Here is a 57671-nt window from a genome sequence, read left to right on the forward strand (position 1 = left end):
ACCGCGGGCAACAATCGGATCGTCAACATCATAACCTAGGGCTTTTAAAGCTAAGAGGGAATTTAACATCGCCGGGATAATTCCCCCCCAATCCCCCGTGTCTTCCTGTCGTTCAATTACCCATTTTTCCGCCGCTTTCAGACTTTCTTGACGGAAGGGAACTAAATCAGTTTTTTCTGCCCATTTAAACAGTCCATCTAACCAAAGAAAAACATCTGACCAATTGTTATTTTTTGGTAACTCATACTTGACATTATTTACCCCTTCTGTATAGAGTTCATCGAGATTAAAACCCATTTTATACACGGGTTTTTTGTCGAAAACAATTAATAAAGGAACCGTACTTCCCCGCGCCCAACTGGACATTTCATAGATAGTAAAAGGGAAATTTTCCGGCAGTAGCATAATCCAAGCGGGGATAGAGGGAACCCCCTGCCAATCATAACAACCAATCAAAGCGAGGTGCATTTTGGTGAAAATGCGGGTTTTGCTGATGCCACCTTTAGCTAAGATAAATTCTCTAGCTTTTTCTAAAACAGGATCATTAACAGGAATTCCCAATAGTCGCAGCCCCATGTAGGCTTCCACAGTGGTGCTAAGATCGCCACCATCCCCATAAAATAACTCCCAAGCGCCGTTAGGACACTGTTGCTGACGCAGATAGGTGGCTGCTTTGTCTAGGGGGCGATTTTTGTCAGTTTTCCAGATTTTGTGCAGTAAAATTGCTTCTGAGGTGATGGTGACATTAGATTCCAATTCTGCCCACCAGTAACCCTCAGAGTATTGGGTAGAAAGTAAATAATTTTGAGAAAGTTCGATCGCTTTCGCTGTTTTAGCGGCTATTTCGGTGATTTTTTCCTGAATCTGCATTTTTTTCCGTTCGACAACCTCTAGGGACCACCAGTGCAAATAAGATAATCTTATTTACAAAGTTTTTAATAAGTAGCTAAAGAATGGGATTTTGTTCCCAAACAATCCAATAAAGGAATCTGCTTTGGTTGCCAATTTCTTTTTTCTTTTGACTGATTACTGATAACTGATTAAGTACCCCCACTCCCCTGAAGACAAAAAGGGTACGAAACTCGCACCCCACCAGATTGCTCTTAATTTAACTTACTTTTTCTTTTTGCCTTTAGCGGGCGAATTATCCTTCGCTGCCGGTTCCGGGGCTTTTTCCTCCACTTGCGGGGCTGCTGCCACGGGTTCCGGGGGTTTTTGTCCCATTTGGGCGGCTACTTCGGCGGCGAAATCCGTTTCTTCTTTCTCGATCCCTTCACCTAGTACAAAGCGTTGGAAACGACGCACCTGAATATTTTCTCCCAAAGCGGCGATCGCTTGTTTGATCAATTCCTCAATACTAATGTTCTGGTCGCGGATAAAGGGTTGATCGAGCAGAGAAAGTTCTTTCAAACGTTTTTCAATGCGGCCAGCTACGATTTTTTCTTTGATATTATCGGGTTTATTGGCTAAATCGTCCCGTCCCATCTCAATTTCTTTTTCTTTAACGGAGATTTCGGCGGGAATATCGGCCACTTTCACATATTCGACGTTAGGACAAGCGGCAATCTGCATCGCCACGTCATTAACCAATTTTTTGAACTCCTCGCGACGGGCAACAAAATCGGTTTCACAGTTCACTTCTACTAAAACACCGATGCGGCTGCCGGTGTGGATGTAACTGCCGATCATCCCTTCTGCCGCTACCCGACTGGCTTTTTTCTCGGCGGAAGTAATCCCTTTTTGACGCAACCATTCGATCGCTTTAGTTATATCCCCCGCGTTTTCCGTCAGCGCCTTCTTACAATCCATCATGCCGGCGCCGGTCTTTTCCCTAAGTTCTTTAACCTGTTGTGCTGTAATTTCTGCCATAAAATTCCTAACCTACTGCTTATAGTTGATCATGCCACGAGAAGGGCAGGTTTTGCCGATCGATAGGTCCGGAAAGTTTCCCCCCGAACCTAACGGCAATCAATAGCTAATTTTTCCTAGTTATCGTCGTCTCCACTGGCAAATTCGGCGGCGTATTGGGAATAATCACCTTCTTCCTCGTACTCGGTTTCATTATCGTAGTCTTCCTCGTATTCTTCCACCGCCGCTTGACCACCGCGACGACCTTCGATGATCGCATCGCTAATTTTGCCTAAAATCAGTTTAACTGAGCGAATTGCGTCATCGTTGGCGGGAATCGGCACATCTACTAAGTCAGGATCGCAGTTAGTATCCAAGAGGGAGATGATGGGAATGCCCAATTTTTGACATTCTTGGATAGCGTTATATTCCCGACGCTGATCCACTACGATGACTAAATCTGGCAGCCGGCGCATGGTTTTAATGCCACCGAGGTATTTTTCCAGTTTGCCTAATTCCCGACGCAGTACCGATGCTTCTTTTTTAGGTCGTTTATCGAGGGCGCCGCTATTTTCTAATTCTTCTAATTCTTTGAGTCTTTCTACCCGGCCGCGAATGGTTTCCCAGTTGGTTAACATTCCCCCTAACCAGCGTTGGTTAACGAAGTGGCTGCCGCTGCGTAAAGCTTCCTGTTTAATGATTCCTGCTGCTTGCCGCTTCGTACCGATGAATAAAAAGCGTTTACCGCTATCGGCTTCTCCTCGGACAAATTCGTAAGCTTCTTCGATTAATTGGGCGGTTTGCACCAAATCAATGATATGAACCCCATTTCGAGCAGTGTAGATGTACTGAGACATTTTCGGGTTCCAACGGCGGGTTTGATGGCCGAAGTGAACCCCAGACTCTAGCAATTCTGCGAGAGAGACAACGGGCATATTTTTCTCCTTTTCGGGTTTATCCTCCATCTAGGGCTGGATTTCTAGATTCCTAGAAACACCCGATCGCCTAGATGTGCGATCTTTGACAACTTTTCTAGTCTAACACGAAAGGGCGCAATTGCATACCCGCAAATATTGGGTACTGAGGGCTTGCTACTGCAATTCCTCAAGTTTTTTCAAAACCGCTTCTGAATGGGCTTTTACCTTGACATTTGACCAAATATAGGCAATATTTCCCTGGGGGTCGATCAGGAAAGTGGATCGTTTAATCCCCATATATTCCTTACCCATAAATTTTTTTAATCCCCAGACTTGATAAATTTCCGCCAGTTGATGTTCGGTATCGCTCAATAATTGAATAGTTAAATTGTGTTTTTCAATAAAACGACAGTGGGACTTGGCTGAATCGGGACTAACTCCTAGAATTACCGCGTTTAATTGCTGAAATTGCGGTGACAAAGCGGTAAAATCGATCGCTTCTGTGGTGCAGCCCGGGGTGTTATCTTTGGGATAAAAATATAATACCAACCATTGACCGGCAAAATCTGCTAATTTGCTAATTTCGCTTCTTTGGTTGGGGGTGGCAAATTCCGGGGCTTTTTGTCCAACTTCTAGGGTCATTTTTAGGAGTGTAAAGGCAAGAGTAGGAAAGGAGCAAGGGAGAGGGAAAGCAATAGCCAGACTTGATAGTTAAATCTGGGAAATTCGGGGTTTTCTGACTCGACTAAAGCATCGATTCTCTCTAATAAACGATTATTTAAGGAATTATCACTCAGAGCAACACAGCAACTATCGGAGAAGTTTATTTCCGCTACTTGGTTAACTTTTTCTGCTACTAAAAGCAGCGATTCAGCTAATAGTAAATAATCCACTTGTCCAGAAGCGTACTTATCGGCGCGTAATTCCCGCAAGAAGACCAATTCTGACCATAAATTCTCGCTATTGGGCAGCCAAGAAGACATCGATCGCAGCCAACCTAACCAGAAAAACCAGAAGGTGTCATGATATTCTTGGTGAGCTTGTTCGTGGGCTAAAACTGCTTGTAAATGTTCTTGATCCAAGAGATTTAATAATCCTTCGGTTACAATTAATTCCGACTTCCAGAAGCCAACTCTGGCACTGTAGGGAAAATCCACCGCTAAAACTCTCGCTTTCTGAGTGGTGATTTTTTTGAGGGGATAACTACTAAAATCCCGATGGGTTTGCCAAGTTTGATAGGAAAGTTTTATCAGACAAAATAGAGCAAAAACTAGCCAAATTATGGCGCTAAAGTAACTGATTAAGCTGGAGTTATAGCCTAGCATTTGCCCGCGATAGCCCATACAAACCACCGATATAACTGTCATTAACAGCAGCAAAGGAGGAAAGAGGAAGAAAAATAGCGTTGTCTGCCAACGACGCTGATAGCTAGGCAGAAACCAACGTAAACCAATGGCGATAGTTAATGCTAGTAATAACATTGAACCGTGCATTAGCCTTCTCTCCGTTGTTGACGCAGGGTATCTAAACGAGATGCGATCGCTTTTAATTGTTCGACACTAGCAGTATCGAGACTATCGGCAAAAGAAGCCACCACATCCGCATTACCAATAGCCAAAAAACGATGTAATTGTTCGTAGGCTTTAATTGCCTGTGCTTGTTCCTTAGAAACCATCGGTTTCCAGTAGAAAATCCGACCCTGTTTATAACAACTTAACCAGCCTTTATTAGTTAAACGACGCAGTACCGTAGTCACAGAAGTATAGGCTAGATCTCGTTCTGGATCCGCTAAAATGCGATCGTGGACATCCTTAACGCTGACGGTTTCTAATTCCCAGACAATATTAAGAATTTCCGCTTCTAGGGGGCCTAGGGATAACTGTTTTGGTTGATAGGTCGGCAATTGAGCCATAGTTACACAGAAATGAAGATTACTTTCCTGATCATAGCGGCGGATATCGATCGCCTGATAAAATAGCAACGATCCTTTATATTGTCTTTATGTCCACCGAAAATAATTTAACCACAACTACGGGTGCTGATGCCATCGATGTGGCGATCGCTAATGGCATTGATTTTGATGGTTCCCCAATTCCCCAGGCAAAATTGGAACTTTATCACCGGGTAATGGGTTTGGAAGCAGGACGACAAAGAAGCGGGGTTTCTAACACGATGAGATCGCGAATTGTCCGCATCGGGGCCAAACATATCCCCCAAAAGGAATTAAATCAGCTGTTGTTAGCCGCCGATTTTGCTCCTCTCAAGGACAAAGAAATCGCTTTCTACTATCTCAAGTAGTCAAATTTTTGCTCACCATTTGGCTCTCTTATTCTTTGTGTGATCTCGCGTAGCGAGCGCGTTGCGACCAGTTTAACTTATATAGTAGTGATCGATCTTTGTGTTCTCTGTGTCTCTGTGGTTCCTTCCATGCGGTCTCGCGTAGCGAGCGCGTTGTGACCGCCAGCAGGACTGTATCTTAGAATACATTTTGCCCACCAAACCTGAGAGAGCCGACTGTTGGAAAAATTAGGCAGGAAGTCTAGGTTGATCTAATGGTCACGAGGATATATAACCACTGATTCCGAGCCGATAATGATACACTAGGCATGATTTAACTACAAACCTCGATCGCAAAAGGAAATAAATATCGATGAAAGCCATGATTTTGGCGGCAGGCAAAGGAACTCGCGTGCGTCCGATTACCCATACGATTCCCAAACCCCTGATCCCGATTTTACAAAAGCCGGTGATGGAGTTTTTGTTGGAACTGTTGCGACAGCATGGCTTTGATCAGATCATGGTGAATGTCAGTCATTTAGCCGAAGAAATTGAGAGTTATTTCCGCGATGGTCAGCGTTTTGGTGTGCATATCGGCTATTCTTTTGAAGGTAGAATCGAAGAGGGCGAGTTAATCGGTGATGCCCTAGGGTCGGCGGGCGGTTTACGACGAATTCAAGATTTTAATCCTTTTTTTGACGATACTTTTGTGGTTCTCTGTGGTGATGCGCTGATTGATCTAGATTTAACCGCAGCCGTTAAATGGCATCGAGAAAAGGGAGCGATCGCCACTATCGTCACCAAAACCGTCCCCAGAGAGGAAGTATCGAGTTACGGGGTGGTAGTTAGCGACGAGGAGGGAAGGATTCTCAGTTTCCAAGAAAAACCCGCGATCGATGAAGCTTTGAGTACCTGCATTAACACGGGTATCTATATTTTTGAACCAGAAATCATTGATTTTATTCCCCCTAATAGTAAATACGACATCGGGGGCGAGTTATTCCCTCAATTAGTCGCTAAAGGTGCGCCTTTCTACGCTTTAAACATGGATTTTGAATGGGTGGATATTGGTAAAGTCCCCGACTACTGGCAGGCAATTCGCGGGGTGTTATCCCGGAAAATTAAAAATGTTGCTATCCCCGGCATCGAAGTTAAACCGGGCATCTACACGGGCTTAAATGTGGGGGTAAACTGGGATCGAGTCGATATCACTGGACCTGTGTATATCGGGGCAATGACGCGCATTGAAGACGGGGCGAAAATTGTCGGTCCGAGTATGATTGGCCCGAATTGTTGGATTTGTGGCGGCGCAACAGTGGATAATAGCGTTATTTTTGAATATTCTCGCCTCGGTTCAGGGGCCCGTTTAGTGGATAAGTTGGTCTTTGGGCGCTATTGTGTTGATAAAACCGGCGCGGCGATCGATGTAGAAGCAGCCGCCTTGGATTGGTTGATTACCGATACCCGCAAGGTTCTCCCAGAGTTTGATCACCCTAAACATCAGGCAATTCGTTCTTTATTCCATGGCAAGTAGGCAACACCGCAACGGTAAAACCACTTCCTGCGCGTTGTGGGGAATGATGAATGATGAATTATGAATGATGAATTGGGGAGACGGGGAGAATAAATAAAAATAATCTCCTGACTCCTATCTCCTGACTCCTGACTCCTATCTCCTGACTCCTATCTCCTGACTCCTGACTCCTGACTCCTATCTCCCCAAAAGGAAAACTTCCTACCTCACCACACATCATGTTTGATTCTCCAGTTGATCTTCTTATTCTCTCCAATGGCCCTGGAGAAATATCCACATGGGTGTGTCCAGTTGTCAAGAGATTGCGACAAAACTTAACAGAAGATCGATCGCGGTTGCGGATTTCGGTGATTCTTTCCCCTTGTACTCATTCTATGGGGGCGGAAACGGAAGTAGTTAGGAAATATCCGGAGGTTGATCGAGTCCAGTCGCCAGAAAACTTCTTTAATTTTCTTTTCTGGGGAAAAACCGCCGATAATTGGGATTGGCACCCCAAGGGCATCGTTTTATTTTTAGGGGGCGATCAATTTTTTGCCCTCACCATCGGTAAACGTTTGGGTTATCGCACCGTTATCTATGCGGAATGGGAAGCGCGTTGGTATCGGGGGATCGATCGCTTTGCCGTGATGAATACAAGTGTATTAAATAATATTCCCCAACAATATCAGCATAAATTTACTGTTATCGGCGATTTAATGGTAGATTTGCCCACTGCTATCACTCCTGATGATACTACCTTAATTGCACTCCTCCCCGGTTCCAAACCCTCGAAATTAGCCCAGGGTGTACCCCTAACCTTAGCCATTGCTGAAAAGATACACGCGCAGTATCCCCAGACTAAATTCTTAATTCCCGTCGCTCCTACCCTAAATTTAGCTTATTTGGCGAAATTTGCCGATCCTAGCTATAATCCGATGATCACTAAAACTGGTTGGAGTGCTGCCCAATTAAAAAACGGTGAAAAACCCTATCTAGAAACAGCTAAAGGGGTAAAAGTTGACCTAATTACCGATTTTCCCGCCCATAACCAGCTTTCTCGCTGTCATTTAGCTTTAACGACGGTGGGTGCTAATACTGCCGAATTAGGGGCGCTGGCAATCCCGATGATTATTTTACTACCGACTCAGCAACTAGATGCGATGAGAACTTGGGACGGTTTACCCGGTTTATTAGCCCAACTGCCCGGGGTGGGTTCTTTATTTGCTAAGATAATTAACCTCTATATGTTACGGAAAAAGCGTTTATATGCTTGGCCAAATATTTGGGCCGGTGCAGAAATTGTTCCGGAATTATTAGGAGAATTACAACCAGAAGAAGTGGCGAGTATAGCTATATCCTGGCTAGAAAATCCCGAACAATTAGAGGCTATCCGGCAAAAATTGCGGGCAGTGCGCGGCCAAGCAGGAGCAGTGGATAAGTTAGTATCTATTATTGCCGAACAATTGTCTAGTTTCTAATCAATTAGAGAATTAAGCTTGTTGGTAGTGAGGATCAAGGGCTGTTAGTTTCTGAGAAGTTTGATAGAATTCCTGCTGATAAAATTCCCGTTGATTGCTGTCGAGGGAATTAATTAATTGTTCTTGACAGTAGCGACGATATTCCATTAAACTAATTTTTTCCATAGCTATAATAGCATCTTTAATTTGTTCTTCTGGTTGCAAAATTTCCTGACTGGTATGTTCATTTAAGTTAAATAAAGAATTAAAATCACGATTTTTGTCTGTAGTTATCATCAATAAATGATTCTGTAAAGCTGACATCAAATCTCTTGGTTTAGTAATTTGGGTTTCTAACTCTAAAATTACTTGCCATAACCAACGATAATCAGGGACATTAAAAATTAAATCTTTTTCATCCAAAAGTTCACAAATAAGCCTCCGATATTCGGGAGAATGGAGATAGATTAATAGTAATAACCATTCGGCTTTTTCTGTGCCATTTTTTTCGGATTTATCTAAGATATTTTTCCTCTTAATTGCTGGAGATTTTCCTTGAGGTTTATTAACCTGTTTAGAGAGATTTTTTAAAATATAAGGCAAACGAGTAGCATCTTTTTGAGCCAAAATTTCAGCACAATAATCTAGATAAAAAGTGCGTTGATTGCCATCGATTAACTTTTGCAGTAAACTTACCATACTACTGGCTACTTGTTGAAAGTGTAGTCCCTGTTTTAAGTCTTTATTAACCAACATTTGCGAGATTTGCCAATCAATCCAAAAAGGAGATTTTTCAATTAATTCTTGATAAATACTGGCGATGAGATTGTCGAATCCGTTAACCCCGTTAGTACGAGATTTAAGAAATTCATCGGCATCTTTACCATCGGGAAGATTGAGGATTTTTAGGTTAACTTGTCCTGAATAAACTAGGGAGTTAATTTCCTCGATTGCCCTTTGTGTCGCCTTAATTCCCGCTTGATCGGCATCAAAATTAAAGATTATTTGTTTACTTTCACTGTAGCGCAAAAGTAGCTTAATTTGCTCTTGACTTAAAGCTGTTCCTAAACAGGCAACCACATTAGTAATACCGGCAGCATGGAGAGCGATTGCATCAAAATAACCCTCTACAACTATCGCTAAATCTTGATGAATAATTGCCTGTTTAGCTTGATCGAGAGCAAAGAGAGTTTTTCCCTTTTCAAATAGAGGAGTATCGGGAGAATTTAGATACTTTGGTTGTTGATTAGCTAAAGTGCGACCACCAAAAGCGATCGCACGTCCTTGACTATCAAAAATAGGAATCATTAAACGATCTCGAAATTGATCGTAATAACCACTACCATTTTGACGTGCTTTAATTAATCCTGCTTGTTCAACTAAAGCCACAGGATAGCGCTTTTGCTCCACCAAATAACGATAGAGCGTTTCCCAACCCTCTGGAGAATATCCCAGTTGAAAAGTTGTGATAGTTTCTGCGGTTAATTGTCGTTGTACCTTGAGATAATCTAACGCTTTTTCCCCTTGAGGTTGACTAAGGGCGTGTTGATAAAAACTCACCGCCACGGCCATTATTTCGTATAATTGTTCCTTGAGGGATAATTTCTGTTCTAATTCCTGACGCTGTTCTACTGCCAGAGTTTTAATCGGGATTTGATATCTTCTAGCAAGATCGAAAACCACTTCACTAAAAGATTGTTTTCCCACTTCCATAAGAAATTTAATTCCGTTTCCCCCCGCACCACAGCCAAAACAGTAATACATTTGTTTGGCAGGACTAACCGTAAAACTAGGGGATTTTTCCTCATGAAAAGGACATAAACCGACGTATTCCCGTCCTCTTTTTTTTAAGACAACTCTCTCCGAAATTAGATCCACAATATCAATTCTTTGTTTAACTTCTTCGATCGTATCTGGATGTAGTCGCGGTGTATCCATAATTAGTTATCAGTTATCAGGAGATTATTTTTGTTTATTCTCCCACACTCTTAAAATATGTGAGTAATCACCACAGAAGTGATAGAATCAAAATAGAGGTGTGCTTTTGAGCTTAGTAGTTGTTTTTCATTCCTTGACTCCTGACTGCTGATGGCTGACGGCTAAAATAACTGATAACTGGATCATGTATTGGTATAATGGCGAATTAATCGAGGATGAGCGAATCAGTCTGGGGATTGATGATATCGGGCTGCTTTATGGAGCGACAATATTTACTACCCTGCGTGTCTATCAACACAGCTTAGATCATCCCCTGACCCATTGGCAAGAACATCTCAAACGTCTCCACTCTAGTTTACAAGTTTTCCAATGGACCGATCCCGATTGGCAGCGAATTCGTCAAGGATGCGAGGAGTTATCCCTATTCTATCCTGTCCTGAGAATCACAATTTTTCCCGATGGCAGGGAGTGGATTAAAGGCAGATTCCTCCCCGAAGATTTAAACATAAGACAAGAGCGGGGAATTATTGGGTGGGTAGTGGATAATCCCGCTTGGCAACGCGTTTTAGGAGAGCATAAAACTGGTAATTATTTAACCCCTTGGTTAGCGTCACAAACTGCTCAAAAAAAAGGAGCAAAAGAGGCGATATTAGTCGATCGAGTCGGTAATTGGTTAGAAACTAGCACTGGCAATTTATGGGGATGGAAAGATAATTGTTGGTACAGTCCCCTGCTGACTGCTGATATTTTACCCGGAATCGGGCGCTCGGCTTTGATCTGCTGGTTAAAAAAACAAAATATTTCCCTAGAAGAAAATCGCTGGACTCCCGAATTTGTCAGGACTTTACAAGCGATCACCTATAGTAATTCCCTGGTGGAAATTATCCCTTTTAATTCTATTCTCGGCTGGAATCTAGAGATAAATACAGCTATTTATAGAGAAATTTTACCAGATTTACAGCAATATTTTTTCAGTCAACTAGAGAATAAATAAGGGTGTGTACTAGAGGCTAACACACCCAAAATCGGGAAATAATACCGCTCAAGCTTTAAAATTCTCGCTCGGAATTAGCCTCACTATCGCGCTTAGAACCGAGTAAATCTAATTGATCAACTAGAATCACCGGTTTAGAGCGAGCTAATCCCGTGTTTTTATCATTCCAAGTATCCATTTTTAAAGACCCTTTAATCCCGATTAAACCGCCTTTTTTTACATAATTAGCGGCCACTTCCGCCGTTTTGCCCCAAATTTCCAGATCGAACCAATCCGGCTGATCGCTATTTTTCGAGCGACGATTAACCGCTAAAGTTAAAGTACATAAAACCTTACCCGACTCGAAATACTTGGTTTCCGGGTCTCTCCCCGCTCGTCCCACCAAATGAACCAGATTTACACTCATGGTCTTAAATCCTCAATTTAGTACAATAGTATGTTCATTTTAGCCTGAAACCTGAGCCTTGACCGGTGGCTAGGGAGAAAATTAGGGCAAATACCCGCGTAAATCTGGAGAGAAAGAAGCGATAATTAACTAGACTTGAGACACAAAACCTAATAAAATCCAAGTCGATTCGATCGAAAGTCTAGCTATAGCAACGTTGTTATCAGAACAGGAGTGAAAACAAGTGGGTTTTTTTAGAGGACTAGGCTTATCAAGGGACATAGGTATAGACTTGGGTACAGCAAACACCCTCGTCTATGTATCAGGGAAAGGCATCGTTTTAGAGGAACCATCGGTAGTGGCGATCGATCAAGATCGTAACCCGGTCGCTGTCGGGGAGGAGGCCAAAAAAATGCTTGGTCGTACTCCTGGCCATGTCACCGCGCTGCGACCCCTGCGCGATGGGGTAATCGCCGATTTTTACAGTTGCGAGATCATGTTAGCGGAATTCATCAAACGAGCGCTCGATGGCACGATTGGCAATCCCCGCATGGTAATCGGTGTTCCCAGTGGGATTACTGGAGTAGAAAGACGCGCGGTGGTAGATGCGGCCAAAAATGCCGGCTCCCGAGAAGTGGGGTTAATTGATGAACCCGTTGCCGCAGCCTTGGGTGCCGGTTTACCCGTCTCGGAAGCGACGGGAAATATGATCATCGATATCGGTGGTGGCACCACGGAAGTGGCCATTCTCAGTCTTGATGGAACTGTGATCAGCGAATCGGTGCGCGTCGCTGGGGATGAACTGACGGACTCAATTATCGCCTATCTAAAAAAAGTCCATAACCTGATTATCGGGGAACGTACGGCCGAAGATATTAAAATTCGCCTTGGTTCAGCTTATCCCTCCCCCGAAGATGAATTTCCTCCTCTGGAAGTGCGGGGATTGCATCTTATGTCCGGTTTACCCCGCACCGTGACCATAAAAGCGGAAGAAGTGCGGGAAAGTATGGATGAACCACTTTCCGTGATCGTTGATGCGATCAAACGTACCCTAGAAAAAACTCCCCCCGAATTAGCGGCCGATATTATCGATCGCGGGATCATGTTAGCGGGAGGAGGTGCTTTATTACGGGGACTCGATCGCCTAGTCAGTCACGAAACCGGTATCGTTACCCATGTCGCTGAAGATCCCCTGCGCTGTGTGGTCAAAGGTACGGGAGAAGTGTTAAAAAATCAGAAACTCTTTGAGCGGATCGTTAATGAAACAACTCGCAATGTCTAAAGGTCACTAGGATCGGTTAGCGGCAAAAGACACGGATTCTCACTCTACACAGTCAAGAGGTTTTTAATCGCTCATGTATTCAGCACGACGAAAATGGACACAGCAGGGATGGCGACTTTTTCTGCTCGCTGCCGCTTTGGGGGTAGCTTGGTACATTCGCACCTATCAAAGTGGGGCGATTTTAGAATTGTATGGTTTATTAACTCGTCCTTTTCAGGGAGAGGAAACTAATCTGCAAGAGCAACTTCTGGCCGATCAACGGGTGCGAGAATTACAAAATCGTTTAAGTGAAGTCGAATATCAAAATCAACAATTAAAAAAACAGCTTGGTTATTATCAAACCCAGAAAAAACCCCTGATTTCTGCCCCAATTATTGGCCGCAGCGCCGATGATTGGTGGCAACAGGTAATTATCGGTCGGGGTAGCACCGATGGTGTGTCAGTGGGTGCTTCGGTGACGGGAATTGGCGGTTTAGTGGGACGGATTACGGAAGTTACCCCCCACACCAGCAAAGTTTTATTGATCAGTAATTCCCAAAGTCGCATCGGAGCAACGGTGAATCGCAGTCGGGCCATGGGTTTAATTCAAGGTCAGGATTCCCAAGTCGCCACCCTGCGCTTTTTTGAAAAAGCTCCCGATGTCAAACCGGGAGATGTGGTGACAACTTCGGCTTTTAGTAGTCTTTTTTCGCCGGGGTTGCCCATCGGTCGTATAATTTCCCTTAATTTACAGGAAAATCCCGCCCCTACCGCCAAAATTGAATTTACTGCCACCGTGGACAATCTCGAATGGGTGTTCGTTCACCCGCAACCCCAGCAGTGAGAGGGGGAATTATGCTGAAATTAAGCCGTTTATCAGCCCGTTCTCGTTTTATACTGAATATTTTAGTCACTATCGCTTCACTGCTTCTGTGTACCTTTCTTTCCTTAATGCGGCTACCCGGGATGGAGATTTTAGGCATCGCTCCCAATTGGTTACTGATTTGGTTGGTTAGTTGGAGTCTCAATCGCTCTTGTTTCGATAGTCTGGTGGCCGGATTAGCGATCGGCGCTATTCAAGATAGTTTAACCTCTAATTATCCTTCCCATATCATGGTTTTTGGTCTGATCGGCTTCCTTACTTCCCGTTTACACCGACAACGTTATGTTAAAGAAGAATTGATCGCCGTGGTCTTAATTGTCTTTGCTATGACTTTAATCTCTGATGGTGCGATCGCTTTTCAATACTATCTACAAGGAGGCAAAAATCTCGCTGATCTTTGGTTCGATTATCAACGCATTGGCCTCACTTCTGCTCTGCTTAGTAGTCTCTGGACTCCCCTCGTCTATTACCCTCTCCAGCAATGGTGGCGACAATTTAGCGATCTTTAAAGAGTCAGGAGACAGGAGACAGGAGATTATTTTTATTTGTTCTCCCTGCTCCCCTCTCCCCAATTCATAATTCATAATTCATAATTCATAATTCATCATTCTCACTCCCTCACCCGCTCAACTAACATGAAATACAAACAAAAACTTAGTCAATTTTTTCATAATCTCGCTAATAAATTAGGAAATTCCAAGCAACCTCCTAAAGTCGATCCCATTGACTCCGAATCTGCGCCAGTTGCCCCAGAAAAGCCAGTAGAAGCATCTTCCGAAGAAAAAAAGGTTAATTTAGTCTCCCAAGCCAGTAGCAAGGCTCTAGAGACATTTAAACCCATAAAAAACAAATTTACTACCCTGATTGATAATTCCCCCTTACCGCAATGGCGACAACATCCCCGCTTTGGCTTGTACTTGGGATTGGGATTAGGGGTGACAGGGGGACTTTTGGGGGTAGGTTGGAGCATTTATCGCCTTGAAACCTCTCTACCGCAAAATATCGCCGATATACAAACCTATACTCGTCCCGGCACCCTGACAATTCAAGCCACTAATGGCGAAATCCTCAAGCAAAATGGCCCTAGTACCTACGAAACCGTGAAAATTGCCCAAGTTCCCCCACTGGTACAGGAGGCCTTTATCGCTAGTGAAGACCGCCGTTTTCGCGAACACGGGGGAGTGGATGGCCAGGGTATTGCTCGCGCTCTCTTTTCTAACCTGAGAGCCGGGGGAGTGGTGGAAGGAGGCAGCACCATCACCCAACAATTGGCCCGGATTGTCTTTTTATCCCAAGAAAGGAGTTTTGATCGCAAATTACGGGAAATGCGTATCGCTCAGAAAATAGAAGATAAATATACAAAAGACCAGATTTTAGAGCGTTATTTCCACCTAGTTTATCTCGGTTCCGGGGCCTACGGTCTTGCCGATGCCGCTTGGTTATATTTCAGTAAACCCGTCGATAAATTAACCCTAGCCGAAGCTGCCACCCTTGCCGGCATTGTTCCCGCTCCTAGTCTCTATTCTCCCCTCGAAAACCCCAAAGCTGCCCTAGAACGGCGTAATATCGTCCTCAAAACTATGGCCGAGGTGGGATTTATTACTAACGCTCAAGCCGAACAAGCGATCGCATCTCCCCTAGTCCTTAAAACCAGTCCCCTAAAACGTCTGCAACGGCAAGCGGCCTATTTTACCGATTATGTGGAAAAAGAACTGCCGCAACTGGTTCCCGCTAAAACCCTAGAAGCGGGGGGATTGGTGGTAAAAACCACCCTTAATCCTCGTTGGCAAAGCGAAGCGGAGGAAGTGGTAGAAAGAGCGGTTTCTCGTTATGGCCAGTGGCAGAACTTCCAACAGGCGGCTTTAGTGGCAATTGACCCCAAAAATGGACAAATTAAGGCTATGGTTGGAGGAATTGACCACGAGAAGAATCAATTCAATCGGGTGACACAGGCAAAACGTCAGCCGGGATCTACTTTTAAACCTTTTGTCTATGCGGCGGCGATTGCGGCGGGGAAATCCCCCTATTCTAGTTATAAAGATGCTCAGTATGTGGTGGATGGTTATAAACCGGAAAACTACGGTGATAGGTATAGCGGCCGCGAGGTGTCCATGCGCGATGCTTTGACTTCTTCCCTAAATGTGGTGGCAGTTCAGGTGTTAGTGGCCGTCGGTTGGAATCCGGTGATTAAATTAGCTCAAGATATGGGTATCCAGTCGAAACTTTTACCCACTTATTCTTTGGCTTTGGGTGCTTCGGAAGTCAATCTTTTAGAATTGACCAGCGCCTACGGGACTTTTGCTAATAATGGTGTGCATCAACCAGTTTACGGTATTAATCAGGTACTCGATCGCAATGGTAAGGTAATTTATCAAGCCAATTTTAAACCGAAAACTGCTCTGAATAAAAACACGGCAGCGACGATGACTTGGATGTTAGAGGATGTGGTTAATTCGGGAACGGGAACCCCCGCACAAATCGGTCGTCCAGTGGCAGGAAAAACCGGCACTTCTGATAAAGCTCGTGACCTTTGGTTTGTCGGTTATATTCCCCAATTAGTCACGGGAATTTGGCTCGGTAATGACAATAATAAACCCACCAATGGAGCCAGTACCATGTCCGCTTGGATGTGGCGACAATTTATGTTAGAAGCAATTAAGGATATTCCCTATCAAGGTTTCCCAGAACCGAATTTAGGCAAACGTCCGGTGACATTAAAAGCGGAACCAATTAAACCCCGACGTACCTACTTTACCCAAACTACTAACAATCGTTTAGCCAGCAGCGATGAGGGTTCCCCCACCGAAGAACCCATCCGCAGACGGCGCCGGGTTCGGGTAAATCGCGAGCAAACTATCGTCCGTTCTAATACTAGCGAACCGGGCCAACGTCGTTCTAGTCGTCGGCGTACTAGAGTCGCTCCTACCAGCGCCGCTGCTCCTAGTCCTCAAAATACGGCCCCCACAGCAGCCGAACCGATTACCGTTCCCGTCAATGTGGCAGCTCCCGACACTCGTTCGGTTCCCCTAGAGGTAACTTCTCCCCCCGATGTGGCTCCTCCCGCACCCCCAGCAGAAAGACGCTGAATCGGCAAAAAAAACCGCAGGATTTGCGGGGGTTTTCTTTGCCAAACTGCTCGGCCAAATCTGGGAAAACCATCGGATTTTTCGCACCGCTATAATACGGCCATCCGTTGAGTATAGGCTACAACATATCAGGAGAGGCACTCCTGCAAGTGCAGTGACTCTTGATTTATTACAGATGCGTCAGCGGCTGCGTGTAAGCATCCCACCGAAAAACTAATGCGCGGGGGGTTTGGGGGGTAGAACCCCCCAAAGGCTTGGATTGAGTGATAAAATCGCAAGTAATACGGCCATCCGTTGAGTACAGGCTACATATCAGGAGAGGCACTCCTGCAAAAGGGGGAATAAATAATCAGTGTTTAATAACCAGATTCAGTAGAATAACTTAAAAGCTTGTTTAATGCCGATGACCAGTCTTATTTCCCCCACTACCATCTCCTCAACTCGTTTAAGTCTCAGCTATCAAGTGGCTATGTCGGAACCGACTTCACACCTCTTTGAAGTCACTCTACAGATTACTGGTTGGCAAGCACCGATTTTAAACCTAAAAATGCCGGTTTGGTCCCCCGGTTCCTATCTAGTGCGGGAATACTCCCGTTTAGTCCAAGATTTTCAAGCTATTAACCTCAACAGTCGCAAAGTTGCTAAAAATCACTGGCAGATTGACAATGGTGACAGTTCCGAAATAACGGTCAAATATCGCGTTTTTGCCCAGGATTTAACCGTCAGAACCAACCATCTCGATGATACTCACGGTTACTTCAACGGGGCTGCTTTATTTTTCTATATCCCCGATTATCAAAAACATCCCCTCACCCTGACAATTATCCCCCCCCATGGCGATTGGCGCGTTACCACTGCCTTAAAATCTTTACCCGGACAGAAAAACACCTTTCACGTTCCCGATTTTGACACCCTAGTGGACAGTCCCGTGGAAGTGGGTATTCATCAGTTATATGATTTTGTCGTCGAGGGAAAACCCCATCAATTAGCTATCTGGGGACGGGGAAACGCCAATCCTAGTCAAATTATCGCCGATACCACTAAAATTATTCAAACCGAGTCGGCCATGTTCGGTGGACTCCCCTATGATAATTATCTCTTTTTGCTACATCTTTCGGCCAGCGGTTACGGGGGACTAGAACATAAAAATTCCTGTACCCTTAACTATGCGCGTTTGGGATTACGAGATAAGGATAAATATAATCGTTTTCTGCAATTAGTCGCCCATGAGTTCTTTCATCTCTGGAATATCAAGCGTATTCGCCCAAAAGCTTTAGAAAGCTTCGATTATGATGCAGAAAATTATACTTCTTCCCTCTGGTTTGCCGAAGGAACCACCAGTTATTACGATATGATAATCCCTCTACGGGCGGGAATATACGATAGTAAGACTTTTTTAGAGCTTTTAAGCAAGGAAATCACTCGTTATCTCAATATACCCGGTCGTCTTGTCCAACCTCTAGGCGAATCGAGTTTCGATGCTTGGATAAAACTCTATCGACGGGATAGCAATAGTGATAATAGTCAAATTTCCTACTATCTCAAGGGGGAATTATTGTCGCTGCTTCTCGATTTACTAATTCGCACCCACACCGATAACCGTCGTTCCCTCGATGATGTTTTACGCTCGATGTGGCAACATTTCGGTAAAGAGGAGATTGGTTATACCGATGGCGAATTGCAGGCAATTCTCGAATCGGCTGCGGGAGTGGATTTAAGCGACTTCTACCAGCGTTATATCGACGGTTTGACAGAATTACCCTTTAATCAATATCTTGAACCTTTTGGACTCTATCTGCGGGGTGTTGACAATGGGGAGACGATACCTTATCTGGGAATGCGGGTACAGAGTGAAGCGGGTAAAGAAATAATTAAATTTGTCGAGATGGGTTCTCCTTGCCAAAAAGCGGGAATTAATGCTGATGATGAATTATTGGCTATCGATGGATTGCGGGTGACGGCGGAACAGTTAAACGAAAGATTAAAAGACTACCGCGCAGGTGATATTATTCAGATCACAGTCTTTCATCTCGATGAATTGCGAACCCTTGCTGTTCCACTGGCCACCCCGCAGACGATTCGCTATGAAATTATCAGGGTAGAAAATCCTTCTAATAGCCAGAAACAAAATTTTTCTGCATGGGTAAATCCCGTTTAGTTCTTGGTTAAATCAACAAAAAAATGTCTATTACCGCCGAAATTCCTTTCCTTCCTCTCGCCTATTTTGAGAATAAATTTATCCCTTTTAGTGAGGCAAAATTATCCGTTGCTACCCACGCACTACACTACGGAACTGCCGCTTTTGGGGGTTTACGAGGTACTCCCGACCCTAACAATCCCGGACAGATATTATTATTTAGATTAGAACGTCATTGTCAGCGTTTAAGTCAAAGTGCTAAGTTTCTTAATTACGAGATTCCTGCTGATAAAATCTATCAAATAATTATCGATTTTGTCAAAAATAATCAGTGTCATCGACCTTTTTATATTCGTCCCCTTGTCTATAGTTCCGGGTTGGGAATTGCCCCGCGATTGCATGGTATCGAGAAGGATTTTCTAGTCTATGGTCTAGAAATGGATGATTATTTAGCGGCCGATGGGGTTAATTGTCGGATTAGTTCTTGGTATCGTCAAGAGGATAGAAGTTTCCCGTTGCGAGGTAAAATTAGCGCCGCTTATATCACTTCTGCTTTAGCAAAAACGGAAGCGGTGGAATCGGGGTTTGATGAGGCAATTTTAATGAATTCTCAGGGTAAAGTCTGTGAAGCGACGGGAATGAATATTTTTATCATCAGAAATGGTCAGCTAATTACTCCTAGTTTTGACCAAGATATCCTAGAGGGTATTACTAGAGATAGTGTTTTAACTATTGCGCGGGATTTGGGTATTCCGGTTATTGAAAGACCCGTAGATAAGACGGAGTTATTTATCGCTGATGAGGTGTTTTTAAGTGGCACTGCGGCGAAAATAACTCCGATTAAAAAGATTGAAACTTTTTTTTTACCGGCAGCTAAACCGATTACTTATCAGTTAAAAGAAAAGTTAAGTTCTATCGTTCTCAATCAGGAACCAAAGTATCAAGATTGGATTACTAAAGTTCCTTTATAGTTAGAGAAACTTCCTGAATTTTTCCTTGAGATGCGTCAAATAATGGCGCATCTCAAGGAACCCTGAAATAAACAGAATTTATCTATTTTTCGGTTTGATTCCTTCCTGTATGTAGGGTATAGTTCTCTTAGGATCAATCTTCAGCACGGGTTTCTTCCCTGTTGCTGTTTTTTCTTGTTGATTGTCGGTTTTTTGCTGATTTTGATTATTATCGGTTGTATGTTCCATAGTAGAGCAAATAAGTATGACAAATATTCGGCTTACCTATGATTATACCTTAAACTCTATCAAAGTTGTCAAGGATAGTATTAATCAACTAAATACAAAACTTACTTTGATTCTGACTATTAGCGGTGTTTTGGTTAATTTTGGCAAAGATTTACCTGCTTATATAGTTTCCCTTGAATGTAACCAGTCTATTTATCCTTGTCTTAGCTGCTATCTTTTGAAATTTTTGGCTTATTTATTCACAATTATTACTATTGGCTTAGGATTATGGGGTCTATCCCCAGTAGTGGGTGGTGAAATTATCCTACCAGAACAATTGCTTGCTGAGGAATGGAACCAAGCAGAGGAAGAAGACTATCTAACGGCTTTAATACAATATTTACAAACAGAAACTTTAGTTATAATCTCTAAAATTAGAGAGCAAAAAGCAATTAGATTAAATTGGGCAATTAGGACGATAGTAACAGCAGTAATCTTGTTTTTATTAGATGAGATGATTTTTATTTCTATTCCTGTTTTGGGTAAATTTTGTGCGGGGATATAACCCTAACTACCTTACTGCGCTAACACAGCCTACTTAATATTTTCTTGAAAAATAAGCTCTTGGGATTATTTATTGATCATTTATATTCGAGAAATTCTCAGCAGATAATGTGGATAATCTAGTCGATATTGTCATAAAAGTTAACAACGCTCACTGAATTTTCTTGATACACCCCAACTAGGGATGAATTTCTGGTATCACTGGTCACTGAAATAGGTACAATAAACATTAGCTCGTTTTCATAGAGAACTTAAATGACGCAAAATAATCCCCTAGAGTTGATTGAGAAGTTAGAAACAGGAATCCCCGGCTTTGATTTTCTTTCGGAAGGGGGATTGCCGAAAGGAAGAGCAACTTTGATAGCGGGAACGGCAGGAAGTGCTAAAACGGTCTTTGCCTGTCAATTTCTCGCAGAAGGCATCAAAAATGGAGAAAATGGCGTTTTTGTTACCTTTGAGGAGCCACCCCACGCACTCAGAAAAAATATGGGTGGTTTTGGTTGGAATATCCGGCAGTGGGAGGAGAATCGCCAATGGGCCTTTGTCGATGCTTCCCCCCAACCAGAAGAAAAGCCGATGGTGACGGGAGAATACGACCTAGGCGCATTAATCGCTCGCATTGAATTTGCTATTCGCAAAAATAAAGCCAAACGGGTGTCTATGGATTCCTTAGGCGCAATTTTTAGCCATTTAAGTGATAGCGCTCAAGTGAGAAGTGATCTTTTTCGTCTGGCAACCGCTTTGCGAGAATTGGAAGTAACAGCGATTATGACCGCAGAAAGAACCCAAGAATACGGTGAAATCAGTCGTTATGGGGTGGAGGAGTTTGTGGCCGATAATGTGGTGATTTTACGCAACGTTTTAACCGATGAGAAAAGAAGAAGGACGATCGAAATTTTAAAATATCGCGGAACCGATCACCAAAAAGGAGAATTTCCTTTTACAATTATTCCCAATAAAGGGGCCGTGATCATTCCTTTATCAGCTATTGAATTAGAACAAAAATCCTCTAATATTCGTATCACTTCCGGCAGTCTGGAACTCGATAGAATGTGTGGTGGTGGTTTCTTCCGCGATTCGGTTATTTTGGTTTCGGGAGCCACGGGAACAGGAAAAACCCTGATGGTGACAGAATTTATGGCCGGGGGAGTAACTAATGGGGAAAGATGTTTAATTTTTGCCTTCGAGGAAAGTCGCGAACAGTTATTTAGAAATGCTACTGGTTGGGGGGTGGATTATGACCGCATGGAAAAGGAAGGTAAATTAAAGGTAGTCTGCCGTTATCCCGAAACTACGGGTTTAGAAAATCATTTAATTATGATGAAGGAAATTATCGAGGAGTTTCAACCGAATCGAGTGGCAGTAGATAGTTTATCTGCTTTAGAAAGGGTTTCCAATCTGAAAGGATTTCGGGAATTTATTATCGGTTTGACTTCTTTTATTAAGCAAAAAGAGGTGGGAGGATTATTTACTTCCACCACTCCCACTTTATTAGGAGGTTCCTCGATTACAGAAGCACATATTTCGACAATTACTGATTCAATTATTCTGCTGCGTTATGTGGAAATGTATGGAGAAATGCGCCGCGGTATCACTGTTTTAAAAATGCGCGGTTCTATGCACGATAAGGATATTCGTGAGTTTTCGATCGATCATCAAGGTATGCACATTGGTCAACCTTTCCGCAATGTTACCGGAATTCTGGCTGGAACTCCTATGTACACAGCACAAACAGAAGTAGAACGTTTGAGTGGATTATTTGAGGATCGTAGTTAAAATATAGCAGCATTTGCTAATCGCACGTCGGTGGTTAGCTTTTTCTCCCTATCTCCTTCTTGCTTTCTTGATATGTCTAAAAACTTTTGGTTGATTTTTCTAGGTCTTTTACTGATAAATAACCTACATTTATCAGTCTTAGCAGAAACAGTTTTACAAAGAATTGCTCGCACGGGAGAATTAAAAGCGGCATCCAGAAAAGACGCTACTCCCTTTAGTTATATCAATGAGAAAACGGGACAATGGACAGGTTACGGAGTGGAATTAATGCGCTTAGTCCAACGTCGATTAGAACAAGAATTAGGTAAACCGATTACAATAACCTTTACAGAAGCGACGACTAATAATCGTTTTCAGCAAGTGGAACAGGGACAAGTAAATTTATCCTGTAATGCGGCAACAATTACGGAAGAAAGACTTAAAAATGTTAATTTTTCTATTCCCTATTTTATGACAGGAGCGCAATTTTTAACTAAAAGGGAAAATGTTGATAAAATAGATATTAATAACACTTTAGCATCAGTTGCGATCGCCTATATTCCCCACACCACCACCGATAGTATTATTCGTTATATCTATCCTCTGGCTAATTGGCAAGCTGTCAGCGATCGAAGTGAGGCAGTGGCAAAATTACAAAGGGGAGAAGTTAAAGCAGTGGTTAGTGATGGAATTCTTCTGCTGGGGGAAATCGTTAAACAAGGACAGGATCCGCGACAATTTGTGCTAATACCCCGTCAACCGATTACCACCGAACTTTATGGCTGTATTTTACCCAAAAACGATCCCGAATGGAAAAAATTTGTTGATACTGTTGTTGGCAGCAATGATAACCGGAAACTGCGAGAACAATGGTTTAATTTAGAACAAGGTTTTTTCCCCTATACGATTCTCAATCAACCCTAAAAATAGACTGTAATTGCTGAAAATTCAAAGTAAGTAAATTCTAGTTTTTTTCTTTTTCCTTGTCACTTTTTTCTGAGAAAAATTATGTCTTTTGTCGGTTTACATATTCACAGCGATTATAGCTTACTTGATGGTGCTTCCCAATTACCGTCACTAATTGATCGAGCGATCGAATTGGGACAACCAGCGATCGCTTTAACCGATCATGGAGTCATGTATGGTGCGATCGAATTAATTAAAACCTGTCGTAATAAGGGAATAAAACCAATTATTGGCAATGAAATGTATGTAGTTAATGGTGATATTGAAGTCAATCTTCGCCACCGAAAATATCATCAAGTTGTTCTAGCAAAAAATACCCAAGGCTATAAAAATCTGGTTAAATTAACTACTATTTCTAATCTGAAAGGTATTCAAGGTAAAGGCATTTTTGCTCGTCCTTGTATCAATAAAGAGTTACTCCAACAATATCACGAAGGATTGATAGTTACCAGTGCTTGCTTAGGTGGAGAGATTCCCCAAGCAATTTTAGCTAATAACAGAAAATTGGCTAAGGAAACTGCTAAATGGTATAAAAAACTTTTTGGTGATGATTTTTATTTAGAAATTCAAGATCACGGTTCTAAAGAAGATCGGATTGTTAATGTAGAAATAGTTAAAATTGCTAAAGAATTAGGAATCAAAGTAGTTGCTACTAACGATTCTCACTTTATTTCCTGTTACGATGTAGAAGCACACGATGCCTTACTTTGTATTCAAACTGGCAAGTTAATTACTGAAGATAAACGTCTCCGTTATAGCGGCACAGAATACTTAAAATCTGCTGATGAAATGCGTTTACTTTTCCGTGATCATCTGCCAGAAGATGTGATTGAAGAAGCGATCAATAACACCTTAGAAGTAGCAGAAAAAGTCGAACCCTATAACATATTTAATGAACCAAGACTACCTAACTATCCAGTTCCTGCGGGACATACTGCTGATAGTTATGTAGAAGAAATTGCTTGGTTAGGATTACTAGAAAGATTAAAATGTCCTTCTCGTCACGAAATTGAAACTACTTACAAAGAAAGGCTAGAATACGAATTAAAAATGTTACAGAAAATGGGATTTTCTACCTATTTTCTCGTGGTTTGGGACTATATAAAATATGCTAGAGATCATGATATTCCCGTCGGTCCAGGACGCGGTTCTGCGGCGGGTTCTTTGGTAGCATATTCTTTAAAAATAACTAATATTGATCCCGTTCATCACGGTTTATTATTTGAGCGTTTTCTCAATCCTGAACGGAAATCTATGCCTGATATTGATACGGATTTCTGTATCGAGAGACGGGATGAAATGATCCAATACGTCACGGAAAAATATGGGGAAGCTAATGTTGCCCAAATCATTACTTTTAACCGCATGACATCAAAAGCTGTCTTAAAAGATGTGGCGCGGGTGTTAGATATTCCCTACGCTGAATCGGATAAAATGGCGAAAATGATTCCCGTTTCTCGCGGTAAACCCACACCTTTAAAAGTGATGATTTCTGATGAAACTCCCGAACCAGCATTTAAAGAAAGATACGATACGGAACCCCATGTGCGTCATTGGTTAGATATGGCAATTCGGATCGAAGGTACTAACAAAACCTTCGGAGTTCATGCTGCGGGAGTCGTCATTTCCTCCCAACCTTTAGATGAAGTGGTTCCCCTCCAGAAAAATAATGATGGATCGGTAATTACCCAATACTTTATGGAGGATTTAGAATCATTAGGATTGTTAAAAATGGACTTTTTAGGGTTAAGAAATTTAACCACTTTGAAAAAAACCGCCGACTTAATTAAACAAAATCAGGGCATAGATATTGATCTTGATCAATTGCCTTTAGATGAAAGAAAAGCCCTGCAAATTCGGTCTAAAGGGGAACATAAAAAACTACCTCCCGATATTCTTAAAACCCACGGATTGCTAGAAGAAGGGGATTTAGAAGGTATTTTCCAGTTAGAATCATCGGGGATGAAACAGATCGTTAAAGAGTTAAAACCATCGGGTATTGAGGACATATCTTCAATCCTAGCACTCTATCGCCCCGGTCCTTTAGATGCGGGATTAATTCCCCTCTTTATTGGTAGAAAACACGGTAAAGAACCCATTCGTTATGATCATCCTTTATTGGAACCAATTCTTAAAGAAACCTACGCGGTTTTAGTCTATCAAGAACAGATCATGAAAATGGCGCAGGATTTAGCGGGTTATTCCCTAGGAGAAGCGGATCTATTGCGTCGAGCAATGGGTAAGAAAAAAGCCTCCGAAATGCAGAAACAAAGGGAGATGTTTATCGATGGTGCTGCTAAAAATGGTGTGGAAAAAAGAATCGCTGAAAATCTCTTTGAACAGATGGTAAATTTTGCCGAATATTGTCTAGGAGGTCAGACGTTAATTTTAACTGAGGAATACGGATTATTGCCAATCGCTAAAATTGTAAGCGAAGAAATTAACTGCACTGTTTATAGTGTAGATAAAAATGGTTTTATATATAGTCAACCGATCACCCAATGGCACGAGCGAGGTTTACAAGAAGTCTTTGAATATACCCTAGAAAATGGGCAAACTATCCAAGCAACCAAAGATCATAAATTTATGACTAGCGATGGAGAAATGTTAGCCATAGATACAATATTTGAGCGAGGTTTAGATTTAAAATCCTCTGATTTTTCCTAAAAGTCTCTCCCTTTCTTTATAATTCAAGGCAGGTGATTTCAATAAAAAAGAGAAGCAGTAAAATACAGATTATAGCTAAATAGACCAGCGTAAAAAAATGCTTTTTCTAGAACAATTAAAGCAAATACCAGACCGTAGTGACAACCCCAAAAAGTATCCTCTCTGGCTACTAATGATAATAAATCCGTTGAGTATAAGCTCCATATTAGCACAGGCAAAAGACTTCAGATGTAAGATCGGACGAATGGCAAAAAGGGCAATAAATAATCAGTTTTTAATAACCAGATTTAGTATTAAACGAGATTTTTTTTTATTTTTAAAAACTGAGTTTTTCACAGGGTTGCAGAGATGACATTTTTAGGGTAGCAAAAAGACGCTCCTTTAAGGATGAATTCATTCACCCCGTTTACATCTTTAGGAAATTGATTCTTATGGAACTCCAGTTTTAACGGTCAAAACTATTCAGTTTCATATTTTGTTCCTCTCTTGATGAGTTTTTGTTCGGCAAACCCTATATAATTAAACTTTGGATAATTTATCTCACCATATTTCTTGACCGCAAAAAACTGATGTCCTCTTTACTCTCCGCTATTCCCCTCGATGCGATCGCTTATAATGCACAGGGTTTAGTACCAGCGATCGCTCAAGACTATCTTGATGCTACAGTTTTAATGATGGCTTGGATGAATCGGGAATCTCTCGAAAAAACTCTTACCACTGGGGAAGCGTGGTATTGGAGTCGTTCCCGTCAAGAATTATGGCACAAAGGAGCCACCTCAGGCCATATCCAAAAAGTGCATCAAATTCGCTACGATTGCGATAGTGATGCTATCTTGCTGACTATTGAGCAAATTGGTGATATCGCCTGTCATACTGGCGAAAGAAGCTGTTTTCACCAAGTAAATCCGCAAAAATCACCGCCAGCGGCCGACACCCTCTCGGAATTGTTTAAAGTAATTTGCGATCGCAGAGACGATCCTTATCCGGAATCCTATACCTGTAAACTTTTGGCCGGAGGAGATAACAAAATTCTCAAGAAAATCGGCGAAGAATCGGCAGAAGTGGTCATGGCCTGCAAAGATAATGATGGCGATGCTATTGCCTCAGAAGTGGCCGATCTTTTCTATCATACCCTCGTTGCCCTCGCCTATCATCAAGTCCCCCTGCGAGATGTCTATAAAAAACTGCAAGACCGGCGCCGGTAATCAGTAATCAGTTATTGGTTATCAGATTTGAGTTTTTACTGTTAATTTTCCGACTCCTGAATACTGTCTCCTACTTTATATTTGTGGTTTACGACTTAGTAATTATCGGTGCCGCTCCTGCGGCGAAAGAAGCAGCTTTGTTGGCTGTTCACCTCAAAAAAAGGGTGGCTTTAGTGCAACAGCCTTCTAGGGACAATTTAGAGGCATCTGAGGACATTTTTAGCAGGGGATACAGCCAAATTATTCATCTCTATAAACTGCTTAATTATTGGCAAAAAACGACCATTTATCCCCAATGGCAACGGTTGCGGGAATGGCTAGAGGAAGTAGATAAAACTATTAATAAATATCATTCTTTGGCAAGATTAGCCACGGAAGGAATAGATGTGATCTCAGGTGGGGGAGAATTTGTCCGGTTGCCCCATTTAGGATTCGTGGTTAACGGTCGGCAATTATTGGCTAAACACTATATTATTGCCACGGATTTTTATCCTCAAGTACCGAAAATTTTAGGCTTAGATGAAGTTAATTATTTTACCGCTCAAAACCTTTGGCAAGAGCCAAATTTAGACAATTTAGGACAACATTTAGCAATTATTGGTAACAGCAGCATGGCTGTGAGTTTGTCCCAAATTCTCCGACGTTTGGGGAAAGAAATTAGCTTAATTATCGAGAATAATTATCTACTACCAGATATTGATCGGGAAATTTCCCATTTAGTTACTGCCATTTTAGAAGCGGAAGGAATTAAGATTTTACCAGGCTATTGTCCTAGTCAAGTGAAAGCGATCGAGGGTAAAAAATGGTTACAATTAGGCAATCGTGTTATCGAAGTTGATGATCTCATTTTTGCTGGTAATTATCAAGTCGATGAACGGGGATTAAATTTGGCTGGAGTTGGAGTTAAACTAGAGCAAGGATTAATTAGGGTTAATCAGCAATTACAAACCGATAATTCTCGCATTTATGCTCTAAATTTGCTCAGAAATAATTATCCCGATCCTACTTTAAATCACCGGGCTGCTTTTGGGTTAGTCAAGCATCTGCTCACGGGAGAAAAATTTAACTTTAATCCCCAGCAAATTCCCTCATTTATTGTTTTTGATCCGACTATTGCTTGGGTGGGTTTAACCGAAAAAGCAGCCCAGGACAGCTATGGTGAGGAGGTAAAGATGATCAACTATCCCATCAAAAATATGGTTCCCCAGCAAATCTGGGGAGAAACCACAGGATTTTGTCAATTAATCTACCGACAAGATGGTAAAATACTAGGAGCGCAAATAGTCGGTAATCAAGCGGCAGAAATGATTAGTATCATCAGTTTAGCTTTGCAAGAAAATTTAACCATACAATCCCTAAATAAAAATATTTATACCTGGGGAAGTATGGGAGAGATGATCGGAGAAATGACCCAATTAATCCCCCAGAAAAAATCTTGGTTAACTTGGCTAAAAAAATTATTTAGATAATTGGATCGAGAAAAAAATTAAATTATGAAACCGAAATTTATTGTCTTTGAAGGTATTGATGGATCGGGAACAAGTACCCAAGCAAAACTCCTACAAGAATATTTTTTAAAACGAGGGGAAAAAGCAGTTTTAAGTCCCGAACCTTCCGAGGGTGTCATCGGTCGTTTGATTCGAGAAATAATGCAAACTAATCTTATTTATATCGAAGATCAAAATAAATTTGATCAACAAATGGCCTATTTATTTGCAGCCGATCGCCATTATCACTTATATAATGATCACGATGGTGTTTTCAAACTTATTCACCAAGAACAAACCCATGTGATCACTACTCGTTATTATTTTTCTTCCCTGGCCTATAATTGCAATAATTCCGAAGAATTTGCTTTTGTTCAGCAGTTAAATCAGCATTTTCCCAATCCAGATTTAGTCATTTATATCGATGTTATTCCTGATATTTCTCTAGCAAGAATTAAAAACCGAGCCATCACAGAAGTGTACGAAAAACAAGAAAAATTAATGAAAGTTCGTCAGATGTTTCTCAATATATTTAAAGAATATAAAGATAATTGTTTACAACTGGATGGCAGTGATACAATAGAACAGCTTCACCAAAATATTATTAATTATCTTGAACAATTAATTTAAATCCATGCTTAGTATAGAAACCACCCCTAAATTCACCTACCAACCCCACTATAAACCCAATCAATTAATCTGCGGTCACGGACAAACAGCAATTATCACGGGATGGACAGTAAAACAGTCCCTTGCTAAACATTTAAATCCTGACCAATACGCAGTGATTGGCAATCTTTATAGTCCCACTAGAGGAATTAGTCCCCTGCTGAGAAACTTAATCGCAAATCCCCACGTTAGATACTTAGTTATTCTCAACGCTACAAAGGAAGATAAAAATTCTGGTAGCTGTCAATGTTTGCTAGACTTTTTTAGTCAAGGATTTCAGCTAGGGAAAAGTGATACAGGTCGAGAATGTTGGCTAATTAGTTCTCCCATCACGGGATATATTGACCAAGAAATTGACCGAGAAACTCTCGAAAAATTACGTCAATCGATTCAATATCAACTGGTTAAATCTATCTCAGAAGCGATTGAAACTGTCAAAAATTATGCAGCACAATCACCCCTACCAACTTGGGGAGAACCATTAATCTTTCCCCTCTTAGAAAATCTTCCTTCCCTCCTACCCGGAACAAGATACGGTCATCGCATTGAAGGAAAAACTATTGCTGAAACTTGGGTGAAAATTCTCCAAAAAATTAAAACCACTGGCACAATTAGACCCACAGGATATGATGGTAAATGGCAAGAATTAATTGACTTAATGGCCGTTGTCACCGATGAACCCCTAGACTTTTATTTTCCCGAACCTAATTATTTACCTATAGACAGAGCTTTTCTTACCGAATATATCGGACAAATTCTCGATGATTCCCCTATACACCAAGGAGTTAAATACACCTACGGTCAAAGATTACGCTCTTGGTTTGGACGAGATCAAATTGCACAGGTTATTAATAAATTAATCTCAGAAATTGACGCAGCCAGTGCAGTTATGTCCCTCTGGGATGTGAAAGACCACGAAAAAGGAGGTAGTCCCTGTCTAAATCATATTTGGGTGCGAGTGGTGGAAAATGAATTATCTCTCACCGCAATATTTAGAAGTAATGATATGTTTGCAGCTTGGCCAGCAAACGCTATGGGATTACGCGCTTTACAGCAATATATTAGGAATGAGATTAGCAAGCAATCTGACTACAATTTATCAATAGGTCCATTGATTACTATCAGTCAATCGGCCCATATATACGATGATACTTGGGAAAATGTCGAACGATTAATCGCCACCCAGTACGATAAGATTATCAATCAGCGTGATTTTTTTGACCCTAGCGGTAACTTTTTGATTTCCGTGGAAGAAGAACAAATTCTCGTCCAACAAACTACCCCCGGCAGTGGGGAAATTGTCGCTTGTTATCAGGGCAAAAATCCCCTAAAATTAATTCGCGAGCTTGCTGCCACCAATCCGGCAATTATTCCCGAACATATCGGTTATCTGGGAATCGAGTTACAAAAAGCATACAATTGTCTCAAGAATAATCAACCATATATGCAAGACCAGTAGTAGGGAGCTTATGAGAACATAAATTACCATTTATCTGCTGGGAGTACCCCCCAGAAAAAATAATCTAAAACCTGAGATAATTAAATAGATTACCTGAGTTGCCAAAATGGTTTGTGGAAATAACAGGTACTTCTAGGGAATAATCCCATCATTATTTCGAGTCTGCTGAAAAAGCTTTTCTGGGGACAGGGTGTAGGATTTAGGGTTTTACCCATTTTCATCTGGTCAATTATCTAATTTTCAGGGAAAAAGTAACTGAATTTTTCCCCCAATCACTCCAAGGGTCAGGACTTTTTGCAGTCCAAAGGGTCTAAAAGTTTTTACCCAACAAGGTCTTTAGATTTATTCAGCAAATCCTATTATATAGCAATTCTTGGAGCTATGAGGTACAATGGAAAGCAAATAGACAAATAATAGAACTTACCAGCTTCCTATGAGACCCTATTCCGTAGATTTTCGCCAAAAAATTATCGATGTCTGGAAGAAAGAAAAAATTTCCATTCGAGGACTAGCTCAGAGATTTGACGTGGCCAAAAGCTTTATTCAGAAGTTATTGAAGCAACATAAAGAAACAGGAGATATCCGTCCTCGTCCGCAAGGGGGAAGTCCGCCAACCAAGTTAAATAGTGAACAATTGATAATTTTAATAGAAATCATCGAAGCTAACAATGATGCAACTCTCGAAGAATTATCGGACTTACTGTATGAAAAGACACAGGTGAAAGTCAGTAGAGCCACCTTGGGGCGGCTGACGCAAAAACTCAATTATAGTTTCAAAAAAAAACACTACACGCGGCGGAAAAAGAAAGTGACAGGGTACAGCAAAAAAGAGTGGAATACTGGTCAGAAGTTCGGGAAATTGAGGCATCAAAACTAATTTTTATCGATGAATCGGGGGTAAATTTAGCCCTTTTGAGACTCTATGCTAGAGCCTTAATTGGCCAAAGAGCTAGGGGAAGAAAACCACAAAAAAGAGGGAGAAATATTTCAATAATTAGTGCTATAAGCTTAGAAAAAGTTGTCGCATCAGTCAACATATACGGTGCAGTGGATGCGGTAACATTTGAAGGATTTATTCTGAAGGAAGTGCTGCCAAAAATTAAAGAAGGAGACTGTCTGATCATGGATAACGCCAAGATTCATCTCGGAGAAATGGTCAGAGAAATAATCGAACAAGAAAAAGCTAGACTCATCTATTTACCTCCTTATTCTCCCGAATTCTCTCCTATTGAAAACTTTTGGTCAAAAGTCAAAGCGATGTTAAGAAAACTAAAGGCGAGAACTTACAAAGACTTAATAGAAGGGATTGAATTGGCTATGTTAGAAGTTACTCAAAAAGATATTCGCAATTGGTTTACTCACTGTTGCTACTGTACCTCATAAGTCAGAGAATTGCTATAATATCGGTTTTCGAGAATTGTACATATACAAAGTCAGACTAAATCCGGTTATTAAAAACTGGTTATTTATTCTCCGTTTTGCCTTTTGAATGAGCAGAAAACGGGTTTCTGCGAGAAACCCGTTTTCTGTGCGTTACTCAACGGATTTAGTATTAGCATTCATCCCCGAAGCACTCAAGCGAGGGACTTCTGCGGACAATAAGTTAAAGCTTAGAAAAAAGCGAACTTCTCTAGGGAGAAATTCGCCTTAATTTCCAGAAATTCTGAATTTATTAGTTAGGCACGAGCTTCGAGACGACCGTAGAAAATGCCGCGAATTTTCACTTCCTCAGCGTCTTTTGCCCCTAAATCGGTGTCGGAAGGCTGTTCACTTTCAAAAACACCAGCAAACTCCCCAGTAGAAGCGTCAACTTTAGTTACCTGTAAAGACATAGTACCTTTACCCAGTTCCGTCGCTTTGACGTTAGCACGCTGGAAATCTTGACTATCAGCACTAGCGGGTAAAGCGACAGCATTATCATAACCCGTCACCACACCCCGACCTTTGGGATCCAAGAAACCAGCGCCACGATAGGAAGGAACTTTAAAGTCACCTTCAAAATCTGTGGAACTGTTGATAGAGCTAAATCCAGCTTCGGTTTTGCCAGTGAAACCTTTCATGGTAAAGAAGAAGGGAACTCTTTCACCTCCGGGCAATTGTACGGTAACTGGTTGGAAATCGATACCGTCTTCTTCCTTGAGGGTTAAAACACCGTCTTCACCTACGGTTAAGGTCGCTGTCATCTGTTCTAAACTGGTGGTATCTCTGGTTAAGAGTTTACCCTGTACAAAGGTTGCCGCTTCCCGCTTATTAACTGGTTCACCCTTGACAAAATATTCTTGGGGTTCCAAGCATAAATCTGTCACCACATAACTTTCACCGCTTTCTAAGGGGAGAGTACCCCGGGTAAACTCAGAAATCTGTGGACATTTGTTAGCTAATCCAGTGTTTAAAATTTCATCATAGGTTAGCTCGTTTCTATTCAGGACGGCACTAGGCGCGTCGCTACAAGCTGTCAACACCCCTAAGCACAAGGCTAAAAAGGCAACTAACAAGGCACGAAATCTCATCTATGTCAACCTCTCTTTGTCAATCTTTACAATTACTACCCTTGATCCATAGCCTGATCAATTATCGAATCGGTTGCGCCAATTCACCGAAATTCAGTTTATCAAAGATCAGTGACCATTGAGAAGATGGGACACAGGAGAGGGGAGACAGAAGGCAGTCCCGATTCCAAAGTTGGCACCGCCCACCATGAAAAGATGATAGCCTCCTATTAAGGCCAAGACAAAAAAGCTGTTCCCTCAATAGAGCTTTCTAGCCTGAGAGGCAGTCGAACCAGGATACCCAGAGGCATCAATCACCCCTGCCCAAGCGGCCTGTTCAATATTTACCTAGGCTGAGAGAGGAACTTTTGGCTGAGGAGAAGGGGAAGGAGAGGCTACCAGTGTAGGAGGGACTACCGGTGCGGGGGAACTCAAGGGCGAAGGAGAGGGAGTAACAGCAGGGGGGTTAGAGAGAGGGGGACGGAGGAAAAGATAGCCGATACCGCAAAATATGCCCGCCAGCAAGCCTAACCAGAGATACATCCCGAAAAAGGTCGATTTAGCTGGTTGGGGGCTAGTTTCTGGGGCTGGTTCTTCTGGTTTCACCCGGTCCACTTTCGGGGCAGCGGGTTCAGCCTTGGGGAGAGGGGTAACTTTTCTGGGCAGTGTTTTCGGAATAGTTACCTCTAGAGCTAATTGTTCCGCACTAGGAGACAAACGATCGGCTAAAGCTTTACCATCAATTTTTAGAGCATCACCGTAGCGTTTGATAAATCCCTTGACATAAATTAATTCTGGTAATTTCTCCCAATTCCCCGTTTCCAACGCTTCTAGCATTGGTAATCTAATCATCGTCAGGGCGGCGATATCGTCTATGCTCAGGCAGCTTTCTTCTCGTTTTTGACGTAAATAAGTCCCAATTTCCTTGATTTGTTCGGCTTGTAGGGGACTGAGTTGACTCATAATTCCAGTCATGATTTATACCAATTAGATGATAATCTCGATTTTGTTATTTTGGGATAATCTCTTCTCTAAAAGATCCTTTTACCTTGTCACCATTACTGGCGAAAAAGTTCCAAAAACCAGTAAAAATCAGCAATACTTGCCAAAGTTAAGTTTTTTATCCTAGGGTGACTGCACTGACCAGATAATACATACATTTGTTCTTAATGCTTGTTTTTCTCGAACCTTCAACAAACCCTAATTATGACCTTTATTCCCCATCCCGACACCACCCCCCTTCACCTTACCTGTGCCGTAGTCACGGTGAGCGATACTCGTACCCCAGAGACGGATAGAAGTGGCCAAATAATTCAAGAGTTACTAACTCGATCGGGTCATGATATCGCTCTCTACTTAATTATTCCCGATGAACCCTCACAAATTCAAGCAATCTTACCAGAAATTAGCAATCAAAATCGGATAAAAGTTTTAATTCTCAATGGGGGGACGGGTATTGCTCCCAGAGATACTACATACGATGCTTTAGTACCTTTATTAAGGATTACTTTACCCGGTTTTGGTGAATTATTTCGTTATCTTAGTTATCAAGAAATTGGCTCTCGTGCCATGGCATCAAGGGCAATAGCTGGGGTTTATCAAAACTTATTAGTCTTTTCTCTTCCTGGTTCCACTAATGCCGTTAAATTAGCCCTAGAAAAACTGATTCTTCCCGAAATTTTACATCTGGTTAAACAGATGAATGGATAATTTATTTTGACTTGATCTGGGCTGAAATTTCTTGAAAACATACATCCCAAAAATAGCTGGCTAGATTCACTGCGCTTAACAGTTTAGGGATTCCTTCACTTAGACTAGCAAAATCTCGATTGTTAATATGGAGAAAATCAATAGCGATCGCAAAAGTTAAAAGTGCTAAAGCAATGATTAAAATTTGGTAATAAGTTTGTGTTATTTGCCGCCAAAATACTAAACCATAAATCAAAATTGCGAGGGCATAAACAGAGATAGTCAAGAATTTGGGAATATTAAAATAGAGGAGAATGATATGAATTCTGAAGATTTCATTGATGGCAATCAGTCCCGTTATTATAGCAGAAACAAGTAAAAAATTGTCAGAATTATTGAAACTTGTCTTGCGGGACAATAAAGTATAACTAAAAAGGCAAACAATCGGAGGTAAACAACAAAGAAACTGAAAAGAATGGGTTAATAAACCAGCGATCGGAGTTGGGGGAGTAGCGGGAGGATAAAACAAAAGACTAGAGGGTAATTTTACCCGATCAACCCCAGCAATCAAAGCTAAAATCAAGAGGAGAACGACAAGATTTATTTTCAGAAAATGCTGTTCTCGTGAGGACATAAGTATAACAGTTGATAATTGTGGCTATTAATCACGGTATAATTCACAAAGTGCCGCTTTCTACCCGCTCGATCTAAATAACGAAGCGCCAAGCATTTCCCCAGTTGTGTTAAGGACAATTTTCTCAGTTTTCTATGCTCAATCAAAAAGAAATTTTGTGTTTATTGCAATTGGCTAGTCCCATTTTACCCGTTGGGGCTTATAGTTATTCCGAAGGGCTAGAAACCCTCGTCGAAAAGGGGATTATCTCCAATAGTGCCAGCTTAAATGATTGGTTAGAGCGATCGCTTTGTCAAGGCTCGATTCGCTTAGAAACGGCTGTTTTACTAAGGGTATATCGCTGTTTTTGTCAAGAAGATTTTACAAAACTTAATTATTGGGACAATTGGTTATCGGCAACGCGGGAAACAGCCGAATTAAGACAGCAAAGCTGGCAAATGGGGCGATCGCTGCTAAACCTGTTGCGGGAGTTAGCACCAGACAGAGAGGATCTACCGGAACAGGCTAATTATGCCACCGCTTTTGCGATCGGGGCAAGTCATTGGCAAATTGGGGAAGAATTAGCGGTTTTAGGCTATTTACACAGTTGGGCAAGTAATTTAATCAATGCAGGACTGCGTTTAATTCCCCTTGGACAAACCCTAGGACAAGCGCTTCTGATCGGTTTACAGCCCAGTTTATTAACAGCAACAGCAGATATGATCAGTTTAGCCGATGAAAACCTGAGCAGTTGGAGTTGGGGGCTAAGTTTTGCCAGTATGAACCACGAAACCCAGTATAGTCGTCTATTTCGCAGTTAGCAATTTAGGGAGAAGAGCAGGAGAATGACGGAAAAAACCGAATAAGGTATAGTATGATTGAAAAAAATCCTAGGTCGTAGTTCTCGCTTTCTGAGTGACCGAGGGTTTTAAGGAAAGATGCGAACACTCTACCTAGCCACAGTGTACCAATGTTTAGTCAATCAGAAAAAATTCCCGTTTCGGTGTTAATTCCCGCCAAAGACGAGGAATCTAACCTTCCCGCTTGTTTAGAGAGTGTTGCTAGGGCTGATGAAGTGTTTGTCGTCGATTCCCAAAGTAGCGATCGCTCGATCGAAATATCTACAAACTATGGTGCTAATGTAGTCCAGTTTTATTTTAACGGTCGTTGGCCAAAAAAGAAAAACTGGTCCCTTGATAACCTGCCTTTTCGCAACGAATGGGTATTAATCGTCGATTGTGATGAGAGAATCACCCCCGAACTATGGGACGAAATCGCCACCGTGATCCGAGATCCCAACTATAACGGTTATTATCTCAATCGTCGCGTCTTCTTCCTCGGACAGTGGATCCGTTATGGTGGCAAGTATCCCGACTGGAATCTGCGTTTATTTAAACATAAGTCGGGTAGATACGAGAATTTAAACACGGAAGATATCCCCAACACAGGAGATAATGAAGTTCACGAACACGTTATCCTCGATGGCAAGGTGGGCTATCTGAAAAATGATATGCTGCACATCGATTTCCGTGATATCTATCATTGGTTAGAAAGACATAACCGTTATTCCAACTGGGAAGCCCGGGTTTATTACAATATTCTCACGGGTAATGACGAAAGCGGTACGATCGGAGCGCACCTGTTCGGTGATGCAGTGCAGAGAAAACGCTTTTTAAAGAAAATTTGGGTAAAACTGCCCTTTAAACCGCTACTGCGCTTTATCATCTTTTATTTTATCCGTCTTGGTTTCTTGGATGGCAAAGCTGGTTATATCTACGGTCGTCTTTTGAGTCAGTACGAATACCAAATAGGGGTTAAATTGTACGAATTACGGCAATTTGGCGGTAAATTAAACGTTAATGCCCAGACTAATCCCCCGATTAAACCCTCGGAACCTCAACCCGCAGAAATGATTAAATAGGTCCTATGTTCCCAGAAATCCGCACCAATGAGGAAGCGTGGCTAGATCTGCGTACCTACGATCAATCTTGGTTCGATCGCGGTCGTTCTAATCCAATTATCCTACTTTGGTGGTTAGTACAGGGAATTCTTTTCCCCCTCACTTTGCACCAGATGGATAGCTTTCGCTGCGCTGTTTTGCGGCTATTCGGGGCTAAAATCGGCCTTGGGGTGAAAATTCGCCCGACGGTTAGGGTGACTTATCCTTGGAAAGTAGCGATCGGTGATTATACTTGGATCGGCGATGATGTGGTGATTTATAGTTTAGATAACGTTACTATCGGCAATCATTGTGTGATTTCTCAAAAATGCTATCTTTGCACTGGCAGTCACGATCCGGGCGATCGCTCTTTTGGCTTAAAAACTACTCCCATCCTCATTGGTAATGGTACATGGATCGCAGCCGATTGTTTTTTGGCTCCGGGGGTAAAAATTGGCTCTAATGTTGTTATTGGGGCAAGAAGTAGCGTATTTGCTGATATTCCCGCTCAAAAGGTCGCTTGGGGTAGTCCCTGTCGTCCTCAATACGATAGAAAGATGAATTCTTATAGTGGTTAAGCTAAGAGGCATTATTTTAAAAGGGTTTTGCCATCATTCAGCAAGCTCCAATAAATGTGCATGGTGCGTTCCCAAAAAAATCTATTAGTGGAGCAGTAGGGGCAACATTAGGGAACGCACCCTACGACTACGACGATAGCGAGCGCTGAAAAAATACATCCCTTAACCTAGTCCGAGGATTAGGAAAAAACGGGCAATATAATTGAATTTCTCGGCAGTTATCATCGGAGATGCTCAAGTTTGGCTCTTCTAGGTTCTGTGTGATAAGTTTAACTTATACTAAATCCGTTGAGTACAGGCTAGTGATGAGGAGAGGCAACAGGCTTCGGCCGTGAGCTCAGGCTTCGACAGTGAGACTTCGGCGTGAGACTTCGGACGTTCGGCGAGCTCAGTAGTTCGACAGGCTCACTAACACGAACGCTCAGTAGTTCGACAGGCTCACTAACACGAACGCTCAGCCGAACCGCCGAACGGCAAGAGGCAAAAGAGGGAATAAATAATCAGTTTTTAATAACCAGATTTATAGCGTTTCTCACACCTGTGTGGTATAGTTAAACCTTTGCTAATTAAGCTTTTCACCATCGACAATGTACCTCTTGCGAACAGGAAACGCTATAGTATAAATACGTTGAGTATTACATACTTTGTGTCCTCTGTGTCTCTGTGGTTGCCTCCACTTCCTCGCCAGCAGGACTATATCTTAGAATACATTTTACCCACCAAATCCAAAAGAGCCCAAGTTTTGATGATTCGGTCAAACTTCCGTTTTCTTAGCTTGCAGTTTAGAAATTTCTCGATTAATCTAGAATTAGGATTCTCCTAGGAATACATTGTATGCTGCCAGGGCAAATTTTAGGCGATCGATACCAAATTCAAAATCAGTTAGGTAAACAAACCGGAAGACGCACTTTTCTCGCCCAAGATCTCAAAACGGGTACTACTGTTGTCGTCAAATTATTAATCTTCAATCCCGATTTTGAATGGACAGATTTAAAACTTTTTGAACGGGAGTCCGAAACTCTTAAACATCTAGATTGTCGCTCGATTCCCGAATATATCGACTATTTTGAAGTTCGCAACGATACCTATCAAGGTTTTGCTCTTGTTCAGAGTTATATCGAGGCGAAATCTCTCAAGGAACAGATAGAAACCGGTCGCAAATTTAGTGAATCAGAGCTGCAAGAATTAGCTAAATCTATCCTAGGTATTTTAATTTATCTTCATGGACTTAACCCGCCAATTATTCACCGGGATTTGAAACCTAGTAATATTTTACTAAAAGATCGATCGGGTCATAGTATCGGTAATGTTTATTTAATTGATTTTGGTTCTGTCCAGACTGTTGCTCAACAGGAACAGTCCACTTTAACTATCGTCGGAACCTACGGTTATATGCCCCCAGAACAATTCGGTGGTCGCACCGTTGCCGCTTCTGATTTATACAGTTTAGGAGCGACTTTAATCTATCTAGCTACAGGCATTCATCCCGCCGATTTACCCCAAAAAGATGGCAAAATTCAATTAAATAATTTAGCCAATTTAAGCCCTGCTTTTGTTCATTGGTTAGGGCAGTTAATCGAACCTAGTCTCGAGAAAAGATTTGTTTCAGCACAGGCAGTAAATCAAGCTTTAAATACTCTCCACGAGATGCAATTAACTTCCTCAAACCTTGCAAAACCCGCCGGAAGTCGGGTACAGTTGCAAAAAAATGAGGAGAAAATTAAAATATCTTTACCTCCCGAAGGTTTTACCCCTAAATTAATTTATCTTGGAACCTTTGCTATCGCTTGGAACGCTTTTTTATTAGTATGGACAGGAGGAGCCATTTCTATTCCTCTGTGGATAAGTTGGTTTTTTCTGCTCTTTTCCTTGCCCTTTTGGTTTGTGGGTTTAGGAATGCTTTATCAGATTATTTATTGTCTCAAAGGAGAGGAAATTATCACTATTGATAGTCAAGAAATTGTTACCATTCAGCGAATTTGGGGTTTGACACTTCCGGGCAAAAAGAAAATGGCAAGGGAACATATTAATAAACTGGTAAAAGCTGATAGTTATCATACCAAAGATGGCGATGGCGATCAAGTTTATGTGCCGATGGCTTTAACTATTTGGGCGGGGACTAAAGAATATACTATTAGCAGTAAAACAAAAGAATATCTGAGTAAACCCGAAATTGAATGGTTAGCAGCGGAATTAAGTCAATGGTTAGGAATACCAATTACTAATAAGTAGCCAGTTACAATCAGCTTTTTTCTCCCTTCTCCCCCACTGATTACTGATAACTGCTTACTGATAACTGAAAAATCTCCCCACTCCCTCACTGATAACTGATAACTGATAACTGAAAAATCTCCCCACTCCCCCACTTCCCCACTCCCCCATTTCCTAATTCATAATTCATAATTCCCACTCCCTGATATAGACGAAATGTCTGTGATCAGTGTAAAATTTTATGAAGAGTCTCGGCTTTTTTCTCCCTTTTCTGGAGAAATGCCCCAGCACCAGTCACTAAGATCAAAATTGTGTCATCCCATCGATAATTAAGTTTATGAGCGCCACTATTACCGTAGAAAAACGCAAATTAGAAAAACCCCCTTTAGAACTGCATTATCTCGGCGATCGAGTCCTGCGTCAACCGGCCAAGCGAATTGCTAAAGTCGATGACAGCATTCGTCAATTAGCCAGAGAAATGCTGCAAACTATGTATAGTGCCAATGGTATCGGGTTAGCAGCCCCGCAAGTAGCAGTCAATAAACAATTGATTGTCATCGATTGTGAACCCGATAAACCGGAAAATACGCCCCTAATTCTGATTAATCCCCAAATTATCGGTTATAGTCGGGAATTGTGCAAAGCGGAAGAGGGTTGTTTGAGTATTCCCGATGTGTTTTTAGATGTCATCCGTCCCCAGGCGATCGAAGTGAGTTATAAAGATGAACAGGGGAAACCGCGAAAACTGCAAGCTAACGGTTTACTAGCGCGGGCAATTCAACACGAAATGGATCATCTTAATGGTGTCATGTTCGTGGATAGAGTAGATAACGATTTGGCACTCAATGAAGAATTAAAAAAACACGGTTTTTCCGTGCAAGCGGTGAAACCCGTCGAGAAAGTGACAAAATAAAGGCATTAGTTAATTTAGGTGAGGAGTGAAGATGACCCCGAAAAGCGGCGTTTTATTGTTATTATCCTGTATTGCAGCGATCGCTGGTGTGGGTTGTGTCTTTGAAATTAGTTCAGGAGAACCGGATTTAGGCAATACCACCACTGGCTTAATTCTAGCGGCAAGTGTGCCACTAACAGCCCTATTTTTTTGGGCTGCGGTTAAAGACACGAGAGCCAATTATAAATAGAATAACTTCCCCTCGGTTATGGGAAAATTGGCATAATTTTCATGAGCAAAAGAGAGAATGTATGTCTCTCTTTTGTTTCTTTGAACTACAGGGTAAAGGTTCTTCCGAACTTACAATGTAGAAAATTCCCCAAGCTCCCTCTCTGTCCAGCAATGCTCTAAAGTTGATAAATATCAATCTAACAAAAATTCAAAGCTTTACTATACAAGCTTTACAAGCATAAGTTGTTAATAGTTTTACATGACAGGTTCGGTAGAGCCAGGGTAAATAACCAGAAAAAGTTACTAAGTTTGAGTATATTATCATCTTTTATGACAATCAATCATATCCCGACCAGTGAAACCCTGATTAGGTAAAAATTTCTCCCCTGTCCTCTATATCCGCAATCTAGAATGATAAAATAGGTGAAGTTCAAAGCATCATTCATTAGCTATGACCACGACCTACAAAGTAGAAATTTCCCATTTAGGAACAACACAAACGATCGAAGTTAGGGAAGATCAAACTATACTACAAGCGGCCTACGATGCGGGGATTGACTTACCCAGTTCCTGCAATGCGGGCGTATGTACTACCTGCGCCGCTCAACTTTCCCAGGGTAGCGTCGAACAAGGTGAGGGCATGGGATTATCCCCCGACCTGCAAAAAGAAGGCTATGCTTTGTTATGTGTGGCCTATCCTCGCTCGGATATTAAACTGGAATCTGGCAAGGAAGAAGTAGTTTATCAACGTCAATTCGGAAAACCCTAGGCCAAACTGGGTTTAAGACGGGAAATTTTCGGGGGTTTCCCCCCAAAAAACCAGATTTTGAGCCAATAGAACCGGCAAACCCTAACTAATAAGGGAGAACTTTTGCTCTGCACTCTTGAGGGATGCTTTCATGAAACCAGAAAAGAGAGGATGAGCTTTATTGGGACGAGAGCGAAATTCGGGATGAAATTGGGTAGCAATAAAGAAAGGATGTTTTGGTAGTTCGATAATTTCCACCAAACGACCATCGGGAGAAGTGCCACTCACCAGATAACCAGTCTCAAAAAAGAGACTACGATAGGCATTATTGAACTCGTAACGGTGACGATGGCGCTCATAGATAACCTCTTGACCGTAGAGAGAGAAAGCTAGACTATCGGGATTTAAACGACAGGGATAGAGACCTAAGCGCATTGTTCCCCCTAAATCTACCACATCTGCCTGTTCTGGCAGTAAATTAATCACTGGATTCGGTGTATCCTCTTCAAATTCGGAACTATTGGCCCTTTCCAATCGGGCCACATTGCGACCCCATTCGATAATCGAACACTGCATCCCTAAACAGAGACCCAAAAAAGGAATATTATTGACCCTAGCATACTCGATCGCCTTAATTTTGCCATCCACACCCCTAATACCAAAACCACCTGGTACAACAATACCGTCAACACCGCTTAAATGAGCTTCGGCCGAATCATTATCCACATCTTCAGCACTTACCCAACGCAATTCTATCTCGCTATTAAGGGCAATAGCAGCGTGTTTGAGGGCCTCCACCACCGAGAGATAAGCATCCCCCAACTGAACATATTTACCAACAATAGCTATCTCTGATTTTTGACCGGGGGATTGCATCTGTCGGATGAGATTTTCCCACTCCTCCAGATGGGGGTATCGGGGACTGAGGTTTAATAATTCTAGAGTTTGTTGCGCTAATCCCTCTTTTTCCAGATTAAGAGGCACTTCGTAGATACTGCTGGCATCCTGAGCAGTAATCACCGATTCTACCGGTACATCACAGAAAGCTGAGAGTTTTTCTTTTAACCCCGGTTGTAGGGGTAGATGACAACGACAGACTAACACATCCGGTTGAATACCAATCGATCTTAATTCCTTAACCGAGTGTTGCGTCGGTTTCGTTTTCATCTCCTTAGCGGCCGGAATCCAAGGAATTAGGGTAACGTGCATATAAACTACGTTATTTCGACCCACATCCTTCCTAAATTGCCTAATTGCTTCTAAAAAAGGCAAGGATTCGATATCTCCCACCGTACCACCAATTTCTGTGATGACAATATCGGGGTTGGTATCTTTGGCCACCCGGAGAATCCTTTCCTTGATTTCGTTGGTAATATGGGGAATTACCTGCACAGTTCCCCCCATATAAGCACCACGGCGCTCTTTATTCAATACCGCTTGATAAATCGAGCCAGTAGTCACGCTATTGAGACGGGAGAGTTCCGTATCGGTAAAACGTTCGTAGTGGCCAAGGTCGAGGTCGGTTTCGGCCCCATCATCGGTGACAAATACCTCTCCGTGTTGAAAAGGACTCATCGTACCCGGATCCACGTTGATATAGGGGTCTAATTTCAGAATTGAGACGGAATAATCCCGACTTTTCAACAATCTTCCCAAACTAGCAGCGACAATTCCTTTCCCAATACTGGAGACGACTCCCCCAGTGACAAAGACAAATTTACTCATAAAATTCTTCCTGCGATCGATTATACCTAGCAAGGGGTAAAAGTTTTCGGGATGCGGCGGTGTCATCGGAAATTTTGGGTCTGAAACCCCGCCGTTCTAGGTTGGCTTTACGTTAGAATTAAAAGGCCAGTCTCGAAAACCAAGTGGACGGCGCAGCACCTTGAAAACTCGGCTTAGGGGGTTCCGACCAGAAAAGCTTGGCCGGGTAAAAAGTCTAAGCAACAAGTACAAGAAGCTATAGGCGGTCAACGTACCGTGGGACACACGGAATCGGGCTTCTGAAATGGGGCGAAAGTCTGTGGACTCTGTGTAAGACAGTACATGGTTTTTTAACTGTGGTATGCGACGGTGGTGGAAGCAGAAACTTAAATCGTGAGGTTTAGGAATCGCCGCACTTTTAGGGCGGCGAGGATGTCAATTTTCCAGATTTCATTATAGCTGGATGACCTATACCCCGATCCTCGTTTTAACTCCCTCTCGAAAATCTATTGCACCACAGCCTTTAGTCACCTTCATCCCAATCATCTAATTTTTCCGCTACAATCGACAGTGCTAAGACTTAGGGATTTATAAACTACTATTCATGATAGATTTTAATACTCTCGCTGAATTTTCCCGCCACTATTGCGTCTCGATTTGTGCCTTTTTAGTACCCGCTAACTTAGTAACCACCCTTTTAACCGTTCTTTTTCTCTATTTTGGTCGTCCTACCCGTCAAATCTTACCCATTGCTTCCCTAGCTTTGTTGTTCGCTGTCACTATGTTTCTCCACGTCGCCACCTGGTTAATGATTGGTGTGGTTATGGCCCCCACTTTTATCCTCTTTGGACTAGGTTTAACCTGTTTTGTGATCAATTTTCAAGCCATTAGCGATCGCCAAAGCTTGGAACAGTTATTGCACACCGGGGTTAATCGTCTAGCTCGCTCTTTCAACTAAAGAAAAGCACCAAGACTTCCCCCTTCCCACATAGTTGAACCAAGAGGCTAATCTTGATGCGTCCAAGAGCGATGAGCCAGACGCAAACCCCAATCGAGCAGATAACCAATCGCGCCAATAACAAGAATCACCGCCATCAACTCTGAATAGGCGAGTCGATCGCGTGTATCGAGAATATAATAACCCAAACCTGCACTAACCCCCAGCATTTCCGCCGGGACAAGAACGATCCAGATAATACCGATAGCCAAACGAAAACCAGTTAAGAGATGGGAGAGGATCGCAGGCAGAATAATCTGGAAAACTGTTTCCCCTCGGGTAGCACAGAGACTGCGGGCTAAAGTCAACCAAGAGCGATCAACCGCGTTAACCCCGGCAGCCGTATTGAGAAGGATCGGCCAGATAGCCGCCACCGTCAGCAAAAAATACACAGGTAGATCACCAATTCCCAAAACCATCACCGCTAAAGGCATCCAAGAAAGGGGCGAGATCATGCGGAGAAATTGAAATACAGCCGACAAAGCCGATTCAAGGGAGCGATACAACCCGATTAATACCCCCAACGGCACACCGATGGCACTAGCGAGAACCAAGCCCACAAGAACCCGGCGGCAACTGGTGAGGATATGGGGCATAATCTCCCCCCCCAACAAAAAGACGTAATAAAGCGACAAAAGATCGCTCAGGGGAAAAATCATTTAAAATCGGGTTTGAGTGCCATAGAGGACTGGTAAATAGCCACCAGAGCAATAATCCAAAACCGATACCCCATAAGGGTAGTAAAGCTCTTGGCGGGGAGGTCAAAGATTGTGACTTCATGGGTTCGGATCCTTAAAACTTGATCGTCTCGATGCGGGAGAGATTATTCGGTAAGCCGAAAGCTTTCGGTCCGCCCACCTGTTGCAAGGCATTACGGACAAAAGAATCATCCACGAGATCCCGGGCCACCTGTCGGGGTTGCAGTTTTTGGAGAAAATCCGTATTTCCTTCCACCTGAGTGGTTTTTAGCAGGCGTACCAGTTCCTCTGTATAGGAAGGGAAAGGATAGGGCTGGAAATCGATCCGGTTGACCTGCCAAGCTGGATTCTGGATTGCTCCGTCTTTCTTATAGAAATTGCGATCGTAGTAAGTAAGCGCCCGTTGCAATACCGGCAGCGGGTGAGGCGTATATTTTCCACCATCTTTAGAGAGAATCCGGGCCACTTCCGAGCGATTGCCCCGGGACCAGAGTTGAGCTTTAACGAGGGCGTTTACCACCTTCTGCGTCCATTGTTTCCGTTGCTTAATATCCTCCTCGTGAACAAAGACGACGCAACAGGCGTGATTCTTCCAGACATCGCCGGTGAAACGGAGAACCCTACCGGTTTTTAGATTTTCCGCCGCCGCGTTGAAAGGTTCCGCCACGATATAACCACCGATGCTCTTATTGGCGAGGGCTGATACCATATCCGGGGGCGGGAGAACCACGAGATTAACCTCGTTAGGAGCGCTCGGCGCGTCCTTGGCTTTGCGAACTATTTTCAGCCCGTTACGTTGTAAGAGTTGTTGCAAGACCAAATTATGAATCGAATACCAGAAAGGAACCGCGATCGTTTTACCCCCCAATTCCCTGGGATTTTCAATATCGGGAAGGACAGTGAGGGCTGAACCGTTGGTATGGTTCCAAGCGACGATTTTAGCGGGGAAATTGCGCCCGTAACGAATCCAGATCGAGGTGGGGAAAAGAACATGAATAACGTTCACCTGCCGAGCGAGAAAGGCTTCAACCAGCAATTCTCATTTTGAAATAAATAGAGCATTAACCCCGATTTTGGCAGGGAAAATATAGTACGAAGCAACTATTTTCTAGAAGAGGCGAACAATAAAAAAAACAATTGGCTAGACAAATTAAGTATAAATACTCAAGCAATCAAAGAGGTTGGCTGAGAACGAACGGGGTTAAATCAGGAAGATAGTTCTGTTTTTAGAATAGGGAATTCAAGGGAAATAAAAATTTATAATTATTGTCAGCTAAGGTAAAATGGGTGAGATAGAAATCCACCAGCACGTCAAATTATTCCAAGATGGCTCAAAAAGCGGCAACCCTAGAAATTTCGGAATTAATGCAATTTTTACATCAAGAATTAGATGATTTACCCGATGAGAGGAAACCTGGAAATAATAGAAAATATGAGATAAAAGATGCCGTGATGGCTGCATTTTCAGTCTTTTTTACTCAGTCGCCGTCTTTTTTAGACCATCAACGTTTAATGAAAAGCAATAAGGGAAAAGATAATGCTGAAAGTTTATTTTCAATTAAAAAAATTCCTGGGGATAATCAAATAAGAAATTTGTTAGATCCAGTGCCAGCATCTAATATCTCTAGGACTTTTCAAAAAGTCTATGAATGGTTAAAAGAAAAGGGAGTTTTGAAAAAGTTTCTCTACTTAGATGGAGAAATATTAGTGGCGTTAGATGGCACAGAATATTTCTCATCCAAGAAAATTAATTGCCCTCATTGTAACTGTCGTAATCATCGAAATGGAACTACAACTTATTTTCATGGCTGTGTCACACCGATAGTAGTTTCTCCTAGGCAAAAACAAGTAATTAATTTAGAGCCAGAATTCATTAAAAAACAAGATGGACATCAAAAACAAGACTGTGAAAATGCGGCCGTTAAAAGATGGTTAAATAGGAATCATAAAAATAAGTATGGTTATCCTGTAACTCTTTTAGGAGACGACTTATATTCTCACGAACCTGTCTGTAAATTAGCGGTAAAACAAGGTTATAATTTTATTTTTGTTTGTTTGGAAACGTCGCATAAAACTTTATATGAATGGCTAGAATTTTTAGAAAAAAGTGGCGAAGTTAGGACCGTTGAAAAGAAACAATGGGATGGACGAAAAAATCTAATTTATCGTTATCGTTATGCTTCTAGAGTTCCCTTAAGAGAGGGGGACTCAAGTCTCGAAGTTAATTGGTGTGAAGTGACTGTTATTAATGAAAAAACCCAGAAAACTATCTACCAAAATAATTGGATAACTAATCATAAAATCACGGAAAATAATGTCGAAGAAATTGTCAAAGCTGGACGTAGCAGATGGAAAGTTGAAAATGAAGGCAATAACGTTCTTAAAAATCACGGTTATAATTTAGAGCATAACTTTGGTCACGGTCAGAATCATTTGTGCGAGTTCTTATTGTCTTTAAATTTACTAGCTTTTTTATTTCATACCGTGTTGGATTTAGTTAATTACACCTATCAAAAGATTCGTGAGCTATTAGTAACTAGGACTTCTTTCTTTAATGATATTCGTACCCTATTAAAATTTATTTGGTTTAAGAATTGGTCGGAATTTTTCTCATTTATTCTAACCGAATATGTCCCATTTAAAAAAGTAAATTCTAGTTAAAAATGTCAGAACTCTTGAAGAAAAAAAAGAAAGTTGTTCATAAAAAAAACTAAAAATTTTGTTAGAATTTCATCCAGATTTATGAGTTGAAATCGATTTTTTGTGGACAAAGTTCTTAAAACCTGTCTATCTCCAGCTTTGGATGATAATTATCTGTCAAAAAATAATGCTTCTACACAAGTTCTCTATTTAAATAAGAGAATTTTATCTGATTTTTTTCAAAATGAGAATTGCTGGCAGGTAAGTTTCCATCGTTAGCCCCGGGGGTAAATTCCACTGTACTAGATAGTTAGCTTTGTCTTTGCGCTCTCGCACAGTGGCTAAGTCCTGCCCAATCAAGCGCATTTCCTTGATTAGTTGCCAACTTAGCCCAGCGTTTTCTAGTACTTGTTCGACGGAGGCGCGATCGATCGCTTTGATAATCAGGAATAACCGCCCCTCTGTTCCACCGATTAGGGCTTCGATTAACTCTCCCTGGGATTTTGATGCGAGTCTGGCAATGCGCGACCATATCTCGCTCACCTCTTCTTTTGTCCTTTCTTGTTGATCATCCTCTACTAGGTATAGAGTCATAATTCATCTGAAATACATTTACAATACATTTGAGTTTACTGCCTTTGAGAAAAAAAAGCAATATTTTCAAGCACCTCAAAACGCCGCGGCCAGAACCCTTGCCTTGGCTGATATGCGTGACCCGATTTTTTCGATAACCGCCCTTATCTGGCTGAATTTTTTTCAGCCAAAGACTTGACAAACTCCAAAATCTCTGCTAACCTTGTAGTATAATGGGAATCCGTGTCGGCCTACGAACCCTCTTTTTAAATCTTTCTCAAGAATAAAAATTTTAACCCGAATTGCCGGTAGTAGCTAAACTAAGAGCAGTACCACGGGAAACGGTGATTATGGAAGTTATTTGCACGCGTCCCCACTGTCCGAGACCGCGTAATCAGTGCCTAGACCTAGACGATAGCAATCGCTTAACCTCGATCGAGCAGAAATATTGTATTACTTGCGGGATGCCATTAATTTTGGGGGGACGTTATTTGCCAGAACGTCTATTGGGACAAGGGGGATTTGGTGCGGCATTTTTAGCAGTAGATCGTTATAGTCCCAAAAAAGCTAAATGTGTAATCAAACAATTTCAACCCTCTGGTAATTTAAGTCCCCAAGCTTTAGAAAAAGCGAAAAATTTATTTTTTCAAGAAGCGCACGTTTTAGAAGATTTAGGACGAGAACATCCCCAAATCCCCGATCTCTATGCTTTTTTTCCCTTAAAAGTCAAGAATCAATTAACGGGAGAAGAAGAACAATTTTTCTATCTGGCCCAGGAATATATCGACGGTAAAAACTTAGAAGAAATTCTCCAACAGCAACAAAAACCCTTTCAAGAAAGTGAAGTTAAAAACATTCTCAAAGAACTACTTCTTATCCTCAAATTTATTCATGAAAATGGTTCCATTCACCGGGATATAAAACCATCTAACATCATGCAGTCTAAAAATGGCCGCCTCTATTTACTCGATTTTGGGGCAGTAAAACAGGCGACTAATAACCCTAGTAATACACAAGAGAAATCCACAACAATTTATTCAGCCGGATTTGCTCCTCCCGAACAACAATTAGGCAATCAGGTATCAGCATCCACAGATTTATATGCCCTAGCAGCTACCTGTGTTATGCTTTTAACTAATCGCGAGCCTGATGATCTATACGATTCGCAAAAACAGCTATGGAATTGGCAAAATTACGCCCCTAATATCAGTGCAGATTTAGCCCGAGTATTCAATAAAATGTTACTAGCAAATCCCCGGGATAGATTTCAATCCTGTGGAGAAGTTTTAACCGTTTTAAATCCTGCTGCTCCACCTTCCCCAATTCCCCCATCTCCTCCACCTTCCCCAATTCCCCCATTTTCTCCAGTGATGAGAAAAACTTCCCGCTTTTCTCTTGGGGAAACTTTCGCTAATGCTGCCTTTACAGGATTTGAAGGGACATTATTAGTAATTGCCTTACATAGCTTAGTCCCCTCGGTAGGAATTATCATCGCCTTTATGATCTTAGGTGGCTTAGTTTTGACATTATTTAAAAAAGTGATTGAAGGAAAAGATCTACCAATTATCGCAGTAATTACCCTCGCTTTCCTGTTAATTCCGCAACTGCAAGGAACTCTAAGTTTTCCTGAAATTGCTATCATTGCCGTAATGGCAGCCATTGGAGCAATTGCTATTACTGCCTTTTTCCGGTTAATATATCAGATAATTTTGCGATTATTTTAAAACCCTGAAAGTTGCCAAATTATCATCACTACCGCCGGTAATCGTGCCACCGAGGTCTAAAATAGTTTGCAGATAGTCGAGGACTTCCTGAGAAATTAACTCACCCGGCATCAAAACGGGAATACCGGGGGGATAGGGACAGATAACATCAGCGCTAAGACGATCGAGGGCATTTTTCTGGGATACTATCTCCGTAGGGGCAAAAAAAGCCTTTCTAGGAGAAATAGCCGAATTTCCCGCGACTGGGGGAGGAGTCGGGGGTAAACTGGTAGAGGAAGGGGATTTAAGACACTGAAAAGCAGCAATGAGGCGATTAATATGTTCGCGATGGTTGCCGATGGAGATAATAAAAGTAAGTTGGTTGAAAGTCGGTAATTCTGCGGTGACAGCGTATTTTTCTCGCAAAATATCGTCTATTTCGTAACCAGTTAAGCCAAAATTTTTGACAATTACCGTTAAACGAGTGCGATCAAACCAGTGACAACCCGGGATAGAATGGGGAAAGTCTAAAACAGAGATATTAGGAATTTTATCGAGTTCTTTTCGGGCAGTAGCGGCTAAATCGAGGGTTTTGCTCAGTAAATCTAGTCCTTGCGTCGCCATTTGCTTTCTAGCACTATCAAGGGAGGCGAGAAGCAAATAACTAGGGCTAGTGGTTTGAACTAATTGTAAGGCTCGATCGACTTTTTCGGAACTAATGCGATCGCTTTTTAAGTGTAACATCGATGCTTGAGTTAAGGCCCCCAAAACCTTATGGGTGGACTGAATAGCCATATCAGCACCGAGAGAGAGGGCAGCCGGAGGTAAATCGGGATGAAAGGCAAAATGCGCCCCGTGAGCCTCATCGACGAGCAGCGGGATAGAATAATGATTGGTAATCTGGGCGATAGTTTTTAAGTCACAGCAAACCCCTTGATAGGTGGGAGAGACTACCATCACCGCTTTAGCGTCGGGATGAAGTTTCAGGGCATTTTCGAGGGATTGGGGGTTTATATTTAAATTTAGATCGATAGTGGGATTATATTCGGGATTGATAAAGATGGGTTGCGCTCCGGAGAGAATTAAGCCCGAAATTGCCGATTTATGAATATTTCTCGCTAAAATAATTTTATCTCCCTCGCCGCAAGTGGCTAAAATCGCCGCAATAATGCCACAACTGGAACCATTGACTAAAAACCAGCTTTTATCTGCCCCAAATGTCTCGGCTGCTAAAATTTGCGCTTCTTTAATCACTCCCGTCGGGGCAAACAAATTATCAAGGTCGGGTAATTCGGGTAAATCGGCTTTAAAGACGCTTTTTCCCAGTAAATTACTTAAATCTTCCCCGATTCCTTCCCCCTGCTTATGCCCTGGTGCATAAAATGGTACATCTAAACTATTGACTTTTTTTTGCAGTTGTGCTAACAACGGAGCGGATTCTGGGGAAGGCATTTTTGGAAGGGAGTGGGGGGTTTGTCAGTTATCAGTAATCAGTAAACAGTTATCAGTAAACAGTAATTAGTGAAGATTGATCGGTGAATATAGCGTTTTTCAGTCTGCTGAGGTACAAAAGTTATAGGTTTTAGGCAAAAGGCAAAAGGGAAGAAAAATAGGTGTACCTCACTAGCTTAGGAAACGCTATAATATCATTTAAAACTTAAAACTTAAAACTTAAAACTTATCACTTTAATCTGATCACTGATAACTGATAACTGATAACTGATCACTGATAACTGTTAACTATCTGTGCCTAACATTTGCAGTTTATATAAACTAGCGTAGAGGCCGTCTTTAGTTAATAAATCTTCATGGGTTCCCGATTCGACTAATTCCCCACGTTTAAGGACAAGAATTCGATCGACATCGCGAATAGTGGAGAGACGATGGGCGATAATAATAGCAGTACGATCGACTAAAATCTGTTCTAAAGCTTCTTGAATTAATACTTCTGTTCCCACGTCTAAACTAGCGGTAGCTTCATCTAAAACTAGAATTTCGGGGTTACGAATAGCGACTCTTGCAAAAGCGAGTAATTGTTTTTGTCCTCCCGATAAATTTGCACCCCGTTCCCGTAAAAGAGTATGATAACCGTCGGGTAACTCCTCGATAAAGTGATCGATATTAGTTAATTTAGCCGCTGCCTTAACTTGCTCAAAATCATAAATTTCCCCTAAGGTAATATTGCGAGTAACATCTCCAGCAAAAAGAAAAGTTTCTTGGAGAATGACACCGATATAACGTCTTAATTCCGCTTGGGGAAGATAACGGATATCGATACCATCCACTAGAATTCTGCCCTTACTTGGTTCATAAAGACGACAAAGAAGACGAATAATCGAACTTTTTCCCGCACCAGTCGGACCGACTAAAGCGACTTTTTCCCCCGGATGAATGGTAAAATTGAGACCTTTGATAATATATTCATCGGGTTTATAACCAAACCAAACATTTTCAAAAATAATCTCGCCAGTTTTAAGTTTTTCTGGAAAAGAAATCTCTTTATAATTGTTAAAATCGGTGATTTCAATGGGAATACTAATTAATTCCCCAATGCGTTCGATCGCAGTAAAACCGGATTGAAACATGGTAAATTTTTCGGCAAACTGACGCAGGGGATTAAAGAGACGTTGGGAGAATAAAATAAAAGCCGATAAAACCCCAAAATCAATGGTTTTCTGGAGAATAAAAATACCGCCTAACCATAATACTCCTCCCACGGCAATTAATCCGATCCATTCCAGAGTAGCTGAAACGGCCGAATCATAAAAAATGGTTTTATCTAGGGATTGACGATAGTGAGTATTGGTAGAGCGAAACATTTCAGAGTTAAAGCGTTCGCGGCGAAATAATTGAACAATATTAACTCCGACTACATTTTCCTGTAATTGGGCATTAAGTTTTGATAATTCCTCGCGTACTTGATAGTTAGCGCTGCGGTATTGTTTTTGGAAAAAGACAATTAAAGTAGTGACGGGAAATAACATCAACACCAACAATAGAGCTAATTGCCATTGCAGGGTAAACATGGTGATGATAATAACTAAAATATTGACAAAATCACTGACAACTCCGATCGCCCCACTAGCAAAAACTTCTCCTAATGCTTCCACATCGCTAGTTAAACGAGTGACTAAACGTCCCACGGGAGAGCGATCAAAAAAACTAGAGGAAAGGGAAGTAACATGGGTAAATAAATCTTCCCGGACATTAGCAGTAATTGACTGACCAACTTTCTGCACTAGATAACCTTGTGTTGTCCCTAAAATCAATCGTAAAATAATCGAAACCGACAGGATAATAATTAGGGTGTTAATGGCTGCTGTTAAGGGCATTCGAGCCAAAAAATCCCAAGTTTGTTCCTTTTGCAACAGGGAGACCGCTTGACCGATAATTAAAGGCTGGACTGCTCCCGTGAGAGATAGGGGAAAAAGAAGTATTAATGACCAAAATAGCAGCGCTTTTTCCTTTTTTGCGTAGGGAAGTAATCTTAATAACAAGCTCCAGTCATTTTCTTTGACCGGAGGGGACACAGGGGGGGATGATGAAGTCATATTCTCGGCAGCTGGGGAGAAATTACGCCCCTATTGTTAACTTTTCTAACAGGCGATCAATCTGAAAATGTTCCTCCATTAATTGTCGAATACAAGCAACTTTTACCTGTTCCTGTAAGCGAATCTTCCCGAAGGCCTGATCGACGATTTCCACGGTGGTGAGAGTATCTAAATTTACCGAGAGAATCGGTACTTCTAAATCCTCGGCCCTGCCCAAAATTAGGGGATCTGGAGAGATGGAACCAGTTAAGATTAAACAGGTGGTGGAAGTTTCTAGGGCAGCCAACTGGAGGTCTGTGCGATCGCCACCCGTAATCACAGCCATATTTTCTCCCTTGCGAAAATATTCTAAAGCGGCGTTGACATTCATCGCCCCGATCGCTAAACTTTCTACCATCCAATCTAAACGATCGGGCCGACATAATACCTTTGCCCCTAAAAGATGGACAATTTCCCGAACACTAATACTACGCAATAATTTACTAGCGGGTAACAATCCTAAAACCTCCACACCTTGGCCCGCGAGATAGGGTTTGAGGAGGGATTGTACTTCCTCCCAATCATCGGTGGGAATATCGCTAATTACTACCCCCAGCAGTTGATTATTTAATTCCCGTTGCGCTTTCAGCAGACTCTCGGCAATTAGGGGAGAACTATAGCGGGCCACCAATAGGATCGGAGTCTGGAGAATTTTGGCCATCTCCCCCATCGATAACTGAAAAATACTACCTTCCCAGAGAGTCCCCGGTCCTTCGAGGAGGGTAATATCACTGTTAACCCGATCCTCCAGATAACCAGCAAGAACATTGCCGTAGTCCTGTTTATCTACACCTTGCAGACGTTTAGCAACGGAATCTACATCTGTATAGATCACGGGTAAACGCAGCTGTTCGGGGGATAATTCTAGTAATTGCCGAATAAATTCTACATCCTCATCGACCAATTGCCCATCAATGTATCCCGGACAATTGCCCACTGGTTTGCCGTAACTTATCTCTAGTCCTTTTTGCCGCAAGAGGTGCGCTAAACCGACGACAGTTCCCGATTTACCGCTGAGGGGTTCTAGGGAAGAGATAAGTATAGATTTGGCTGATTTGGCCACGATTTGCTCCTTTTAACCCGTAAAATCCCGACTTTTATTCTTCAAATCGCAGCAGTTTCCGATAAAATCCCTGCGAAAAGTCGGCCGAACCTAGCTGCCTAAAGGTTTTAATCGCATCAATGAGATATTCGATAAACTCGGCGTTAATAATCGTCATCTCATAGCTTAGGTCGGCCTGTCCTTCAAATTGTAAACGACAACGGGTCAATTCCGAGGGCAATTTTGATACATACCAAGACGCTACAAAAGGAATCCCATTACCGCTTTCTATGCGACGACGACCTTCTAAAGCTCCTGCTTGATATAAAGCGATCGCATAGGGCAGAATACTATGTTTGTCCTTGGCATAGTAGGGCATATATACTACCACATCGGCCCTATTAGCGGGTTCTAATTGTTCGATAGTCGCCATGATTTAGTTAATTCTTTGGTTTACAGCCAAGTTAACATTGATACTGATATTTTTCAGCAATTTTAACCGACTACTCCCACTGATTGTCTCGATCAGCAGATTTTACCCCCAGATCATCCCTCTATACTGAGGTTATTATCGAGTATAACTGGCATACTAACCCGAAAAACCGTGCCAGGATAGAGGGAACTTGTTCCCTCGGGATTAGGACTGATAAATTCAATCGTCCCCCCCATGCTGGTAATTAATTCTTTGGCGATCGCTAAACCCAATCCCGTACCCGCTATATCTCCCCCTGCTTGCACTCCCCGGTAGTAACGTTGAAAAATTCTTTCTTGATCGCTTCTTGGAATACCATAACCCGTGTCTTTAAAAACAATTTCTACACTATTCTTAACATTTTTTACCTCGACGGTGACTTTTCCGCCCGCAGGAGTATATTTGAGGGCATTATCAATTAAATTGCTGAATACTTCCCGCAAACTGGGGATATTAGCCCGAATAAGTGGTACATCTTCCCCGTAAATCGTTTCTAGACCGAGATTTCTCTCTTTGGCTACCGCTTGGGCCGAAAGGAGCAGCGGATCGAGAAGATCATGGAGATCGATCGGAGTTAGCTGAGTGCTGCCAGCAGGCAGCAGAAAGGCAGCGGGGGAAGATTGCGCTTGCAGGAGAGGAATATCGACGGTGGGGTAATTTTCGCTTTCTTGCTGGATTTGTGCATCAAATCCAGCGATTAAGTCCCGAACTCGATCGCTTTCCCTCAGGATACCAGTAATGGCCGTATCGTCACCCTCTTCGGCTAAAAGCCTTTTGAGTAGAAGTTTACCAAAGGTTTTTAAAGCGGTGAGGGGATTGCGGATTTGATGGAGAAAGGTATCGAGGCGCTGACGTTGCCATTGTCGATAATAACGTTCTTCTCCCAATTGGCGATCGAGTACACAGGCTAAAGCAAGGGTTTGGGTAATTTTTTCCATCTGGGTTAATTCCCAACTTTGCCAAGGTCGTTTTTCTCGGGTTGTCACCAATAATCCGACCATACCCTCTTCATACATTAAGGGTAAAAACAAGCGATGACCGCTGACGGTCTCCTGATTACTCCACAGATGGGATAAATCCTCTAACTTAACCGCAGTTAACAAGTCTGCTGCTGGTTGCCCTGGTTGCAAGGAAAGCCGCTTTTTTGGGGAAGAAGATGGATTAAAAGGCGGATAAACAACGACTGGGATTAAATTACTCGATAAAGGTTCCGTTAAATAAACTGCACTTCTATCCGTTTCCATTTGCTCCCGCAAAAGTTCCATCTGTGCCTGACACAGAGCAATAAAATCATCACTCAGGGGAGTCCTGGAAGGGAAAGAGAAGGGCATACCAAGAAAGTAAAAAGTAAAAAATCAGAAAACCTAGATACAGCTAGGGTTGCGAGTTTTATTTCCCAGTGTAAATAGGGAAGAATGACCCTCCTCTTGAGTCGAGGGCAACCGGCAAAAACCAGTTATAACAAGGGTTTGGTCACTATTGTAGGGGTGGATCACAGCATATATTAAAAAAAGTTTAAGAATAATAAGTTTTGTATCGATATTTGTGGGTGTGTTTTTGTCAGAAAAACTTAAACATAGTCTCAGTCTAGCTTCTAGTCAAATTTGTCTGTAATTAAGTTTGTGAGGGACACTTGATTTCTTGGTCTAGAAGGGATATAATCGCTACGGCTTTTGTAACTATCATTACAACGATTAGCCAAAACAGGAGGTAATTGGGTTGGCCAGAAAACGGAAACGTAAGAGTCGCCGTCGTCAAGAAGGACGTAAGATACTTGAACTTGTACCCCAGTATAGTATTGAAAGTGGCGAAGATAAACCCGTAACTGCGGCGCGTAAGTATATTCAAGCTATAGGCATTAGCCCACCAGCTTTATTGATTGTCAAGCGTAACGAGCATACAACCGATCGCTATTTCTGGGCTGAAAAAGGACTGTTTGGAGCGCAATATGTGGAGGAAAACCACTTCCTTTTCCCAAGTTTGCGCGACCTGCAGCCCCAGCCCCAGCCCGTCAAAGCACCGGTAGCAGTTGCTAAATAACTCAAAGGACTATTGATCATATCATGGAAAGTAAACTCGTTCACTGAAAAGTAAACGAGTTTTTTTTGTCTGAGGCCTAGGAATCAGCCATCAGCGAAAAGCTGATGGCTAAAGATAGGAAATCTGAAGATGAAAAACAGCCAAGTTTTAGGCGACATTACCTGCTGTGGTCGTAA

The 57671-nt window shown here is 42.1% G+C and carries 50 protein-coding genes and 3 pseudogenes (2 of these 53 only partly in view); 31 read left to right on the plus strand and 22 right to left on the minus strand.

Features of this window, described 5'->3' with window-relative positions; genetic code table 11:
• The 6 genes from shc to ACE3JL_RS23600 all read right to left on the minus strand — a co-directional run.
• On the minus strand, positions 1 to 870 hold the 5' end (the start) of the coding sequence (shc, locus tag ACE3JL_RS23575; RefSeq protein WP_375329652.1) for a squalene--hopene cyclase. It extends 1038 nt beyond the left edge of the window; 870 of the gene's 1908 nt are visible here — the first part of the coding sequence; the start codon lies at positions 868 to 870; its stop codon lies beyond the left edge, outside the window.
• A 243-nt stretch (positions 871 to 1113) separates the two neighbouring features.
• Entirely contained in the window at positions 1114 to 1869 is a 756-nt protein-coding gene (gene tsf, locus ACE3JL_RS23580) for a translation elongation factor Ts (protein WP_375328518.1), read from the minus strand.
• Between the two features lie 116 nt (positions 1870 to 1985).
• On the minus strand, positions 1986 to 2783 hold the full coding sequence (rpsB, locus tag ACE3JL_RS23585) for a 30S ribosomal protein S2 (protein ID WP_044034024.1): 798 nt from the start codon (positions 2781 to 2783) through the stop codon (positions 1986 to 1988).
• 156 nt (positions 2784 to 2939) lie between these two features.
• Positions 2940 to 3407, minus strand: a complete 468-nt coding sequence (bcp, locus tag ACE3JL_RS23590) for a thioredoxin-dependent thiol peroxidase (RefSeq protein ID WP_271989375.1) — start codon at positions 3405 to 3407, stop codon at positions 2940 to 2942.
• Between the two features lie 2 nt (positions 3408 to 3409).
• Positions 3410 to 4258, minus strand: coding sequence for a M56 family metallopeptidase (locus ACE3JL_RS23595; RefSeq protein WP_375328519.1), 849 nt, complete (start codon positions 4256 to 4258; stop codon positions 3410 to 3412).
• Positions 4258 to 4746 (minus strand): BlaI/MecI/CopY family transcriptional regulator, encoded by a 489-nt coding sequence (locus ACE3JL_RS23600; RefSeq protein WP_375328520.1) that lies wholly within the window; start codon positions 4744 to 4746, stop codon positions 4258 to 4260. Before ACE3JL_RS23600 ends, ACE3JL_RS23595 begins: the two co-directional genes overlap by 1 nt.
• Positions 4747 to 4766: 20 nt before the next feature.
• Between ACE3JL_RS23600 and ACE3JL_RS23605 the strand changes: the two genes are divergently transcribed.
• The 3 genes from ACE3JL_RS23605 (at position 4767) to ACE3JL_RS23615 (ending at position 8033) form a co-directional block, all read left to right on the plus strand.
• On the plus strand, positions 4767 to 5063 hold the full coding sequence (locus ACE3JL_RS23605) for a DUF4090 family protein (RefSeq protein WP_375328521.1): 297 nt from the start codon (positions 4767 to 4769) through the stop codon (positions 5061 to 5063).
• A gap of 352 nt (positions 5064 to 5415) precedes the next feature.
• Positions 5416 to 6576 (plus strand): NDP-sugar synthase, encoded by a 1161-nt coding sequence (locus ACE3JL_RS23610; protein WP_271989379.1) that lies wholly within the window; start codon positions 5416 to 5418, stop codon positions 6574 to 6576.
• A 218-nt stretch (positions 6577 to 6794) separates the two neighbouring features.
• Complete coding sequence (locus ACE3JL_RS23615; RefSeq protein ID WP_375328522.1) at positions 6795 to 8033, plus strand: lipid-A-disaccharide synthase; 1239 nt, start codon at positions 6795 to 6797, stop codon at positions 8031 to 8033.
• Positions 8034 to 8045: 12 nt separating this feature from the next.
• Here the strand turns inward: ACE3JL_RS23615 and dnaG are convergent, their stop codons facing one another.
• A complete protein-coding gene (gene dnaG / locus ACE3JL_RS23620; RefSeq protein ID WP_375328523.1) occupies positions 8046 to 9950 on the minus strand; it encodes a DNA primase in 1905 nt (634 codons plus the stop codon).
• Between the two features lie 184 nt (positions 9951 to 10134).
• Here dnaG and ACE3JL_RS23625 point away from each other — a divergent pair, with 184 nt between their 5' ends.
• Complete coding sequence (locus tag ACE3JL_RS23625) at positions 10135 to 10944, plus strand: aminotransferase class IV (protein ID WP_375328524.1); 810 nt, start codon at positions 10135 to 10137, stop codon at positions 10942 to 10944.
• A 55-nt stretch (positions 10945 to 10999) separates the two neighbouring features.
• On the opposite strand, the gene ACE3JL_RS23630 is transcribed toward ACE3JL_RS23625, so the two are convergent.
• A complete protein-coding gene (locus ACE3JL_RS23630; protein WP_002731888.1) occupies positions 11000 to 11350 on the minus strand; it encodes a single-stranded DNA-binding protein in 351 nt (116 codons plus the stop codon).
• Positions 11351 to 11573: 223 nt separating this feature from the next.
• On the opposite strand from ACE3JL_RS23630, the gene ACE3JL_RS23635 reads away from it, so the two are divergent.
• The 6 genes from ACE3JL_RS23635 to ACE3JL_RS23660 all read left to right on the plus strand — a co-directional run bounded on the left by ACE3JL_RS23635 (position 11574) and on the right by ACE3JL_RS23660 (position 19667).
• Positions 11574 to 12611 (plus strand): rod shape-determining protein, encoded by a 1038-nt coding sequence (locus tag ACE3JL_RS23635; protein WP_002751082.1) that lies wholly within the window; start codon positions 11574 to 11576, stop codon positions 12609 to 12611.
• A gap of 73 nt (positions 12612 to 12684) precedes the next feature.
• Positions 12685 to 13434, plus strand: coding sequence for a rod shape-determining protein MreC (gene mreC / locus ACE3JL_RS23640; RefSeq protein WP_271989383.1), 750 nt, complete (start codon positions 12685 to 12687; stop codon positions 13432 to 13434).
• Positions 13401 to 13982 carry a rod shape-determining protein MreD gene (gene mreD, locus ACE3JL_RS23645; RefSeq protein ID WP_375328525.1) on the plus strand — a complete coding sequence of 194 codons (582 nt, stop codon included), beginning with the start codon at positions 13401 to 13403 and terminating at the stop codon, positions 13980 to 13982. Before mreC ends, mreD begins: the two co-directional genes overlap by 34 nt.
• 126 nt (positions 13983 to 14108) lie before the next feature.
• A complete protein-coding gene (locus tag ACE3JL_RS23650) occupies positions 14109 to 16559 on the plus strand; it encodes a transglycosylase domain-containing protein (protein WP_375328526.1) in 2451 nt (816 codons plus the stop codon).
• A gap of 397 nt (positions 16560 to 16956) precedes the next feature.
• Complete coding sequence (locus ACE3JL_RS23655) at positions 16957 to 18717, plus strand: M61 family metallopeptidase (protein WP_375328527.1); 1761 nt, start codon at positions 16957 to 16959, stop codon at positions 18715 to 18717.
• A gap of 23 nt (positions 18718 to 18740) precedes the next feature.
• Positions 18741 to 19667 (plus strand): branched-chain amino acid transaminase, encoded by a 927-nt coding sequence (locus ACE3JL_RS23660; protein WP_375328528.1) that lies wholly within the window; start codon positions 18741 to 18743, stop codon positions 19665 to 19667.
• 78 nt (positions 19668 to 19745) lie between these two features.
• Here the strand turns inward: ACE3JL_RS23660 and ACE3JL_RS23665 are convergent, their stop codons facing one another.
• Complete coding sequence (locus tag ACE3JL_RS23665; RefSeq protein WP_002761639.1) at positions 19746 to 19895, minus strand: hypothetical protein; 150 nt, start codon at positions 19893 to 19895, stop codon at positions 19746 to 19748.
• A 16-nt stretch (positions 19896 to 19911) separates the two neighbouring features.
• Here ACE3JL_RS23665 and ACE3JL_RS23670 point away from each other — a divergent pair, with 16 nt between their 5' ends.
• The 9 genes from ACE3JL_RS23670 to ACE3JL_RS23710 all read left to right on the plus strand — a co-directional run bounded on the left by ACE3JL_RS23670 (position 19912) and on the right by ACE3JL_RS23710 (position 32029).
• Complete coding sequence (locus tag ACE3JL_RS23670) at positions 19912 to 20439, plus strand: hypothetical protein (RefSeq protein ID WP_002761637.1); 528 nt, start codon at positions 19912 to 19914, stop codon at positions 20437 to 20439.
• A gap of 254 nt (positions 20440 to 20693) precedes the next feature.
• Entirely contained in the window at positions 20694 to 22214 is a 1521-nt protein-coding gene (kaiC, locus tag ACE3JL_RS23675) for a circadian clock protein KaiC (RefSeq protein WP_002744832.1), read from the plus strand.
• Between the two features lie 72 nt (positions 22215 to 22286).
• Positions 22287 to 23117, plus strand: a complete 831-nt coding sequence (locus ACE3JL_RS23680; protein ID WP_375328529.1) for an amino acid ABC transporter substrate-binding protein — start codon at positions 22287 to 22289, stop codon at positions 23115 to 23117.
• 84 nt (positions 23118 to 23201) lie between these two features.
• Complete coding sequence (locus ACE3JL_RS23685; protein WP_375328530.1) at positions 23202 to 25826, plus strand: DNA polymerase III subunit alpha; 2625 nt, start codon at positions 23202 to 23204, stop codon at positions 25824 to 25826.
• A gap of 569 nt (positions 25827 to 26395) precedes the next feature.
• The gene (gene hisIE / locus ACE3JL_RS23690) at positions 26396 to 27031 is read left to right on the plus strand and encodes a bifunctional phosphoribosyl-AMP cyclohydrolase/phosphoribosyl-ATP diphosphatase HisIE (protein WP_271989391.1); all 636 of its coding nucleotides are present in this window, start codon (positions 26396 to 26398) and stop codon (positions 27029 to 27031) included.
• 83 nt (positions 27032 to 27114) lie between these two features.
• Entirely contained in the window at positions 27115 to 28500 is a 1386-nt protein-coding gene (locus ACE3JL_RS23695) for an FAD-dependent oxidoreductase (protein ID WP_271989392.1), read from the plus strand.
• Between the two features lie 24 nt (positions 28501 to 28524).
• The gene (gene tmk / locus ACE3JL_RS23700) at positions 28525 to 29148 is read left to right on the plus strand and encodes a dTMP kinase (RefSeq protein WP_271989393.1); all 624 of its coding nucleotides are present in this window, start codon (positions 28525 to 28527) and stop codon (positions 29146 to 29148) included.
• 4 nt (positions 29149 to 29152) lie between these two features.
• Positions 29153 to 30646 carry a thymidylate synthase gene (locus tag ACE3JL_RS23705; protein WP_271989394.1) on the plus strand — a complete coding sequence of 498 codons (1494 nt, stop codon included), beginning with the start codon at positions 29153 to 29155 and terminating at the stop codon, positions 30644 to 30646.
• A gap of 433 nt (positions 30647 to 31079) precedes the next feature.
• Positions 31080 to 32029 (plus strand): IS630-like element ISMae26 family transposase gene (locus ACE3JL_RS23710; protein ID WP_375327693.1). Its coding sequence is split into 2 segments (ribosomal slippage): positions 31080 to 31422 and positions 31422 to 32029, totalling 951 coding nucleotides; the frame shifts between segments, so codons are not numbered across the junction.
• 293 nt (positions 32030 to 32322) lie between these two features.
• On the opposite strand, the gene ACE3JL_RS23715 is transcribed toward ACE3JL_RS23710, so the two are convergent.
• Together ACE3JL_RS23715 and ACE3JL_RS23720 are read right to left on the minus strand one after the other, a co-directional pair.
• Positions 32323 to 33156 carry a photosystem II manganese-stabilizing polypeptide gene (locus tag ACE3JL_RS23715; RefSeq protein ID WP_150976440.1) on the minus strand — a complete coding sequence of 278 codons (834 nt, stop codon included), beginning with the start codon at positions 33154 to 33156 and terminating at the stop codon, positions 32323 to 32325.
• 330 nt (positions 33157 to 33486) lie between these two features.
• A pseudogene (locus tag ACE3JL_RS23720) lies at positions 33487 to 34110 on the minus strand (helix-turn-helix domain-containing protein); the annotation flags it as partial.
• A gap of 231 nt (positions 34111 to 34341) precedes the next feature.
• Here ACE3JL_RS23720 and ACE3JL_RS23725 point away from each other — a divergent pair.
• Positions 34342 to 34845: a molybdenum cofactor biosynthesis protein B gene (locus ACE3JL_RS23725; protein WP_271989397.1), complete on the plus strand. Its 504-nt coding sequence runs from the start codon at positions 34342 to 34344 to the stop codon at positions 34843 to 34845.
• A gap of 1 nt (position 34846) precedes the next feature.
• Here ACE3JL_RS23725 and ACE3JL_RS23730 read toward each other — a convergent pair whose 3' ends face one another.
• On the minus strand, positions 34847 to 35458 hold the full coding sequence (locus tag ACE3JL_RS23730; RefSeq protein ID WP_375328531.1) for a hypothetical protein: 612 nt from the start codon (positions 35456 to 35458) through the stop codon (positions 34847 to 34849).
• Positions 35459 to 35592: 134 nt separating this feature from the next.
• On the opposite strand from ACE3JL_RS23730, the gene ACE3JL_RS23735 reads away from it, so the two are divergent.
• From ACE3JL_RS23735 to ACE3JL_RS23765, 7 genes are all read left to right on the plus strand, one after another.
• Entirely contained in the window at positions 35593 to 36258 is a 666-nt protein-coding gene (locus ACE3JL_RS23735) for an urease accessory protein UreF (protein WP_375328532.1), read from the plus strand.
• 149 nt (positions 36259 to 36407) lie between these two features.
• Positions 36408 to 37358 (plus strand): glycosyltransferase family 2 protein, encoded by a 951-nt coding sequence (locus tag ACE3JL_RS23740; RefSeq protein WP_375328533.1) that lies wholly within the window; start codon positions 36408 to 36410, stop codon positions 37356 to 37358.
• Positions 37359 to 37363: 5 nt separating this feature from the next.
• The gene (gene hpsU, locus ACE3JL_RS23745) at positions 37364 to 37954 is read left to right on the plus strand and encodes a hormogonium polysaccharide biosynthesis acetyltransferase HpsU (protein ID WP_375328534.1); all 591 of its coding nucleotides are present in this window, start codon (positions 37364 to 37366) and stop codon (positions 37952 to 37954) included.
• An 834-nt stretch (positions 37955 to 38788) separates the two neighbouring features.
• Positions 38789 to 40186, plus strand: coding sequence for a serine/threonine-protein kinase (locus ACE3JL_RS23750; RefSeq protein WP_271990079.1), 1398 nt, complete (start codon positions 38789 to 38791; stop codon positions 40184 to 40186).
• A gap of 316 nt (positions 40187 to 40502) precedes the next feature.
• Positions 40503 to 41078 (plus strand): peptide deformylase, encoded by a 576-nt coding sequence (gene def / locus ACE3JL_RS23755; protein ID WP_271990077.1) that lies wholly within the window; start codon positions 40503 to 40505, stop codon positions 41076 to 41078.
• A 31-nt stretch (positions 41079 to 41109) separates the two neighbouring features.
• Complete coding sequence (locus ACE3JL_RS23760) at positions 41110 to 41307, plus strand: hypothetical protein (protein WP_002731987.1); 198 nt, start codon at positions 41110 to 41112, stop codon at positions 41305 to 41307.
• 432 nt (positions 41308 to 41739) lie between these two features.
• Entirely contained in the window at positions 41740 to 42057 is a 318-nt protein-coding gene (locus ACE3JL_RS23765; protein WP_002768334.1) for a 2Fe-2S iron-sulfur cluster-binding protein, read from the plus strand.
• Between the two features lie 81 nt (positions 42058 to 42138).
• Here the strand turns inward: ACE3JL_RS23765 and ACE3JL_RS23770 are convergent, their stop codons facing one another.
• Complete coding sequence (locus ACE3JL_RS23770) at positions 42139 to 43761, minus strand: CTP synthase (protein ID WP_375328535.1); 1623 nt, start codon at positions 43759 to 43761, stop codon at positions 42139 to 42141.
• Positions 43762 to 44344: 583 nt separating this feature from the next.
• Here ACE3JL_RS23770 and ACE3JL_RS23775 point away from each other — a divergent pair.
• Positions 44345 to 44698, plus strand: coding sequence for a hypothetical protein (locus ACE3JL_RS23775; protein WP_110580240.1), 354 nt, complete (start codon positions 44345 to 44347; stop codon positions 44696 to 44698).
• Between the two features lie 47 nt (positions 44699 to 44745).
• On the opposite strand, the pseudogene ACE3JL_RS23780 reads toward ACE3JL_RS23775, so the two are convergent.
• Positions 44746 to 45517, minus strand: a pseudogene (locus ACE3JL_RS23780) (ABC transporter permease).
• 12 nt (positions 45518 to 45529) lie between these two features.
• On the minus strand, positions 45530 to 46471 hold the full coding sequence (locus ACE3JL_RS23785) for an ABC transporter substrate-binding protein (protein ID WP_375328536.1): 942 nt from the start codon (positions 46469 to 46471) through the stop codon (positions 45530 to 45532).
• Positions 46472 to 46761: 290 nt separating this feature from the next.
• Between ACE3JL_RS23785 and ACE3JL_RS23790 the strand changes: the two are divergent.
• Positions 46762 to 48010, plus strand: a pseudogene (locus tag ACE3JL_RS23790) (ISNCY family transposase).
• A 290-nt stretch (positions 48011 to 48300) separates the two neighbouring features.
• Here ACE3JL_RS23790 and ACE3JL_RS23795 read toward each other — a convergent pair.
• The gene (locus tag ACE3JL_RS23795; protein ID WP_375328537.1) at positions 48301 to 48669 is read right to left on the minus strand and encodes a hypothetical protein; all 369 of its coding nucleotides are present in this window, start codon (positions 48667 to 48669) and stop codon (positions 48301 to 48303) included.
• A gap of 329 nt (positions 48670 to 48998) precedes the next feature.
• Between ACE3JL_RS23795 and ACE3JL_RS23800 the strand changes: the two genes are divergently transcribed.
• Entirely contained in the window at positions 48999 to 50372 is a 1374-nt protein-coding gene (locus ACE3JL_RS23800; RefSeq protein WP_271991917.1) for a serine/threonine-protein kinase, read from the plus strand.
• Here ACE3JL_RS23800 and ACE3JL_RS23805 read toward each other — a convergent pair.
• From ACE3JL_RS23805 to ACE3JL_RS23825, 5 genes are all read right to left on the minus strand, one after another.
• Positions 50364 to 51803, minus strand: coding sequence for an aminotransferase class I/II-fold pyridoxal phosphate-dependent enzyme (locus ACE3JL_RS23805; protein ID WP_375328538.1), 1440 nt, complete (start codon positions 51801 to 51803; stop codon positions 50364 to 50366). The two genes, ACE3JL_RS23800 and ACE3JL_RS23805, sit on opposite strands and share 9 nt — an antisense overlap.
• 284 nt (positions 51804 to 52087) lie before the next feature.
• Complete coding sequence (locus tag ACE3JL_RS23810) at positions 52088 to 53902, minus strand: ABC transporter ATP-binding protein (RefSeq protein WP_375328539.1); 1815 nt, start codon at positions 53900 to 53902, stop codon at positions 52088 to 52090.
• Positions 53903 to 53924: 22 nt separating this feature from the next.
• On the minus strand, positions 53925 to 55004 hold the full coding sequence (locus ACE3JL_RS23815; protein ID WP_375328540.1) for a phosphotransacetylase family protein: 1080 nt from the start codon (positions 55002 to 55004) through the stop codon (positions 53925 to 53927).
• Positions 55005 to 55038: 34 nt separating this feature from the next.
• Positions 55039 to 55416, minus strand: a complete 378-nt coding sequence (gene ebsA / locus ACE3JL_RS23820) for a type IV pilus biogenesis protein EbsA (protein WP_271991912.1) — start codon at positions 55414 to 55416, stop codon at positions 55039 to 55041.
• Between the two features lie 113 nt (positions 55417 to 55529).
• The gene (locus ACE3JL_RS23825; protein ID WP_375328541.1) at positions 55530 to 56786 is read right to left on the minus strand and encodes an ATP-binding protein; all 1257 of its coding nucleotides are present in this window, start codon (positions 56784 to 56786) and stop codon (positions 55530 to 55532) included.
• A 388-nt stretch (positions 56787 to 57174) separates the two neighbouring features.
• On the opposite strand from ACE3JL_RS23825, the gene ACE3JL_RS23830 reads away from it, so the two are divergent.
• Positions 57175 to 57495 (plus strand): DUF3155 domain-containing protein, encoded by a 321-nt coding sequence (locus tag ACE3JL_RS23830; protein WP_002768353.1) that lies wholly within the window; start codon positions 57175 to 57177, stop codon positions 57493 to 57495.
• Between the two features lie 147 nt (positions 57496 to 57642).
• Here ACE3JL_RS23830 and ACE3JL_RS23835 read toward each other — a convergent pair whose 3' ends face one another.
• Positions 57643 to 57671, minus strand: the 3' end of a protein-coding gene (locus ACE3JL_RS23835) for a S8 family serine peptidase (RefSeq protein WP_375328542.1). It continues 1777 nt past the right edge of the window; only the last 29 of its 1806 coding nucleotides appear in the window; its start codon lies beyond the right edge, outside the window; its stop codon occupies positions 57643 to 57645.

The sequence above is a fragment of the Microcystis sp. BLCC-F210 genome, from assembly GCF_042134685.1.
GTDB lineage: Bacteria > Cyanobacteriota > Cyanobacteriia > Cyanobacteriales > Microcystaceae > Microcystis > Microcystis aeruginosa_D.

Bases quoted from the DNA above. Each gene is read 5' to 3' on its own strand.
- ACE3JL_RS23735 (WP_375328532.1), top strand. From the start codon at position 35,593: ATGCTCAATCAAAAAGAAATTTTGTGTTTATTGCAATTGGCTAGTCCC.
- ACE3JL_RS23715 (WP_150976440.1), bottom strand. From the start codon at position 33,156: ATGAGATTTCGTGCCTTGTTAGTTGCCTTTTTAGCCTTGTGCTTAGGG.
- ACE3JL_RS23680 (WP_375328529.1), top strand. From the start codon at position 22,287: ATGTCTAAAAACTTTTGGTTGATTTTTCTAGGTCTTTTACTGATAAAT.
- ACE3JL_RS23800 (WP_271991917.1), top strand. From the start codon at position 48,999: ATGGAAGTTATTTGCACGCGTCCCCACTGTCCGAGACCGCGTAATCAG.
- ebsA (WP_271991912.1), bottom strand. From the start codon at position 55,416: ATGGCGACTATCGAACAATTAGAACCCGCTAATAGGGCCGATGTGGTA.
- kaiC (WP_002744832.1), top strand. From the start codon at position 20,694: ATGACGCAAAATAATCCCCTAGAGTTGATTGAGAAGTTAGAAACAGGA.
- tmk (WP_271989393.1), top strand. From the start codon at position 28,525: ATGAAACCGAAATTTATTGTCTTTGAAGGTATTGATGGATCGGGAACA.
- tsf (WP_375328518.1), bottom strand. From the start codon at position 1,869: ATGGCAGAAATTACAGCACAACAGGTTAAAGAACTTAGGGAAAAGACC.
- def (WP_271990077.1), top strand. From the start codon at position 40,503: ATGAGCGCCACTATTACCGTAGAAAAACGCAAATTAGAAAAACCCCCT.
- mreD (WP_375328525.1), top strand. From the start codon at position 13,401: ATGGGTGTTCGTTCACCCGCAACCCCAGCAGTGAGAGGGGGAATTATG.
- ACE3JL_RS23605 (WP_375328521.1), top strand. From the start codon at position 4,767: ATGTCCACCGAAAATAATTTAACCACAACTACGGGTGCTGATGCCATC.
- dnaG (WP_375328523.1), bottom strand. From the start codon at position 9,950: ATGGATACACCGCGACTACATCCAGATACGATCGAAGAAGTTAAACAA.
- ACE3JL_RS23615 (WP_375328522.1), top strand. From the start codon at position 6,795: ATGTTTGATTCTCCAGTTGATCTTCTTATTCTCTCCAATGGCCCTGGA.
- hisIE (WP_271989391.1), top strand. From the start codon at position 26,396: ATGTCCTCTTTACTCTCCGCTATTCCCCTCGATGCGATCGCTTATAAT.
- bcp (WP_271989375.1), bottom strand. From the start codon at position 3,407: ATGACCCTAGAAGTTGGACAAAAAGCCCCGGAATTTGCCACCCCCAAC.
- ACE3JL_RS23610 (WP_271989379.1), top strand. From the start codon at position 5,416: ATGAAAGCCATGATTTTGGCGGCAGGCAAAGGAACTCGCGTGCGTCCG.
- ACE3JL_RS23775 (WP_110580240.1), top strand. From the start codon at position 44,345: ATGATAGATTTTAATACTCTCGCTGAATTTTCCCGCCACTATTGCGTC.
- ACE3JL_RS23670 (WP_002761637.1), top strand. From the start codon at position 19,912: ATGACAAATATTCGGCTTACCTATGATTATACCTTAAACTCTATCAAA.
- rpsB (WP_044034024.1), bottom strand. From the start codon at position 2,783: ATGCCCGTTGTCTCTCTCGCAGAATTGCTAGAGTCTGGGGTTCACTTC.
- ACE3JL_RS23810 (WP_375328539.1), bottom strand. From the start codon at position 53,902: ATGACTTCATCATCCCCCCCTGTGTCCCCTCCGGTCAAAGAAAATGAC.
- ACE3JL_RS23825 (WP_375328541.1), bottom strand. From the start codon at position 56,786: ATGCCCTTCTCTTTCCCTTCCAGGACTCCCCTGAGTGATGATTTTATT.
- ACE3JL_RS23665 (WP_002761639.1), bottom strand. From the start codon at position 19,895: ATGGAACATACAACCGATAATAATCAAAATCAGCAAAAAACCGACAAT.
- ACE3JL_RS23740 (WP_375328533.1), top strand. From the start codon at position 36,408: ATGTTTAGTCAATCAGAAAAAATTCCCGTTTCGGTGTTAATTCCCGCC.
- ACE3JL_RS23630 (WP_002731888.1), bottom strand. From the start codon at position 11,350: ATGAGTGTAAATCTGGTTCATTTGGTGGGACGAGCGGGGAGAGACCCG.
- ACE3JL_RS23765 (WP_002768334.1), top strand. From the start codon at position 41,740: ATGACCACGACCTACAAAGTAGAAATTTCCCATTTAGGAACAACACAA.
- ACE3JL_RS23660 (WP_375328528.1), top strand. From the start codon at position 18,741: ATGTCTATTACCGCCGAAATTCCTTTCCTTCCTCTCGCCTATTTTGAG.
- ACE3JL_RS23750 (WP_271990079.1), top strand. From the start codon at position 38,789: ATGCTGCCAGGGCAAATTTTAGGCGATCGATACCAAATTCAAAATCAG.
- ACE3JL_RS23730 (WP_375328531.1), bottom strand. From the start codon at position 35,458: ATGTCCTCACGAGAACAGCATTTTCTGAAAATAAATCTTGTCGTTCTC.
- ACE3JL_RS23795 (WP_375328537.1), bottom strand. From the start codon at position 48,669: ATGACTCTATACCTAGTAGAGGATGATCAACAAGAAAGGACAAAAGAA.
- ACE3JL_RS23595 (WP_375328519.1), bottom strand. From the start codon at position 4,258: ATGCACGGTTCAATGTTATTACTAGCATTAACTATCGCCATTGGTTTA.
- mreC (WP_271989383.1), top strand. From the start codon at position 12,685: ATGTATTCAGCACGACGAAAATGGACACAGCAGGGATGGCGACTTTTT.
- ACE3JL_RS23625 (WP_375328524.1), top strand. From the start codon at position 10,135: ATGTATTGGTATAATGGCGAATTAATCGAGGATGAGCGAATCAGTCTG.
- ACE3JL_RS23655 (WP_375328527.1), top strand. From the start codon at position 16,957: ATGCCGATGACCAGTCTTATTTCCCCCACTACCATCTCCTCAACTCGT.
- ACE3JL_RS23805 (WP_375328538.1), bottom strand. From the start codon at position 51,803: ATGCCTTCCCCAGAATCCGCTCCGTTGTTAGCACAACTGCAAAAAAAA.
- ACE3JL_RS23650 (WP_375328526.1), top strand. From the start codon at position 14,109: ATGAAATACAAACAAAAACTTAGTCAATTTTTTCATAATCTCGCTAAT.
- ACE3JL_RS23770 (WP_375328535.1), bottom strand. From the start codon at position 43,761: ATGAGTAAATTTGTCTTTGTCACTGGGGGAGTCGTCTCCAGTATTGGG.
- hpsU (WP_375328534.1), top strand. From the start codon at position 37,364: ATGTTCCCAGAAATCCGCACCAATGAGGAAGCGTGGCTAGATCTGCGT.
- ACE3JL_RS23760 (WP_002731987.1), top strand. From the start codon at position 41,110: ATGACCCCGAAAAGCGGCGTTTTATTGTTATTATCCTGTATTGCAGCG.
- ACE3JL_RS23685 (WP_375328530.1), top strand. From the start codon at position 23,202: ATGTCTTTTGTCGGTTTACATATTCACAGCGATTATAGCTTACTTGAT.
- ACE3JL_RS23725 (WP_271989397.1), top strand. From the start codon at position 34,342: ATGACCTTTATTCCCCATCCCGACACCACCCCCCTTCACCTTACCTGT.
- ACE3JL_RS23705 (WP_271989394.1), top strand. From the start codon at position 29,153: ATGCTTAGTATAGAAACCACCCCTAAATTCACCTACCAACCCCACTAT.